At 71.2% G+C, this 57,671-nt stretch carries 42 protein-coding genes and 1 pseudogene (1 of these 43 running past the window's edge); 23 read left to right on the plus strand and 20 right to left on the minus strand.

Annotation, left to right across the window (positions count from 1 at the left end):
- Positions 1–329: 329 nt before the first annotated feature.
- Positions 330–1,487: an acyl-CoA dehydrogenase family protein gene (locus tag AB0C46_RS30805; protein WP_362831834.1), complete on the plus strand. Its 1,158-nt coding sequence runs from the start codon at positions 330–332 to the stop codon at positions 1,485–1,487.
- A gap of 20 nt (positions 1,488–1,507) precedes the next feature.
- A complete protein-coding gene (locus tag AB0C46_RS30810) occupies positions 1,508–2,431 on the plus strand; it encodes an acyl-CoA thioesterase II (protein WP_362831836.1) in 924 nt (307 codons plus the stop codon).
- A gap of 92 nt (positions 2,432–2,523) precedes the next feature.
- Here AB0C46_RS30810 and AB0C46_RS30815 read toward each other — a convergent pair whose 3' ends face one another.
- The gene (locus tag AB0C46_RS30815) at positions 2,524–3,078 is read right to left on the minus strand and encodes a flavoprotein (protein ID WP_362831838.1); all 555 of its coding nucleotides are present in this window, start codon (positions 3,076–3,078) and stop codon (positions 2,524–2,526) included.
- Positions 3,079–3,195: 117 nt separating this feature from the next.
- On the opposite strand from AB0C46_RS30815, the gene AB0C46_RS30820 reads away from it, so the two are divergent.
- The 5 genes and pseudogenes from AB0C46_RS30820 to AB0C46_RS30840 all read left to right on the plus strand — a co-directional run bounded on the left by AB0C46_RS30820 (position 3,196) and on the right by AB0C46_RS30840 (position 6,358).
- Positions 3,196–3,582 carry a helix-turn-helix transcriptional regulator gene (locus AB0C46_RS30820; RefSeq protein WP_362831839.1) on the plus strand — a complete coding sequence of 129 codons (387 nt, stop codon included), beginning with the start codon at positions 3,196–3,198 and terminating at the stop codon, positions 3,580–3,582.
- A gap of 368 nt (positions 3,583–3,950) precedes the next feature.
- A pseudogene (locus AB0C46_RS30825) lies at positions 3,951–4,097 on the plus strand (protein-L-isoaspartate(D-aspartate) O-methyltransferase); the annotation flags it as partial.
- Between the two features lie 244 nt (positions 4,098–4,341).
- Positions 4,342–4,683: a hypothetical protein gene (locus AB0C46_RS30830; protein ID WP_362831840.1), complete on the plus strand. Its 342-nt coding sequence runs from the start codon at positions 4,342–4,344 to the stop codon at positions 4,681–4,683.
- Between the two features lie 5 nt (positions 4,684–4,688).
- Positions 4,689–6,029 carry a hypothetical protein gene (locus AB0C46_RS30835; protein WP_362831842.1) on the plus strand — a complete coding sequence of 447 codons (1,341 nt, stop codon included), beginning with the start codon at positions 4,689–4,691 and terminating at the stop codon, positions 6,027–6,029.
- On the plus strand, positions 6,026–6,358 hold the full coding sequence (locus tag AB0C46_RS30840) for a hypothetical protein (protein WP_362831844.1): 333 nt from the start codon (positions 6,026–6,028) through the stop codon (positions 6,356–6,358). Before AB0C46_RS30835 ends, AB0C46_RS30840 begins: the two co-directional genes overlap by 4 nt.
- Before the next feature lie 46 nt (positions 6,359–6,404).
- Here the strand turns inward: AB0C46_RS30840 and AB0C46_RS30845 are convergent, their stop codons facing one another.
- Positions 6,405–6,956, minus strand: a complete 552-nt coding sequence (locus AB0C46_RS30845; RefSeq protein ID WP_362831846.1) for a S1 RNA-binding domain-containing protein — start codon at positions 6,954–6,956, stop codon at positions 6,405–6,407.
- 181 nt (positions 6,957–7,137) lie between these two features.
- On the opposite strand from AB0C46_RS30845, the gene AB0C46_RS30850 reads away from it, so the two are divergent.
- Positions 7,138–7,647: a hypothetical protein gene (locus AB0C46_RS30850; protein WP_362831847.1), complete on the plus strand. Its 510-nt coding sequence runs from the start codon at positions 7,138–7,140 to the stop codon at positions 7,645–7,647.
- Positions 7,648–7,651: 4 nt separating this feature from the next.
- On the opposite strand, the gene AB0C46_RS30855 is transcribed toward AB0C46_RS30850, so the two are convergent.
- The gene (locus AB0C46_RS30855; RefSeq protein ID WP_362831849.1) at positions 7,652–8,461 is read right to left on the minus strand and encodes a phosphatase; all 810 of its coding nucleotides are present in this window, start codon (positions 8,459–8,461) and stop codon (positions 7,652–7,654) included.
- 216 nt (positions 8,462–8,677) lie between these two features.
- On the opposite strand from AB0C46_RS30855, the gene speB reads away from it, so the two are divergent.
- Positions 8,678–9,664 carry an agmatinase gene (gene speB / locus AB0C46_RS30860; protein ID WP_362831850.1) on the plus strand — a complete coding sequence of 329 codons (987 nt, stop codon included), beginning with the start codon at positions 8,678–8,680 and terminating at the stop codon, positions 9,662–9,664.
- Between the two features lie 147 nt (positions 9,665–9,811).
- On the opposite strand, the gene AB0C46_RS30865 is transcribed toward speB, so the two are convergent.
- The 7 genes from AB0C46_RS30865 to AB0C46_RS30895 form a co-directional block, all read right to left on the minus strand.
- Positions 9,812–11,992 carry an SUKH-4 family immunity protein gene (locus AB0C46_RS30865; RefSeq protein ID WP_362831851.1) on the minus strand — a complete coding sequence of 727 codons (2,181 nt, stop codon included), beginning with the start codon at positions 11,990–11,992 and terminating at the stop codon, positions 9,812–9,814.
- A 13-nt stretch (positions 11,993–12,005) separates the two neighbouring features.
- Positions 12,006–17,357, minus strand: a complete 5,352-nt coding sequence (locus AB0C46_RS30870; RefSeq protein ID WP_362831852.1) for a toxin glutamine deamidase domain-containing protein — start codon at positions 17,355–17,357, stop codon at positions 12,006–12,008.
- A 67-nt stretch (positions 17,358–17,424) separates the two neighbouring features.
- The gene (locus tag AB0C46_RS30875; protein ID WP_362831853.1) at positions 17,425–17,808 is read right to left on the minus strand and encodes a hypothetical protein; all 384 of its coding nucleotides are present in this window, start codon (positions 17,806–17,808) and stop codon (positions 17,425–17,427) included.
- Positions 17,809–18,036: 228 nt separating this feature from the next.
- Positions 18,037–18,492, minus strand: coding sequence for a hypothetical protein (locus AB0C46_RS30880; RefSeq protein WP_362831855.1), 456 nt, complete (start codon positions 18,490–18,492; stop codon positions 18,037–18,039).
- A gap of 444 nt (positions 18,493–18,936) precedes the next feature.
- Positions 18,937–19,620 (minus strand): TetR/AcrR family transcriptional regulator, encoded by a 684-nt coding sequence (locus AB0C46_RS30885; protein WP_362831856.1) that lies wholly within the window; start codon positions 19,618–19,620, stop codon positions 18,937–18,939.
- Complete coding sequence (locus AB0C46_RS30890; protein WP_362831857.1) at positions 19,617–21,695, minus strand: YhgE/Pip domain-containing protein; 2,079 nt, start codon at positions 21,693–21,695, stop codon at positions 19,617–19,619. The genes AB0C46_RS30885 and AB0C46_RS30890 overlap by 4 nt, the downstream gene beginning before the upstream one ends.
- Positions 21,667–22,467, minus strand: a complete 801-nt coding sequence (locus tag AB0C46_RS30895; protein WP_362831858.1) for an ATP-binding cassette domain-containing protein — start codon at positions 22,465–22,467, stop codon at positions 21,667–21,669. Before AB0C46_RS30895 ends, AB0C46_RS30890 begins: the two co-directional genes overlap by 29 nt.
- A 234-nt stretch (positions 22,468–22,701) precedes the next feature.
- Here AB0C46_RS30895 and AB0C46_RS30900 point away from each other — a divergent pair, with 234 nt between their 5' ends.
- The 3 genes from AB0C46_RS30900 (at position 22,702) to AB0C46_RS30910 (ending at position 31,456) form a co-directional block, all read left to right on the plus strand.
- Positions 22,702–25,671 carry a discoidin domain-containing protein gene (locus tag AB0C46_RS30900; RefSeq protein WP_362831859.1) on the plus strand — a complete coding sequence of 990 codons (2,970 nt, stop codon included), beginning with the start codon at positions 22,702–22,704 and terminating at the stop codon, positions 25,669–25,671.
- A 183-nt stretch (positions 25,672–25,854) separates the two neighbouring features.
- Positions 25,855–29,745, plus strand: a complete 3,891-nt coding sequence (locus AB0C46_RS30905) for an ABC transporter ATP-binding protein (RefSeq protein ID WP_362831860.1) — start codon at positions 25,855–25,857, stop codon at positions 29,743–29,745.
- 289 nt (positions 29,746–30,034) lie between these two features.
- A complete protein-coding gene (locus AB0C46_RS30910; RefSeq protein ID WP_362831862.1) occupies positions 30,035–31,456 on the plus strand; it encodes a S28 family serine protease in 1,422 nt (473 codons plus the stop codon).
- A 147-nt stretch (positions 31,457–31,603) separates the two neighbouring features.
- On the opposite strand, the gene AB0C46_RS30915 is transcribed toward AB0C46_RS30910, so the two are convergent.
- From AB0C46_RS30915 to AB0C46_RS30925, 3 genes are all read right to left on the minus strand, one after another.
- A complete protein-coding gene (locus tag AB0C46_RS30915) occupies positions 31,604–33,451 on the minus strand; it encodes a glycoside hydrolase family 3 protein (RefSeq protein WP_362831863.1) in 1,848 nt (615 codons plus the stop codon).
- 310 nt (positions 33,452–33,761) lie between these two features.
- Complete coding sequence (locus AB0C46_RS30920) at positions 33,762–34,625, minus strand: sugar phosphate isomerase/epimerase (RefSeq protein WP_362831914.1); 864 nt, start codon at positions 34,623–34,625, stop codon at positions 33,762–33,764.
- A gap of 110 nt (positions 34,626–34,735) precedes the next feature.
- Positions 34,736–35,719, minus strand: coding sequence for a bifunctional helix-turn-helix transcriptional regulator/GNAT family N-acetyltransferase (locus AB0C46_RS30925; RefSeq protein ID WP_362831864.1), 984 nt, complete (start codon positions 35,717–35,719; stop codon positions 34,736–34,738).
- A 165-nt stretch (positions 35,720–35,884) separates the two neighbouring features.
- Between AB0C46_RS30925 and AB0C46_RS30930 the strand changes: the two genes are divergently transcribed.
- The 5 genes from AB0C46_RS30930 to AB0C46_RS30950 all read left to right on the plus strand — a co-directional run bounded on the left by AB0C46_RS30930 (position 35,885) and on the right by AB0C46_RS30950 (position 43,007).
- Positions 35,885–37,036, plus strand: coding sequence for a Gfo/Idh/MocA family oxidoreductase (locus AB0C46_RS30930; protein ID WP_362831865.1), 1,152 nt, complete (start codon positions 35,885–35,887; stop codon positions 37,034–37,036).
- Positions 37,037–37,080: 44 nt separating this feature from the next.
- Positions 37,081–38,202 (plus strand): dihydrodipicolinate synthase family protein, encoded by a 1,122-nt coding sequence (locus AB0C46_RS30935; RefSeq protein WP_362831915.1) that lies wholly within the window; start codon positions 37,081–37,083, stop codon positions 38,200–38,202.
- A complete protein-coding gene (locus tag AB0C46_RS30940) occupies positions 38,199–39,059 on the plus strand; it encodes a sugar phosphate isomerase/epimerase family protein (protein WP_362831867.1) in 861 nt (286 codons plus the stop codon). Before AB0C46_RS30935 ends, AB0C46_RS30940 begins: the two co-directional genes overlap by 4 nt.
- A 268-nt stretch (positions 39,060–39,327) precedes the next feature.
- Positions 39,328–41,541 carry an ATP-dependent RecD-like DNA helicase gene (locus AB0C46_RS30945; protein WP_362831869.1) on the plus strand — a complete coding sequence of 738 codons (2,214 nt, stop codon included), beginning with the start codon at positions 39,328–39,330 and terminating at the stop codon, positions 41,539–41,541.
- A gap of 176 nt (positions 41,542–41,717) precedes the next feature.
- Positions 41,718–43,007, plus strand: coding sequence for a citrate synthase (locus tag AB0C46_RS30950; RefSeq protein ID WP_362831871.1), 1,290 nt, complete (start codon positions 41,718–41,720; stop codon positions 43,005–43,007).
- Positions 43,008–43,753: 746 nt separating this feature from the next.
- Here the strand turns inward: AB0C46_RS30950 and AB0C46_RS30955 are convergent.
- On the minus strand, positions 43,754–44,041 hold the full coding sequence (locus AB0C46_RS30955) for a heavy-metal-associated domain-containing protein (protein ID WP_362831872.1): 288 nt from the start codon (positions 44,039–44,041) through the stop codon (positions 43,754–43,756).
- 226 nt (positions 44,042–44,267) lie between these two features.
- On the opposite strand from AB0C46_RS30955, the gene AB0C46_RS30960 reads away from it, so the two are divergent.
- The gene (locus AB0C46_RS30960) at positions 44,268–44,918 is read left to right on the plus strand and encodes a DedA family protein (protein WP_362831873.1); all 651 of its coding nucleotides are present in this window, start codon (positions 44,268–44,270) and stop codon (positions 44,916–44,918) included.
- A gap of 51 nt (positions 44,919–44,969) precedes the next feature.
- On the opposite strand, the gene AB0C46_RS30965 is transcribed toward AB0C46_RS30960, so the two are convergent.
- On the minus strand, positions 44,970–46,049 hold the full coding sequence (locus AB0C46_RS30965) for a Gfo/Idh/MocA family oxidoreductase (protein WP_362831874.1): 1,080 nt from the start codon (positions 46,047–46,049) through the stop codon (positions 44,970–44,972).
- Between the two features lie 232 nt (positions 46,050–46,281).
- Between AB0C46_RS30965 and AB0C46_RS30970 the strand changes: the two genes are divergently transcribed.
- Positions 46,282–47,415: a LacI family DNA-binding transcriptional regulator gene (locus AB0C46_RS30970; RefSeq protein ID WP_362831876.1), complete on the plus strand. Its 1,134-nt coding sequence runs from the start codon at positions 46,282–46,284 to the stop codon at positions 47,413–47,415.
- Positions 47,416–47,499: 84 nt separating this feature from the next.
- Here AB0C46_RS30970 and AB0C46_RS30975 read toward each other — a convergent pair whose 3' ends face one another.
- From AB0C46_RS30975 to AB0C46_RS30995, 5 genes are all read right to left on the minus strand, one after another.
- Entirely contained in the window at positions 47,500–47,694 is a 195-nt protein-coding gene (locus AB0C46_RS30975; protein WP_362831877.1) for a MerR family transcriptional regulator, read from the minus strand.
- Between the two features lie 407 nt (positions 47,695–48,101).
- Positions 48,102–48,470: a peptidoglycan-binding domain-containing protein gene (locus AB0C46_RS30980; protein WP_362831879.1), complete on the minus strand. Its 369-nt coding sequence runs from the start codon at positions 48,468–48,470 to the stop codon at positions 48,102–48,104.
- Between the two features lie 83 nt (positions 48,471–48,553).
- Entirely contained in the window at positions 48,554–49,975 is a 1,422-nt protein-coding gene (locus AB0C46_RS30985) for a sugar porter family MFS transporter (RefSeq protein ID WP_362831916.1), read from the minus strand.
- Between the two features lie 397 nt (positions 49,976–50,372).
- Entirely contained in the window at positions 50,373–51,392 is a 1,020-nt protein-coding gene (locus AB0C46_RS30990; protein WP_362831880.1) for a Gfo/Idh/MocA family oxidoreductase, read from the minus strand.
- 272 nt (positions 51,393–51,664) lie between these two features.
- Positions 51,665–52,585 (minus strand): sugar phosphate isomerase/epimerase, encoded by a 921-nt coding sequence (locus AB0C46_RS30995; RefSeq protein ID WP_362831882.1) that lies wholly within the window; start codon positions 52,583–52,585, stop codon positions 51,665–51,667.
- Between the two features lie 365 nt (positions 52,586–52,950).
- Between AB0C46_RS30995 and iolC the strand changes: the two genes are divergently transcribed.
- From iolC to iolD, 4 genes are all read left to right on the plus strand, one after another.
- Entirely contained in the window at positions 52,951–53,943 is a 993-nt protein-coding gene (gene iolC, locus AB0C46_RS31000) for a 5-dehydro-2-deoxygluconokinase (RefSeq protein ID WP_362831884.1), read from the plus strand.
- Positions 53,944–54,009: 66 nt separating this feature from the next.
- Complete coding sequence (locus AB0C46_RS31005; protein WP_362831886.1) at positions 54,010–54,897, plus strand: deoxyribose-phosphate aldolase; 888 nt, start codon at positions 54,010–54,012, stop codon at positions 54,895–54,897.
- 30 nt (positions 54,898–54,927) lie between these two features.
- The gene (gene iolB / locus AB0C46_RS31010; RefSeq protein ID WP_362831887.1) at positions 54,928–55,821 is read left to right on the plus strand and encodes a 5-deoxy-glucuronate isomerase; all 894 of its coding nucleotides are present in this window, start codon (positions 54,928–54,930) and stop codon (positions 55,819–55,821) included.
- Positions 55,818–57,671 carry the 5' portion of a 3D-(3,5/4)-trihydroxycyclohexane-1,2-dione acylhydrolase (decyclizing) gene (gene iolD / locus AB0C46_RS31015; RefSeq protein ID WP_362831888.1) on the plus strand. Its footprint extends 63 nt past the window's final position, so only the first 1,854 of its 1,917 coding nucleotides appear in the window; its start codon is at positions 55,818–55,820; its stop codon lies off the right edge, out of view. The genes iolB and iolD overlap by 4 nt, the downstream gene beginning before the upstream one ends.

Consider the following 57,671-nt stretch of genomic DNA (forward strand, 5'->3'; position numbering starts at 1 on the left):
TCGGCGTCCGTCAGTTTCGGGGGTCGCCCGATCCGGCGACAAGGGGCCACGTGGTCGTCGATGAACACGTACAGTGCCGCCAGAAGGGCGTCCAGACTGGTAGTCACACACGAGTCAACGGGCGCCCTTCGCCATGGTCGCGGCCAGCACAAACATCGGACTCATTCATCTAGGGGTGGGCCCTCCGTGTCGGGCGCCTAGGTGCAGACCCTCCGCCCGCACGGATTTTCGTTGACCTCTGGACAGCTTAGGTAACTGGCCGGTAGCTTTCGCTGAGCAAGCGCTTAGCCATGCGCTTGGACCGGCGACCTGGAGGAGGCGACGTAGCAATGCGCCGTACGGTGTTCAACGAGGATCACGAGGCGTTTCGCGAGACCATACGCGCCTTCATCGAGGCCGAGGTCGTCCCGGTCCACGACGAGTGGCTCGCCGCCGGCCAGGCCCCGCGCGACTTCTACTACAAGCTCGGTGAGCTGGGTGTCTTCGGTATCCGGGTCCCCGAGGAGTACGGCGGCGCCGGCATCGACTCGCACAAGTTCGAGGCCGTGATGTACGAGGAGACCTCCCGCGCGGGCGTCTCCTTCGGCGGCTCCGGCGTGCACGTGCTGCTGGGTCTGCCGTACATCCAGATGCTCGCCACCGACGAGCAGAAGAAGCGCTTCCTGCCGAAGTTCGTCAGCGGCGAGGAGATGTGGGCGCTCGCGATGACCGAGCCGGGCACCGGCTCCGACCTCGCCGGCATGAAGTCCACCGCGAAGCTGTCGGACGACGGCACGCACTACGTCCTCAACGGCGCCAAGACCTTCATCACCGGCGGTGTGCACGCCGACCGCGTGATCGTCTGCGCCCGCACCGCAGCGCCCCGCGAGGACGACCGCCGCTTCGGCATCTCGCTCTTCGCCGTGGACGCCAAGTCCGCGGGTTACTCCGTCGGCCGCAAGCTGGACAAGCTCGGCCTGAAGATCTCCGACACCGCCGAGCTGGCGTTCGTCGACGTCAAGGTCCCGGTCGAGGACCTGCTGGGCGAGGAGAACAAGGGCTTCGCCTACCTGGGCCTGAACCTCGCCTCCGAGCGCTGGGGCATCGCCTTCGGCGCCTACGCCCAGGCCAAGGCCGCCGTCCGGTTCGCCAAGGAGTACGTGCAGGAGCGCACGATCTTCGGCAAGACCGTCTCCACCTTCCAGAACACCAAGTTCGAACTGGCCGCCTGCCAGGCCGAGGTGGACGCCGCCGAGGCCGTCGCCGACCGCGCGCTCGAAGCCCTGGACGCCGGCGAGCTGACCCCGGCCGAGGCCGCCTCCGCCAAGCTGTTCTGCACCGAGGTCGCGCACCGCGTGATCGACCGCTGCCTCCAGCTGCACGGCGGCTACGGCTTCATGAACGAGTACCCCATCGCCCGCCTGTACGCCGACAACCGCGTCAACCGCATCTACGGCGGCACCAGCGAGGTCATGAAGTCCATCATCGCCAAGTCCATGGGCCTCTAGGCCGTAAGGGCCCCGCGCACGTGAACGACGCACTCCGGTCCCTGCTCGACCTGCTCGCACTGGAGCGGATCGAGCAGGACATCTTCCGGGGCGAGAGCCGCGCCTCGGTCGTGCCCCGGGTCTTCGGCGGCCAGGTCGCCGCCCAGGCCCTGGTCGCGGCCGGGCGCACGGTCCCCGCCGACCGTTCCCCAAGCTCTCAGCTCCGCAGGGGAGACCCCGTCCCACACTCCCTGCACGCGTACTTCCTGCGCCCGGGGGACCCCGGCGCACCCATCGTCTACACCGTCGACCGGATCCGCGACGGCCGCTCCTTCACCACCCGCCGGGTCGTCGCCGTCCAGCACGGCCAGCCGATCTTCCACCTCTCCGCCTCCTTCCAGGCGGCCGAGGACGGGCTGGAACACCAGGAGCCGATGCCACCGGCGCCGGACCCGCTGGAACTGCCCACCGCCGCCGAGATGCTGCCCCGCCACGCCGAACGGTTCCTCGCCCCCGGCGTCGCCGAGCGGCTGCTGGAGTCCCGCGCCGCGATCGACCTGCGGTACGTGGACGAGCCGCCCTACGCCACCGTCGGCGAGGCCCGCGACCCCAGGTCCCAGGTCTGGTTCCGCACCCAGGGCAAACTCGACGACGACTGTGGGATCCCCCGCCCCCTGCTGGACATCTGCCTGGTCACCTACGTCTCGGACATGACCCTGCTGGACTCGGTCCTGCTCGCGCACGGCCGGGGCGGCTGGGCGGTCGGCGATGTGGTCGGCGCGAGCCTGGACCACGCGATGTGGTTCCACCGCCCGCTGCGCGCCGACGAGTGGCTCCTGTACGACCAGGAATCCCCCACCGCCCAGGGCGGCCGGGGCCTTGGCAAGGGCCGCATCTTCACGGCGGACGGGCAGTTGGCGGTGTCGGTGATCCAGGAGGGGGTTATCCGGGTGCCGCGGGATTAGGCGGTGGGTCGGCGCCGGGGCATTGCGTGGTTCGCCCTCGGGTGCCCCTTGCCCGAGGCCCCCTGACCCCCGTCGCCGCGACCTGGTTCCCGCTACCGTTCCGGCGTGACGCGGACGATCCGCATCGCTTCAGCCATCGCCAGTTGCCACGGATAGCCCTCTGGCCGCCCCTTGCCCGGCTCGTTGGGTTCGAAGCCGCCGGGCCCGTACAACACCGACACGCCCGCGCCGCGCAGTGTCGCCACTGACCGGTCGAACTGCGGATGCTGCACATATGCGGTGTTCACGCAGGGCATCGCGACCGTGGGAATGCCCTTGCCGATGCCCTCGGCAACCACCCCGACCACAAAGTGGTGCGTCAATCCGAGCGCCCAGGCGTTGAGGGAATGGAAGGTGACCGGTGCGAACACGATGACGTCGGCCGGCGGCCACACATCAGGGTCGGCCGGTTGCTTGTACTCGGACCGCACCGGGTGCCCCGTCAGCTCTTCCAGCAGCGGCACCTCGCCGTCGAGCCAACGGGCCGCCGTAGGCGTCAGGCCGATGCACACGTCACATCCCATTGTGCGTGCGCTGCCCGCCACTTCGGCGACCTGCTGGACGGGCGGGGCTGCGGAACCGAACAGGTAAAGCACGGGACGATTCATCACGCCATCCCACCACAGCCTTCTGCCGTGAACCCCGTGTATCAGGAGCGGAGAGAGTTCACCGGTCTTCCCCGCGCAGGTACCGTTCCGCATGGCTGCGAGGGACGGGAGAGCGGTATGCCTTCACTGCACGATGACCACACGGGCGCACGCATCGCGCACACGCGCAAGGTCCGACGCCTGACCCAACGCGAGCTGGCCGACCTTGCACACGTCTCGTACAGCACGTTGACCAAAGTGGAGCAAGGAGTCCTGCCCGCAAGCCCTTCGGTGCTCGGGGCGTTGGCCCGTTCCCTTTCGGTGCCGGTGACGGAACTGACAGGCCAGCCCTACCTTGAAGAACTCCGCCAGGACCAGCTGGACGGCCTGATCAACCCCCTTCGCAGGCGCTCAACATCTACGACCTCAACTTCATTTTCTTGGCGCGCAGTTGAGTGCGGCGCTGCGGGACGTGCATCGCGTCACGGAGAGCCGAGGTGCGTGACTGAGCCGGTCACTGAATGAAGGAGAGGTGCACGGGATGCGCATGCAGATCATCACCGCTGCCGATGGCGGGCAGCAGGGCAGCAGGGCAGCAGGGCGGCGGAGAAGACGGCGGGGACGGGCACCCTGGACAGCCCTGGACGCCGCCTCAGCCGCCGCCCCCGGACGGTGACATGCCGCCCGGCGACGGGACGCACCGCAAGTGAGGTTCCACTCTCAGCAGGGGCACCGCGCCGGTGACGAGCTGGCGCGGTCCCTCCTCGAAGCGGGAGCCCTGGCGCCCGATACGGGCGGAGACGTTCAGGGCCGATCCGCGACGCTGTTCCTGCCCGGTGACGAGCGGGACGTTCGTGTACGCGGCCCGCTCCCGCCCTGCGGGGTCGTTGCTCCCGCGTCGCCTGTGGGACGAAGTGGAGGCGGCTCACCGATGGTGGGCCGACCGGGGCGAGCCGGACCACACCCGGTTCGGTCTCACCGTCACCGCGGAGAGGCAGCGGGCGTGGCTGGATGACCCGGCCGACTCCTGGGCCGTGTGACGGACGGAACCGGGCCCGTCCGTGTGCTGTCCTCCGTGGCGGGGTGGACGGGGCCTCTGCATGCCGAAGCGAGGACGCTCGCCGTCCACGTGTCGTCCACAGTCCGGTGGAAACGCCGCATTCACGGCGCCTTCATGTATCCCGAACAGCCATAGTCATGCGCCCTCTTGGGCAGCCGTCCGCCACCATCTACCGCGGCACACTGCCGGATCATGACAAGATGATCTTTTACGCTTGGAGGGTCATGAACGGGGGATCTGGCGGCTTCTCTGCGGATGCCGCCTCCATCGACGGCAGCTCCAACCTGCTCATCGAGCTTTCCGGGCTGCTGAACGCGGGGCGCATGGACGGGGAAAACGCGACTCAGTGCCGCGTCCCGCGCTCGCATCCAGACGTGGCGCAGGCTGTGGAGGAGTTCGCGCGCTACACACAGGACCAGTACGCAGACATGGTCACTCTGGTGTCCGCGCTGTCCACGAAGTTGCACGCTACGGGGAATGCCCTCGTGCATGCCGACGCGGACGCTCAGCGAGGAATGGACGAGATCCTCAGCAAGGGCCGCTACGTAGCCCCCGAGGACCGGTGAGTGCTGTGGCCTATCGATCCGATGTGGATTTTCTGGAGCTGTGCAACCCTCCGCTCATCGAGCAGACAGGCGACGAGTACCGGAGGCTGCACTCCCTGCTCGACTCGTGCGAGGACGACTTCCGCAAGGCCGGCCGTCTCGACTGGCAGGGCGAGGGACGCGAGCAGTACACCGCTCGTCTGAAGGAAGCCATGGCTCTGGGCGAGCACCTCTCTGCCGCCTTCCGGCGGGTTCGCAATGCGCTCTACGCCTATGCGAAGGCTGTGGCCCGTGCCAAGCACCACTTCGAAGAAGGGCAATCGACGGAGTCGCGCTTGGCCGAAGTCATCTCACGTGAAGGCATTCCGATCACTTCCACCGCACAGGCAGCCGAACCCATGCGGCAATGGGAGGACTTGCGGGCAACTACGGGGTTCTGGGACTGGGCTGCAGAGTTCTTCGCCGACCCGGACGAGATTCGCGAGGAGGCAGAGCGCTACTACAACGCAACCAGCGATCACTATGCCGATGCCCTGCGCGTCGAGGGCGAGGCACGCAAGGACTGCCTGGCCGAGATCCGTGTCGCCTTTCACTCCTTGCCGGACTTCCGTGGCGGCGACTTCGTCGACGCCACGCAACTCCAAGGTGGTGTCGACGCTTTGCGCCGTGAGACGAAGGATGCGGCACATGACCCGCTTGCCCAATTGTTCGGTACAGGCGCCAAGACGGACTCCATTCCCAAGGTCGGTCCAGACGTGGCGATCTCACCTGCGCTGTTGCGCATCAAGTTGAAGACGGCCGGTCTTGCGGCGGACGGTAACTACCACTGGCTGCCCAGCGACTCCGACGATGAGCGACGGGAGTACATCTCCACCAACAAGCATCTGCTGCGCAACGCAGCCCGTGACTCGGGGTTGCCTCCGGAGATGGTCGCCGGCATCGCCTGGAAGGAGGTGGAAGGTGACCCGAGCTGGACCGATGATGCTTTCCCCTGGGCACGTCGTCACCTGCCCTTCACCGGGGACCAGGACATGACCTCGCTGGGCCCGATGTCCATCCAGGTCCGGCGAGCAGCAGAGGTCCTCGGATACGACCCGGAGAATCTCAGCGACCAACAGCGCGACGAGGTCACCGGTGCGCTCAAGGATCCGGCCCAGAACGTCTACATCGCCTCGGAGTATTTGGCGCAGCTCAAGGCCGAGAGCGGCTTTGCCGACGTCGCGCCCGAAAAGATGACCCGCGAGCAGATGCAGGAGCTTGCCGCCCGCTATAACGGCGGTCCCTACTATCAGAGTGAAGGGGCACAACGGTACGGTCGTCAATTCGACGAACATGTTGGCCAAGCGAAAGAAGCACTAGGAAAGTGACGACGCCCACCCGCCCTCGAAGCCCACGTGGCGGGCTGCGCATCGGCACAGTTTTGGGGGCTTTCCTGCTGCCCGCGATCGAGGCGCCGCTGGCCTTCGTCACACTGGTCCAGCTCATGCCCCGCGGCGACGACGCTGTCGAATTCGATGCAGCTCAGGAGTTCGCGCTCCTCAGTAACCTCGGCATCGGCTGGGCCATCCTCTGCCTCGCCCTCACCCTTCCCTTCGTCAAAACGAGAAGGCTGCGGCCCTGGTGGTATGTGCCGCCCCTCGCCATGCTCCTGGCGCTGGCGGTGCGGCTGCTCTTCTTCCCGCCTTACGGCAGTTGACCGTTTGCGCCCTTTCTCCATGCGCCGGTTGGCGGGCGGGCAGGTCCTAGGCGGCGCCTTCTGCTGACAGGAGAACTCGGGTCCGTTCAAGGTCGATGGCGATTATTCGCACCGATATGTCCTGGTTCTCGCGGACAATTTTCGAAAGGTCCGCGGCCGGCCCGGTGAGCGGAACGAGCCCCTCCACGCAGTCGGCGATGCGCACGAAGAATCCGATCGGCGCGATCTTCGTGACACGTCCGGTGACAACCTGACCGACGCGCTCCACGAACCGAGGGAGCAGATCCTCGTGCTCGGCCCACTCGCGGAGCACGATGCCCACCTGGTGATGGTGCGCTGCGTGCCAGACCACCTCGCCGGTGACGAGCTGTCCCACGGTCGGCAGTTCCCTACACCTAGGCATCCTGTCGACTCTGGCGAGGCCAACGGCTTCAGAGCGACCGTCAATGGAGAGGAAGGCGCCGAAGGGCTGTCTACCGGTGACCTCACCGGTGATCGGGGTGCCGACAGGCAGAGAGCGAACCGTCTCAGTCCAGGCCGCGGCGGCACCGGCTGCTTGGCACCTGCCGTTTTCGGAAGGCCAGGAGTACTCGCTCATGCGCTGAATCATGGCGCGCGACAGCTGCTCCTGGGCGTTCCGAGGTGCTGGTCACTGATCGGCCGGACGGCTCCTGGGGGGAACCGGTAGGAGAGGACGATGTCGCCCTCACCCGCGCGGCGGAGCTGGATCGCCGGCCGGTGTGATGCCCGCCTGTGGACGGTTCGGCCACGCTGCATCCGTGAACACAACCGAGACCGAGTTCCCTGTCCCAGCCTGGGCCAACCGCGTGGCCCATGCCATCCCGCTCGTCGCGCTTCCCGTGTGCGTCTGGCGCCTGCCGGTCATCGGCCACGGCATGGGCGGCGAGCCGATGTCGCCCACCGTGGGCCACATCGCGTACGTCGTCGCGCTCAGTGTCGTCTCCGAGCTCGCCGCACTCCTCAGCTTCGGCCTGGTACGCGGCTGGGGTGAGCGGGTCCCCGCCTGGGTCCCCCGACTCCGCGGCAAACGCATCCCGCCCGCCGCCGTGCTCGTCCCCGCCACGGCCGGAGGCCTCGTCCTCACCGCGATCCTCGGCGTCTGGCTGTACAACGCGCTCACCTTCGGGCCGGAAGCCTGGCCGTACGCCCCCGGCTGGAACGTCCTGGCCATGACGGTCAGCGGTCTGATGACCGTCTGGGGCCCGCTGGTCCTCATCCTCGCGTACGCCTACCACCGCCGCCGTGTCTCCGTCGTCAGGAGCGGCTGATCGGTCAGGCCGGACCCTCAGCCAGCCCCGCCGCATCCAGCAGATAAGCGGTCAGCGGGTCGTAATGGCGCGGGCTGAGGACGTGGTCGTCGAGGGGGATGGTCACCTGGAGGGTGCCCTCGGACTCGGCCAGGAAGAGGGCCGGGTCGTTGCAGTCCGCGAAGCCGACCGCGTCGATGCCGCGCTGGCCCGCGCAGCCTGCCCAGCCGTGGTCGGCCATCACCAGGTCGGGCAGTGGCTGACCCGCCCGCTCCAGGCCGTCCAGGACGGCGGCCATCGGCTCGGGGGAGTGGGTGTGCCAGAGCGTTGCGCCGCGCTCCAGCATCGCCACGTCGCCGAACTGGAAGACCATGCCGTCATCCGCGTGCAGCCCGTCCGGGATGACGACGATCTCGCAGCCCTGGGCCCGCAGGGCCTCGGCCGTCGCCCGGTGCACATCGAGCAGCCCGCCCGGGTGGCCGGTCGCGAACAGCACCCGGTGCTGCCCGGCGGCCGCCTTGCGCAGCACCGCGGCCGCCCGGTCCAGCGCGTCGACCGTCAGCTCCGGGTCGATGGTGTCCTGCCCCTGCCGGTGGTGCGGGTCGTCGATGACCCCGCAGCGCTCCGCCATCACGGCCAGCACATCCTGCTCGTCCACCCACCGGTCGCCGAATTCCAGGCCGAACCAGTAGTGGCGGTCGCCGTTGGCGAGCCTGCGGTAGTGGGAGAGGTTGTTCTCGCGGGGGGTGGCGACCTCACCGGCGATCCGGGTCCGTACGAGATGATCGACGAGTTCGGCGCGCGAGGGGGCGGTGGCTGCGGAGGCTATCGGCATAGCGCCCATTGTGCCCGTACACCTGTTCCGGGGCGGGGGAGTTCCGCAGCGCGGACACCGGGGTGCGGATTCCGGAGCGGCGGCACCGCGCTGCGGACACCCTCTCCTGCCTGGTCACCGCCCTTGTGAGCCCCTGGCCAAATCGTCGAACGTGCCCGGACCCGGGTGCGCAAATGTCCATGGGCCCGCCGCCCGGCGCTCCCTAATCTCAGCCTCATGACCACCGCAGCCAGCGCATCCCACGAGCCTGTGGGCCCCGTCGACTCCTCCCGCGTCCCGCGCTATGCCGGGCCCGCGACGTTCGCCCGCCTGCCCCGCCTCGACGAGGTCGGCGGCCGGGCCGATGTGGCCGTCGTCGGTGTCCCCTTCGACACCGGCGTCTCCTACCGCCCAGGGGCCCGCTTCGGCGGCAACGCCATCCGTGAGGCGTCCCGGCTGCTGCGTCCGTACAACCCGGCCCAGGACGCGTCCCCGTTCGCGCTCGCGCAGGTCGCCGACGCCGGTGACATCGCCGCGAACCCGTTCAACATCAACGAGGCCGTGGAGACGGTCGAGGCCGCGGCCGACGATCTGCTCGCCGGCGGCGCCCGCATGATGACCCTCGGTGGCGACCACACCATCGCCCTGCCCCTCCTGCGCTCCGTCGCCAAGAAGCACGGCCCGGTCGCGCTGCTGCACTTCGACGCCCACCTGGACACCTGGGACACCTACTTCGGCGCCGAATACACCCACGGCACCCCGTTCCGCCGCGCCGTCGAGGAAGGCATCCTCGACACCTCCGCGCTCTCCCACGTCGGCACCCGCGGTCCCCTCTACGGCAAGAAGGACCTCGACGACGACGAGAAGATGGGCTTCGGCATCGTCACCTCGGCGGATGTCATGCGCCGCGGCGTCGACGAGGTCGCCGACCAGCTCCGTCAGCGCATCGGTGACCGTCCGCTGTACATCTCCATCGACATCGATGTGCTGGACCCGGCGCACGCGCCCGGCACCGGCACCCCCGAGGCCGGCGGCCTCACCTCCCGTGAGCTGCTGGAGATCCTGCGCGGGCTGTCCTCCTGCAACCTGGTCTCGGCGGACGTCGTGGAGGTCGCTCCGGCGTACGACCATGCGGAGATCACCTGCGTGGCCGCGTCGCACACCGCCTACGAGCTGACGACGATCATGTCGCGGCAGATCGCCGCGGGGCGGCAGGGGGAGTAGCACTCCCGCCGGGCCTCGCGGTCCACCGCGGCCCCCACTGACGACGCCGGCCCGCCACGGAGCACCGTGGCGGGCCGGCGTCGTCTCAACGGAGCTGGTCATTGGCCGCAGTTTCCGGATGGGCCGTTGCCCGCGGGGGCCCGCACGCTAGACACGGTCCGAGAAGTCGGCGTCGCCGAAGACCCGTTGCCAGCAGTCCGATGCGAAGGCCTCGGCGTCGACGGTGGAAAGCCACTCCTGGATGTCCGGTTCCAGGTTGTCCACGGACCAGTCCGAGGCAAACCACCAGTAGTAGAGGCGGACCATGAGCACGAAGTTCCGCAGACTGGTGGCGGCCAGCGCGTCGGTGAGGCCCGAGGCGCCGTCCTGAAGGACCCTTCCGCTGCTGCCGTCCAGGAGCAGCCGTGCCCCCTGCCATTCGCCGAGGCAGTAGCAGGAGCCCACCATGTCTTCCGGGCTTTCCAGGGAGCGGGAGTCCCAGTCCGTCTCTTCCAGGTGCTCGGTGGACAGGTCCAGGGTCGACAGTTCGAGGAACTTGCCCCGTAGGAAAGGGATTCCGGTCTCCGTCAGGAAAGCGCGCGTCTCCGCATGTGTGATGCCGTCGGGGAGGGCGGTGGCGGGTACGCGCCGGACCGTGCCGGCCGGCCACACCGAGGCGTACCAGGCCGCGGTCGGCCGCAGCGCTTCCGGCGGGAAGGGGGCCGTACCGGGTTGCGTCGTCGTACGGATCATGTTCTTCAGCACGCCCGCTGCCCGGTGCGCGGATTCCTCAGGGGCGATGTCGATGACGAAGACGCTGTCCTCGGACGCCATCACCGCACGGTTTCCGTGCCGTGCCGCGCGGCGTACGAAGCGCGGCATACGAGGGATGTCCACCGCTCCTTCCGCCGCGCCGGCCGGTCGCCAGCCCGAGAGTCCCTGGTCCGCCAGGACCTGTCCCGCGACGCCGACCGCCTCCTGGGGTGGCGGCAGCCGGTCACCCCGTTCCATGCTCCAGGCCTGGAGGTTGCCCTGAGGGTCCCACGCGGCAGCGATCTCTCCGGCGGGTGTCTCGGACACCTGGAGCCGGCGCACATGGGGGCGACGCACGAGGTGCCGGGTTGTCAGGGTGCCGGGCGCCGTTCCGTCCGCCCAGACGGTGCGCCAGGGCACCTGTGAGTGCGGTGCCGCCTCCCACAGCTCGGCGGCGGCATCGCGACCACCCCTGCCGTCAGTTCCTTCGCCTCCCTGCACCATCAGGAAGTGGTGGAGCAGCGCGATCCATTCGCCGGGGGAACTCGACAAGGCGCCCCGCTCGGCCAGGAAACGCAGTCGGGAAGCCGGGCTGTCCAGCGGAACCGGGCGATGAAAATACACGGACTCGAAAGCCTCGAAGAGCGCCCGGTGATCCACCTGCGCCAGCAGACGCATATCGCCGAGCAAGGAATCGAACCGGCCGGCGGCGGCCGCGTGGCCGGGCAGCGCCGTGCGCGCGTAATTCCGTACGCTGTCGCGGATTTCGGCTGCATCGCTGAGCGCGTCATAGAGGCGCTCGTGCATGGTGCGGGCGGTCTCCGTCGAAAGGGCCTCGCGATATTCCGCGGCAACCGATTCGTGCCGGAGGGAGACGCGCATGCCGAGTGCGTCATCGTCGTAGGTCTTGTACCAGGTTCCTGTCGAGTCCTCGGCCGCGACGAGTTCCCGTAGCTGCCGCTCCGTATGCGGCTCTCCGGTCGCCGAGCACAGCAGGGACCACACGGGCAGCGGGACGTCCCGTGCCTCGGCCAGAGCGAGGGCGCGGGCTGCTCCGGAGGCCGGGCGCTCGCCGGCCGACGGGGCGTCCGTCGTCCTGGCGAGGGTGAGGTGACGGCCGGCGTGCGCGGCGACCGCGGCCGGTGCGTCATGGACCTCGACCAGCAGCCGGAGCGCCACCCCCGGCTTCGGACCGCGCTTCAGCAGATCGACCAACTGCGCCACCACACGCTGCGGTTCGACCGACGTACGCAGCCGGCCCGCCTCGTGCGTATTCGCCAGCACCACCACGTGATTCCGCGAGATGTGCCGGACCACTTCCGCGAACCCGGTGTCGTAGCGATGCGGTTGAGCGGCGCCGCACCGCTCCGCCAGCTCCTGTGCGATCTCCTCCACCGAGCGTCCGGCGCAGTCCACGAACACGCTGTCCGCCGTGCGCCCGGCGACCGTGCGCAGCAGCTCGGTCTTCCCTGAGCCGGGCTCTCCGCCGATCCACAGCCAAGCCGTGCGTTCGCGCGGTTTGTCGATCCACAACAGGCTTCTCCGCAAGGCGACATCCGGGGAAACGGCTTGCGGTTCGGGTGCTGGGTTGGTCATGGCAGTCATCACATCACGGCTGCGGCGCGCCGGGCGTCGGCAGCGCATATGCCTTGAGGATGTCCGCGACCCGGTTCACATGATGCTGGGCATCCGCGGTCAACGCCTGCTGCGGGGTATTCACGCCCGGACGCGGATCGTTGAACGGCACGGTTGTCTCGCCTTTTCGATAACCGGTGCCGTATCCGATCGGCATGCTTTCGGGCAGGTAGTGCGTGATGTAACCCGAGCAGTCCGCGTGCCCCTTTGACTCGCTCGGATGCCCGCAGGGTTCGCGCTCGGTGTACATGTGGACAATGTCGTAGGGCTGCTTTCCCTGGAGCTGTCGGTCCTCATTGAGACGTTCCATCCAGCCGCCGAGGTGCGGCTCCGAATGATCGGGCCGAGGGCCTGCGTGACTGAAGGAGCTGTCCACCACGTAGTGCGTTTCGTTGGTGTGTGGATCGGTCACTTCGATCACCGCGTAGTTTCGCCCGGAAAAGTCCGGCCGCATATCGCGGGTATTCTCCGCGACCTGGCTCGCCACACTCTCGCCGTAGGTTTCGTCCAGGTGATGGCGTGCGCGCTTTGCGGGTCCGCTGCTCGCCGCTCCCGAGCCCTCCACATCCGCAAAGGGAATCTTTGCGTTCTGGCGCTTCACGGCGGAACGGGAGGCGGTCCGGTCCTCCACCCCCGCCCAGTTCTCCTGGCGTTTCACGTCGCGGTCCCGCAGCGCTTCCCGCTTGATCTTGGGCTTCTCGGCCTCGTCCTGCCCGGTCTGGTTCTGCCCGGTCTGGTCTTGGCCGGTCTGGTCTTGCCCGGGTTGGTCCTGCCCGGGTTGGTCCTGTTCGGTCCCGTGCTGCTCGGGCTGGTCCTGTTGGTTCTGGTCCTGCTCGTTCTGGTCCCGCCACTTGTAGGGCGGGTAGTCACCTTCACGGCGATGCGGGCTCGCGGCGACACCCTGCTGCATGTGGAAGTCGACGCTCAGACGCGCGATGACACCGACAACGGCGGCCTGCTCGCTCCGGTTGAGGTCGCGGAAACCGGTGAGCCGGTCCTCCAGATCCTTCTTGCTGAAGGTGTTTCCCGCCTCGCTCCCCTGGATCACCGACCGCAATTCACTGTTTCTGTTGTTGGCCAGGTCCTCCATGAAGCCGTAGACCCGCTCCATGTCGACCTGATGCACGTCATTGCGGTTACGGAGGTGCTGTTGTGCCTCGTCCGGAAGAATTCCGTAATGCTCGTGATCCGCGTTCTGGCTCTCGTTGTACGGGGTCGAACCGCGCGGGGGCGCCGCGGAGTTGTCGTCGTTGTCATCGGCGTCGGCCCACTCCTGATCCTGCGCCGCATCCGATGCGCTCGGCTGGTCCTGCGCGGAATCCTGGGCCGACGGCCCCTCGGAGGGATGGTCCTTCGACTCCTGCTCCGGTACGGAGGCCTCGGTCTTCGGCTTTTTCGCGTCCGGGCCGGACAGATCGTGCTCGGCCGGGTGCTTGGTGCCCGACGGGTCGGACGGCGGGAGGTTGTTGTCGGTACCCGAGGGGCTTTCCGGAGGGCGGTGGTCGGCGCCTAGGGAGCCGGCGGGGGTGGGGCCGGTGCCCGTGGGGTGGGGGCCGGGGGTGTTCTGGGACTGCTGGGGGGTGTGCTGGGACTGCTGAGGGGTGTGCTGCGGGCTCGGGGGCTGGTGTTGCGGCTGGCTTTGGTTCTGGGCCTGGTTGTGGTTCTGGCCCTGGTTGTTTTGCTGAGGGTTCTGGTTCTGCTGGGGCTGTTGGTTCTGGTGGGCCGCGGGGTCGAAGGGCTTGCGGTCGGCGTCCAGAGTCAGGTGCCAGACGCCGTCGGCATTGGTGTGGAGGGGCTGTTGGCTGATCTGGCCGGTCTGGCTGTCGACCCAGACGACCCGGCCGTTGTGGTTGACGGCGTTGAAGACGTGGGCGCCGCCGCCGCTACCGTCGGGGTTCTTGGGCCAGGTGACGAGGACCGCGGACGCCGAGCCGGGGCCGGACTGACGGAGTTCGTCGGCGATGCGCTGGTAGCTGTCCTGGGCGTTCTGGCCGGAGTGGCGGAAGTTGGTGCCGGCCCAGTTCTGGATGTTGCTGGTGCCGTCGCGCTCACCGCTGACCCGGTCCAGCCCGCCGTGGCCGTCGTTGTCGTAGGTGCGGGGCGCCGACACCTGCGGGTTGCCGTACCAGGACTCCATGAACGAGCGGGTGCAGTCGGCGCAGTTGTTGGAGCGGCCGGGGACGGTCGGGCCGCCGTCGTTCTGCAGGCGGGACCAGGGCTGGAAGGGGTCCGCATGGCGCTGCGGGCTGCCGTCCGGGTTGCGCGGGAAGGTGTTCTCCAGCGCCTGCTGGTCGTGCGGGAACGGCGAATACAGGCCGCTGGGCTGGTGGTTGAGGCTCGCCCGGACGTCGTTGAGGCTCGGCCGCGGGGGGTGGTTGGGCGGCGCCGACTGCTGCTGTTGGTGCGGGGGCTGAGGCTGTTGGTGCTGGGGCTGCTGGTTCTGATTCTGGCTCTGGCTCTGGCTCTGGTTGTGGTTCTGGGGCGGGGGTTGGTGATGGGGCTGTTGGTTGGGTTGTTGTTGCTGTTGGGGCTGGTTCTGGTGCTGCGGTTGCTGCTGGTTCGTCGGCTGTGAATGCGGCTGCGGCTGCGGCTGCGGCTGGTGGCTCTGGAGCGTCGGTTGCTGACGGGGGTCCGGACGGTTCGGCTGTTGCGTCGGCTGGTGCTGGGGCTGCTGCTGACGCGGGTCCGGTCGATGGGGTTGCTGCTGTGTCGGCTGGGGGTGCGGCGGTTGCTGTTGCGGACGCTGCTGGTTGGGATCGTGCGGTTGCTGCTGCGGTGGACGCTGGGCGTCTGGGCGCGGCGTATCCGGGCGGGTCGCGTCGGGACGCGGCTGGTCCGGGCGTGTGGTGTCCGGGCGCTGGTTCGTTTGAGGTGCTTGGTGCTGGCCCTGGGGTGACTGGCCGCCCTGCGGGGTTTGCTGGTTCTGCTGGTTTTGCCGGTTCTGGTCCGGGCGGGGGCCGTCCAGACGGGGGTTGTACGGGGGCGGCTCGGGGCGGCGTTGTTGGGTGGCGTCGTGGATGGCCTGGGAGCCGTCGGGGCGGCGGTTGGCGGGGGCGGAGGCGTTGCCGTTGGACGGTGTGCCGCCGCGTGGCGGGGCGGAGTGGGGCGTGGCCGGGCCGCCCTGCGGGGGCACGGCAGTGGGCGCGCCCATCATCGGGCCGGGGCTCTGCGGGGTGTTCTGCGGCGACTGTTGCGGGGTGGAGGGCGCACCGGTGCTGGGGTCCGCCGGGTGCTGGGTCGGTGGCGGCGCCGTCATGGTGCCGGCGGACTGGGTGGTGACGGTGGTGTCGTCGTCATCGCGCACCTGCGGCATGGGGTCGCCGGGTGACGGGTCGCGCTGCCCGATGGGCGGGCCGGAGGAGGAGTGCTGCACCGGGGCGCCCTGGGACGGCACGCTCACCTGCGGGGTGGAGGGACGTCCGCCCGCGCCGGATGCGGAGTTGTCCCCGTTGTTCTGGGAGCCGCTGTGACCGCTGTTGCTGTCGCCGTGGGGGGAGTTGTCGGTGTTGGTGGGCGGGTTGCCGGCCACCGGGTCGGGGGAGGGCGGCGACTGCTGTGGCTGCTGGGACGGGTCCGGATGGGAAGGCCCGTCGGGGGTGGGGGAGTTGGACTGGCCGGCGGAGGAGGAGTGGTCCGGCTCCGGGGCAGGGGCTGAGTCCGGGGTCGTCCCGGAGTCGGGCGTCGGTGCCCCGTCGGGGTGCAGGGACGGGCCCGGGGCCGGTTGTGTGCTGAGGGAGTCCGGGTCCGGGCGGGCCGAGTCCGGGGTGTGGTCGGGCGCCGGCTGGGTGCTGATGGCGTCCGGGCGGGCGGAGTCGGGGGTGTTGTCCGGTGCCGGTTGGGTGCTGATGGCGTCCGGGCGTGTGGCGTCCGGGGAGTTGTCCGGGGTGGGGTGGGGGCTCGCCGCGTCCGCGTCCGGGCGGGCGGCGTCCGGGGTGGGGCCGCCGGAGTCGGGCGTGGTGCCTGAGTCCGGGCCGGGGCCGCCCGATTCGGGGGTGGTGCTGGCCGAGTCAGGGCCGGGGGTGGCGCCCCCGTACGGGTTGTGGTCGTTGCCGCCCGTGTACCCCTCGTCGAAGGCGGTGCGCTGGTCCGGGGGTGGCAGGGGCTGGGCCTGGGGCGTGTTGCGGTTGCCGTCCGGGCCGGGGGCGGAGCTGTCGGCCGTGGTGGAGGGGCTGCTGCCGGAGCCGGTACCCGCGCCGGAATCCCCGGCGCGCGGGGCATGTGACGGGCCGCCGGAGCCGCTGCTGCCGCCGCCCGAGCCGCTGCCGCCGCCACTCGACTCACCGGCGCCGGACCCGGCCCCCGCTCCGGACCCCGACCCGCTGTCGGTGCCCGCCCCGCCACCGTCGGACGCGCTCCCCGCCCCGTTCCCCGACGCATTCCCCGACCCGCTGCCGGAACCGCTCCCGGCCCCCGACCTGCTCCCCGAACCCCCACCGTCTCCGCTGCCGCTGCCGCTGCCGCTCGCGGAGTTGCTCCCCGTTACGGAGTTGCTCCCCGTTACGGAGTTGCTCCCGCTCCCGGAGCCGCTGGACTCGCTCGTGCCCCCGCCGTCTCCGCCGCTGTCCTCGCTCCCGCCCCGTCCGGCAGCGTGGTCGAGGCCGCTGCGGGCGTGGTGGCCCGCTCTGCCGCCTGCGCCGTCGCGCAGGGACTCGGCGAAGGTCTGGCCGGAGTTCTTCAGCGCGTCCACGCCCGCTTCGGCGCCGGTCTTGGCGCTGCGGCCCACGTCGAAGCCCTGCTGGGCCCCGAAGTGCATGTTCATGCCCTGCGCGATGGCGTCGGAGATCATCGCCTCCAGCGCGGAGACGGCCGGCTCCTTCACCGTCTCGACGATCGCCTCGACCAACGCCTCACGGGCTTCCTTGAGGATGCGGCGCACGATCAGACGGGTGGCCTGGGTGGCGGCGGCGGCGCCGATCTCGGACAGGCCGAGGGTGAAGGGAGCCGCCGCCTGAGCTGCGATGATCTCTGCCGCGAGGATCGCCAGTTGGGCGATCACCGCGACTTTCATCCCGATGATGACCACGGAGCCGGCGTCCAGCGCGAACGCGATCAACTCGGCGGCGGTGCGGGCGTCGTCGAGGTAGCCGGAGCCGTTGCCCGAGTACTTCTCCCAGGTCTTGCTGAAACCCTCGATGCTCTCACCGGAGTTGGCCGACAGCACGTTGCCGGCGGCGGAGACCCCTTCGGACTGCAGCTGTTCGACGGCGCCGGCGAACGCCCGCCAGTGATCGGCGGACTCGTTCATCTTGTCTTCGTCGCCCGTCGGCCAGTCGTAGCCGAGCATCTCAAGGACCCATTCGAGCCAGTCCGGAAGCATGAGCGACATGGCGGCAATCCCCCGTAAAGCCGTGAAGCGACGATGACGGTCGTGGAGCTCTGGAGCGGGCTGCGTCTCAGGTGTGCGGCGACTTGAGGGCGACGATCTTCTGGCCCTCCGCCTCGGCGTTGGCGATGTGCTGCTTCATCAGCGAGTCGTTGAAGTCCTCGTCGGCCTGGTGGTTGTCGGCCATGGTCTTCAGGGCGCCGCCGATCTCCTGGAGCTTGGCGGCCAGATGCCCCATCGACTCGTACATGCCGTCGCGCAGGCCCTCGTAGACCACGCCGAACTTCTCGCCGATCTCGTCATCACCCCATGGCGGGGTGTCTTTGCCTTCCAGACCGGTGAGCGCGTTCTTCAGCTTCTCCACCGCGGACTGATAGCGCTGTCCGACGCCGGTGAAGTCCTGGCCACCTGACTTCAGTGACGGAATGTCTGCCTGCAGGCCATTTCCGGCCACAGCGTCCCCCGTTCCTGCTCGTCGTCACGTACCGCAGAACGTTCAACAAAGTTTAGTGCTGTACGGCCTTATCAACTCAAGGAGCTGACTGTCACAAGGGTGTTACCAATGGCGGCATATGTGTCCCTGCGTGTCCCCAGGTGTCCCCACCTGTCCCCACGCGTTCATGCCCGATGGGGCGTCAGGCGCGGGTGCTGCCTGAGGGGTGCGGCCGGGGCGCGGGGCCTGTCAGGGGGAGGTGCTCGGGCGGTGCCACTGGCGGTATACCTCGACGGCCGACTCCGGCGGGAAGTTGGGGACCGCGGTCACCTCGCCGTCGGTCTTGGAGATGACGAGGTGGCTGCCGCCGGGATTCGCGGGTGGGGCCGTTGGGTCCGCCGGGGCCGGCCAGCCGGCGTGGATCAGGTAGCCGAGGTCGAATTCATGCACGAAGAGGGAGGCCGGGCCGCCGGGCGAGCCGACGGGCGGGTAGTGGCCCCGGCCGATTTCCAGCGCCTCTTCGGGGGTGGTCGGCACGGCCTGGGGTGCGGCGGCTGCGGGTCGGCCGCCGGGGACGGTACCCGGGGGGAAGGGCGGTGGCAGCGGCGGTGGCGCGCCGGGGTTTCCGGCGGCGTTCCAGGCGGCGTTCCCGGTGGCGTTCGCGCCCGTGCCGTGGTCCGTGCTCTCGGATGCGGGGTCCGTCATGGCGGTCCCTCCCGTGTGGTGAGTCCGGGCTGTGGTGCCGGGCCGGGCCGTGCGGTGAGGCAGGGCCGGGGCGGCGACGCACGCTCAACCTAGAGGACGCCACGGGGTTTTGGGGGGTGCGCGGCGGGAGCGCTGGGGCGCACGCCGGGTTGCCTGGCGCCCGTGGATCGGCGGAGGCCGCTGATCCACGCCGCCCCGTTGGACGCGTCCTGGCTGTGTTGTCCCAGCCCCAGGCCCCAACAGCCCCAGGTCCGGCCCCAGGTCCGGCCCCGGCCCCCGGCCCCACAGCCCCGGCCCCATTGCGGCCCCAGTCCCAGTCCCATCCCAGCCCAGGCCCAGTCATCTGAGCTCCCGAACTCCTGAGGGCTCCTTGCGGGAGGGCCACCGGAACTACGGACTGTCCGGCCCAGGCCTCGTCCCGGACCTGACCGCCACCCGCCGGAACTACGCCCCGCCCCGGACCTGGCCGGCGCCCGCCCCCACCCGCCCCTGGAGCAGCCGCGACAGCGCCGCGTGGACGTCCTCGACCGAGCGGTCCGGCTGGAAGGACTGCCAGTCGAGGGCGGCCACCAGGACCATGCCGAGGAGGGCGGAGGCGGTGAGCGGGATATCGAGCTCGTCGGAGAGTTCCCCGGTCCGCACGGCGTCCCGGAGGACGTCCTCGACGACGGCCTGGGCCCGGCCGCGTACGGAGGTGAGGGTGTCGCGCCAGGTGCGGTTGGTGCGCCAGAGTTCGGCGACGTAGAGCTGGATGAGGGCGGGGGAGCAGGCGATGAAGTCCAGACCGGCCCGGATCATCGCGTCCAGGGCGTCGACCCGGGTGCCGCCGCGGTCCGCCGTGGCGTCGGCGGCCCGGCGCAGTGAGTCGGCGAGCAGATCGATGCCGTCCCGCAGCAGCTCCTCGTAGAGGACGTTCTTGCTCGCGAAGTTGTAGTAGACGGTGCCCTTGGCGACGCCGGCGCGGTCGGCGATCTCGTCGACGGTGGTGGCGGAGAAGCCCTGTTCCGCGATGAGGGTGACGGCGGCGTCGAAGAGGCGGCGGCGGGTCGAGGTACGGCGGGCGGCGGGGACGGCCCCGGGGGCGGTGCCGTGGCCGGCACCGCCCCTTCGGCCCGTGGGGACGCTCACAGGCTGAGTTCCGGATGCAGGTCCTTCATCCGGACCACCTGCCGGCTGCGCGCCGCGAGGGCGGTGAGGGCCAGCGCGCCGAGGGTGAAGACCACCAGGACCACACAGCCCTGCTGCACGATGGCGAGGTCACCGCCGGTGATCAGCCGGCGCAGGCCGTCGACCACGTAACTCATCGGCAGGAACGGGTGGATGGCGGCGAAGAAACCGGGGCTGGTCTGCACCGGGTAGGTGCCGCCCGCCGAGGTCAGCTGGAGCATCAGGACGACCAGGGTCAGCACTCGGCCGGCCGGTCCGAAGAACGCGCCCAGCAGCTGGATGATGGCGGTGAAGCAGGCCGTGGCCAGCAGCAGGAAGCCGACGGTGCCGGCCGTGCGGGCCATCTCCAGGCCGAGCCCCCAGTGGAGCACGGCCATCAGCGCCAGCACCTGCACGACGCCGATGGCATAGGCCGGCAGCCATGAGCCGAGGGCGATCCGCCAGCCCGGGGCGCCCGCGGCCAGTGCGCGCTTGCCCAGCGGCTGGAGCAGCATGAAGGCGACCATCGCGCCGACCCAGAGGGAGAGCGGGATGAAGTACGGCGCCAGACCGGTGCCGTAGTTGGGCGCCTTGTGCAGCGACTTGGCGGCCAGCTCGACCGGGTCGGCCATCACCTCGGTGCGGGTGTCCCGGTCCTTCTTGTTGTAGTCGGGGATCTTGGAGACGCCGCTGTGCAGCCCGTCGGACAGCTGGTTGCTGCCGTCCTTGAGCTTGAAGAGGCCGCCGGTGAGCTTGTCGGCGCCGTCCTTGGCGACACCCAGACCGCTGTGGAGCTTGCCGGCGCCGTCGGCGAGGGTGCCGATGCCGTCGGCGAACAGCCCGGCGCCCTGGGAGACCTTGTGGGCGCCCGCGTTGAGCTGGTTGATCTGGCCGATTGCCTTGTCGGCCCGGTTCGCGATGCCCGGTGCCTCCTCGGCGACCATCGCGGCACCGTGGTGCAGCTCCCGCACCTTGGTGCGCAGCTGCCCGAAGTCCGTGTGGGCGACGGTGTCGCTGACCTTCTCCGCCGTGTCGGCGGCGAGGGCGCTGCCGTCCGCGATCGCCTTCAGCTTGGGGCAGTCGGGGTCGGTGTCGACGAGGCTGTTGCAGCGTTCCCGGTAGAGGTCCGCGGCGTTGTCGGCGTTCTCCCGCGCCTGTTGGGCGGCCCTGGCGGAGTCCCCCGGCAGCTTGCCGAGGTCCTCGTCGAGCTGCTCGGTGAGGTCGGCGACGATCTGTGCCTTGCGGCCGATGTCCTTGCCGTGCTCGCGGAGGTAGGGGAGGTCCTTCCTGGCGATGCCGTGGACCTTGTCGGCGAGCTGCTGGGTACCGTCCGAGACCTTGCGCGCGCCCAGGCTCAGCTGCCTGGCCTTCGTGGCGGCCTCTGCCGCGCCCTGGCTGATCCGGCCCGCGCCCTTGTCCAGCTTGCCGAGGCCGTCGGCCAGTTCGCCGGTCTTGTCCTTGGCGGTGCCGAGGCCGTCATCGAGCTTCCCGGCCCCGTCCGCCGCCTCGGCCGTCTTGTCGTGCAGATCGGAGAACGAGATGAAGATCTTGTCGAGCATGGCCCGCGACGAGGTGGCCGAGGTCTTGGCGCGGACCTCGGAGAAGACCGTCTTGGAGATCGAGCCGACGACGTAGTTGTTGGCGTCGTTCGTCCGGACCTGGAGCGCGCCGGTCTGCGGGGTCTTCCCGGAGCTGGAGGCGATCCGCTTGCTGAAGTCCTTGGGGACGGTCAGCGAGAGGTAGTACGTGCCGTTCTCCACACCCTTGGCGGCGTCGGCGGCGCTGACGTCCTCCCAGTGGAACTTCTTGCTGTCCTTGAGGTTCTCGGACAGGTCGTCGCCCGCGTGGATCGACTTGCCGCCCGTGGTGGCGCCCCGGTCGTCGTTGACGAGGGCCACCGGGATCTTGTCCAGGCGGCTGTAGGGGTCCCAGAAGGAGCACAGGTAAAGGGCTCCGTAGAGCAGGGGGATCAGCGTCAGGGCCACCAGGCCCAGCCGGGGCAGCTTGCCCCTGCCGAACCGCCTGAGCTCAAGCGCGGCCAGTCTCGGCGAACGCATGCGCTGCTTCCTCCTCGGGGGTGTGGGTGTCGTCCTGGACGGGGGTGGGGGTGGGGTCGGCGGCTTCGGTGTCCGTCCGCGAGGTGCTGACGGTCAGTGCGTCCGCCGGTGCGCCGTCGCCGGCGGCCACGACGGTGAGGCCCTCGCGCGTGAGGTCCCGCAGCAGCTGCCAGGCCTGGGTGCGTTCGGCGTCGGCGAGCTTGAGGTCCACATCGTCGACGGCCAGCAGCTGCGGGCCGTGCATGAGCCCGAGCGCGACGGAGAGCCGCAGCGCCTCGATCCGCTCCAGATCGCGCACGGCCGTCCGCAGGCCCTTGGGGAGGGTGCCGGGGTCGAGCCGGGCGGCCGCGAGGGCGCTGTCGACCCGGGCCCGGGTGGCCTCCTTGTGGCGCTTGCCCCAGGGGAGCGAGGCGCTCTGGGAGCCCTTGACACGGTGGCCCAACAGGGCCTGTTCCTTGAGGTGTTCGCCGACCGTGAGGGCGGGTTCGAGGTCGGCGACGCCCGGTACGTGCGCCAGGGCGGTACGGCCGCGCACCGTCCCCATCCGCTTGGGCAGGTGGTGCCCGGCGACCGTCGCCTCGCCCTCGGTGATCCGCATCCGGCCGGTGAGGGCCAGCAGCAGACAGGTGCGGCCGGAGCCGGAGGGGCCCTGGACCGCGATCAGCGTGCCCGGCTCCGCGGTGATGCCGATACCTCTGAAGGCCCAGCCCCGTGGGCCCTCCACTCCAATGCCCGTGGCGTTGACCGCCGCCCCCTGGCGGGTGGTGTTCACCGACACCCCTCCCCTTTTGATCTGACTGGTCAGTCTAAAAGTGTGCCGTATCGAGGGCCTTGTTGACCAATCGGGGGTGTCCCGGCGGGAGCGGACGGAAGTCGGCCGCGCCGATCCCGTGACCCGGACGGCGGAATCGTCCTAGGGTGCCGTGCAGGCGGGGGCCTGATGATGTCCATGGTGAGTCCGTGCTGCCCGAACGCGGCACGGACCGCGCACAGACGACGGAGAACCATGAATCCTTCGGCACAGCACCCCGTGGACCGGCCGCCGCAGCGTCCCGCGCAGCGACCGGCCGGGACCGCCGCGCCACGCTCCCGGAAGCTGGTCGCCCCCCTGCTCGCCACCGCTCTGATCGCGGTCCTCGCGCCCGTATCGGCCTCCGCCTCGGCGCCCACCCCGGCACCGGAACCGGCCGGCTCCGCACAGGGGCCCTGCATGAAGGGCGACGACAGTGACGGCTGGACCGCCACCGCCACCCGAATCGACCCCAAGGACAGCCACCACGCCTTCGTCGGCAACGGCTACCTCGGACAGCGGGTACCGCCCAACGGCACCGGCTACGCGGCACCCGGCGGTGAGACCGGCTGGCCGCTGAAGACACCCGAATACGACGGCTCGTTCGTCTCCGGGCTGTACGCCAAGGGGCCCAAGAACCTCAAGGGCCGGCAGGCCATCGCCGCGATCCCCACCTGGACCACCCTCGACGTCGCCACCGGTGGCGCGCACCCCGACACCTTCTCCTCCGCCACCGCGCCCGGCCGGATCTCGCACTACCGCCAGACGCTCTCCCTGCGCTGCGGATTCGTCCGTACGTCGCTGACCTGGACCGCTGCCGACGGCCGCGCCACCGACCTGGTCTACGACGTGCTCGCCGACCGGAACGACGCCCACACCGGCGCCGTACGCCTGCGGATGATGCCCCACTGGAGCGGCTCGGCCGCGGTCACCGACGGCCTCGACGGCCGCGGCGCCCGCCGGATGACACCGTCCGCGGGCGGGCCCGCCACGGGCGGCAAGGAGACCGGCGGGAAGGAGACCGGCGGGAAGGAGACCGGCGGGAAGGAGGCCGGCAGCAAGGAGGCCGGCGGTAAGGAAGCTGGTGGTGGCAAGGAGACCGGCGGTAAGGAGGCCGGTGGCAAGGGCACCGGCCGCACCATGGACGTCGGGTTCCGCACGGACGGGACGAAGACCGAGGGTGCGGTGGCGTCCACCCTGCGCACCGGGCCCGGGGTACAGGCCGGCCCGCCCCGGCAGGCGGCGGGGACGGACACGCTCAGCAACCGGCAGCGGGTGTCCTTCCCGGTCCGCAGCGGCCGCTCGTACGAGCTGACCAAGTACGTCGGTGTGGACACCGCGCTCACCTCCGGCTCCCCGCGCGCCGCCGCCGACGCCGCCTCGCGCCGGGCCGCCGACCGCGGCTGGGACGCCCTGTTCGCCCGGCACACCGCCGCCTGGCAGCGGCTGTGGCGCAGCGACATCGAGGTCAAGGGGCGGCGGGACCTGCAGTCCTGGGTCCGCTCGGCGCAGTACGGGCTGCTGGCCAACACCCGCGCCGGCAACCGCAACAGCATCGGCCCCACCGGCCTGACCAGCGACAACTACGCCGGCGAGATCTTCTGGGACGCCGAGACCTGGATGTACCCGGGCCTGCTCGCCGCCCACCCCGCACTCGCCAGGTCGATCGTCGACTACCGCTACAAGACCCGGGCCGGGGCCGCAGCCAACGCCAGGAAGCTCGGCTACGACGGGCTGTTCTACTCCTGGACCAGCGGCAGCAAGGGCGATCTGTGGAACGAGTGCCACAGCTGGGACCCGCCGCACTGCAAGACCCAGAACCACCTCATGGGCGATATCTCCCTCGCCACCTGGCAGTACTACCTCGCCACCAAGGACACCGCCTGGCTGAAGTCCCGCGGCTGGCCGGTCCTCAAGGGCATCGCCGAATTCTGGGCCTCACGGGCCACCCGTAACGCCGACGGCAGCTACTCCGTCAAGAACGTCGCCGGACCTGACGAGTACAGCAACGGCGTCAACGACGGGGTGTTCACCAACGCCGGCGCCGCCACCGCGCTGCGGCACGCCGGCCGCGTCGCCGCGATCCTCGGCGAGAAGGCACCGGCCTCCTGGAAGACCATCGCCGACAAACTGCGCATCCCCTACGACAGCAAGAAGAAGGTCTTCGAGCAGTACGCCGGGTACAAGGGCACGACCATCAAGCAGGCCGACACCGTGCTGCTGATGTACCCGCTGGAATGGCCGATGTCGCAGGCGCAGGCGACCCGCACGCTGGACTTCTACGCCGGGCACACCGACCCGGACGGCCCGGCCATGACGGACTCGGTGCACGCCATCGACGCCGCCGGGATCGGCGAGGCCGGCTGCTCCACGTACACCTACCTGCTGCGGTCCATCAAGCCGTTCGTCCGCGGGCCGTTCGACCAGTTCTCCGAGGCGCGCGGCGACAAGGCCGGCGCCACCGACCCGCACGCCGGCAAGCCCGCCCAGGACTTCCTCACCGGCAAGGGCGGCTTCCTGCAGACCTTCACCCACGGGCTGACGGGGCTGCGGCTGCGCGAGGACCGGGTCCGTCTCGACCCGATGCTGCCGCCGCAGCTCTCCGAGGGCGTCACCCTGCGCGGGCTGCACTGGCAGGGCCGGACCTATGACATCGCGATCGGCGCGCACCAGACCACCGTGCGGCTGACCGCCGGTGCGCCGATGCGGATCGAGTCGCCGGAGGGCGAGAAGATCGTCAGCCGGGGCGTGCCCGCCGTCCTCAAGACCCGCCGCCCGGATCTGGCGGCGACCTCGAACGCGGCCCGGTGCACCCCGGCCACGGCGACCTCGGAGGAGCCCGGTCTCTACGCGGGCGCCGCGGTGGACGGCAACGGCACCACGGCCTGGGTGCCCAACGCCGCCACCGGCACCCTCACCGTCGACCTCGGCCGGACCACCCGCGTCGGCCAGATCACCCCGCACTGGAACACGACCCGGCCCAAGTCCTACAACGTCCAGGTCTCCCAGGACGGTAAGCACTGGACGGGGACCGGATACGCGGGCCGTACCCCGGCCCGGTACGTCCGGGTCACGGTGACCGGCGACCGGACCCCGGCCGCCGACGGGAAGCCCAAGCCGCATCCGGGCATTTCGGAGCTGACCGTGGAGCGGGTGAAGGAGCCGGCGGGGGAGCGGGGGAAGTAGCCCGCCGCACCCATGGGCGACGGCCCCGTCCCGGACCACCCGGGGCGGGGCCGTCCGCCGTGCCGGGGCGGGGCCGTCCACCGAACGGGGCGGGACTCGCACAGAAGTTTGTGACAGCGGGATGAAATCCGGGCCGCGCGGTGTTGGTGCCGTCGACAAGTGTCGAAGGGCGGGAGGCACCGGGTGGCGGGGACGGACACGGAACGAGTGGGCTGGGCGCGGCGGCTGATCCGCGACTGCTGGCAGTACCGGACGGATGTGCTGCTGGCCCTCGGCTCCTCGCTCGCCGGGATGGCCGTGCTGGCCCTGGTCCCGCTCGTACCGAAGCTGATCATCGACGATGTCATCGTGCGGCACGAGCGCGCCCTCGGCCCCTGGGCCGCCCTGCTGGTCGTGGCCGCGGTCGTGGTCTACGTCCTCACCTACATCCGCCGCTTCTACGGCGGCCGGCTCGCCCTGGACATCCAGCACGATCTGCGGATCCGGATGTTCGGCGCGATCGCCCGGCTCGACGGCCGGCGGCAGGACGAGCTGAGCACCGGCCAGGTCGTCGGCCGTGCCACCAGCGACCTCCAGCTGATCCAGGGCCTGCTGTTCATGCTCCCGATGATGATCGGGAACGTCCTGCTGTTCGTGATCTCGCTGGTCGTGATGGCGGTGCTGTCGCCGCTGCTCACCGTCGTCGCGCTGGCCGTCGCCCCCGCCCTGTGGTTCATCGCCCATCGCAGCCGCGCCCGCCTCTTCCCCGCCACCTGGTACGCCCAGGGACAGGCGGCGGCCGTGGCCGGTGTCGTGGACGGCGCGGTGTCCGGTGTGCGGGTGGTCAAGGGCTTCGGGCAGGAGGAGCAGGAGACCGGCAAGCTGCGCGAGGTCAGCCGCCGGCTGTTCGCCGGGCGGCTGCGCACGGTCCGCCTCAACGCCCGCTACACCCCCGCGCTGCAGGCCGTACCCGCGCTCGGCCAGGTCGCGATGCTGGCCGTCGGCGGCTGGATGGCCACCCAGGGGCAGGTCACCCTCGGTACCTTCGTCGCCTTCTCCACCTATCTGGCGCAGCTGGTCGGCCCGGTCCGGATGCTGGCGATGATGCTGACCGTCGGCCAGCAGGCACGGGCCGGTGTGGAGCGGGTCTACGAGCTGATCGACACCGAGCCCTCGATCGCCGAGCGGCCCGATGCGCACGAGCTGCCCGCCGAATCCCCGGCCACCGTCGAGTTCGACCGGGTGACGTTCGGGTACGCGCCGCTGCACGAGGGCGGGGGCGCCGTGCCCGCCCAGGGCGCCCCGGCCGCCGCCCGCCCCGTCCTTGCGGATTTTTCCCTGCGCATCGAGGCCGGTGAGACCGTCGCCGTGGTCGGCACGTCCGGCAGCGGCAAGTCCACGGTCTCGCTGCTGCTGCCGCGCTTCTACGACGTTTCCGCCGGCCGGGTCCTGGTCGGCGGCCACGATGTGCGCGAGCTGACCCTGGGGTCGCTGCGGGCCGCGATCGGCCTGGTCCCCGAGAGCAGCTTCCTGTTCTCCGACTCCGTCCGGGACAACATCGCCTACGGCCATCCGGACGCCACCGACGAGCAGGTGCGTGCCGCGGCCCGCGCCGCCCAGGCCGACGGCTTCATCTCCGCGCTGCCCGAGGGCTATGACACCAAGGTCGGCGAGCAGGGGCTGACCCTGTCCGGCGGCCAGCGCCAGCGCGTCGCCCTGGCCCGCGCCATCCTCACCGACCCCCGGCTGCTGGTGCTGGACGATGCGACCTCGGCGGTCGACGCCCGGGTCGAGCACGAGATCCACGAGGCGCTGCGCGGCGTCATGGCGGGCCGTACGACCCTGCTCATCGCCCACCGCGCCTCCACCCTGGCGCTCGCCGACCGGGTCGCCGTCCTCGACGGCGGGCGGCTGGTCGACCTCGGCACCCAGGAGGAGCTGGAAGACCGCTGTCCGCTCTACCGCAGGCTGCTGACCGACCCGGAGGAGCTGGGCGGCGTCGAGCGGGACCCGGCCGGTGCCCTGGCCGGCACCGCCGACGGCGCATGCACCGCCGACGGGCTGCTGGAGCGGAACCTGGCGCCGGACACCGACGGGCCTGACGGGATGCGGGACGGCGCGACGGGCCGGGCCGGCGCGGACGGCACGATCACCCCCGAACTGTGGGTCCGCCGGGAGCAGGAGGCCGAGGCGGGCGGAGCCGGGATGGCGGCCCGCGCAGCCGCCGCGGCCGGGCCCGGCATCGGCGCCGCGATGGCCGGACTGCCCCCGACGCCCGAACTCCTCGCCCAGGTCGCCGCGCTGCCACCCGCGACGGACACCCCGGACGTCGACGAGGACCAGGCCGTGCGCCCCGAGCGCTCCTACGGCCTGCGCCGGCTGCTGGACGGCTTCGGCGGCCCGCTGGCCTTCGCGCTGGCGCTGGTCGCCTTGGACGCCCTCGCCGGGCTGCTGCTGCCGGTCCTGATCCGGCAGGGCATCGACGAGGGTGTCCGCCGCGGCGCGCTGATCGGTGTCTGGACGGCCGCCGCCATCGCCCTGGTCGTGGTGCTGGCCCAGTGGGCCGCGCAGATCGGCGGCAACCGCATGACCGGACGCATCGGCGAGCGGATCCTCTACTCCCTCCGCCTCAAGATCTTCGCGCAGCTGCAGCGCCTCGGGCTCGACTACTACGAGCGTGAACTGACCGGCAAGATCATGACGAGGATGACGACGGATGTGGACGCCCTGTCCACGTTCCTGCAGACCGGGCTGGTCACCGCCCTCGTCTCGATGCTGACCTTCTTCGGCATACTCGTCGCGCTGCTGGCCATCGACCTCCAGCTGGCCCTGGTCGTCTTCGCCACCCTCCCGCCGCTGATCGTCGGCACGTACTTCTTCCGCAAGCAGAGCGTGAAGGCATACGAGCTGGCCCGCGAGCGGATCAGTGTGGTCAACGGCGACCTCCAGGAGAACGTGGCCGGACTGCGGATCGTCCAGGCGTTCCGGCGCGAGCGGAAGGGCGCGGAGCGGTTCGCCGCCCGCAGCGACGCCTACCGCCGGGCCCGGGTCCGCGGCCAGTTCCTGATATCCGTCTACTTCCCCTTCGTCCAGCTGCTGTCGTCCGTGGCGGCGGCGCTGGTGCTGATCGTCGGCGCCGGCCGGGTCGGCTCCGAGACCCTCACCGCCGGTGCGCTGGTCGCCTACCTGCTCTACATCGATCTGTTCTTCGCGCCCGTCCAGCAGCTCTCCCAGGTCTTCGACGGCTACCAGCAGGCGTCCGTCTCGCTCGGCCGGATCCAGGAGCTGCTGCGCGAGCCGACCACCACCCCGGCCGTCGAGCGGCCCCGCGAGGTGCCCGCACTGCGCGGTGACGTCGCCTTCGACGATGTGCACTTCCACTACGGCGAGGGCGAGGAGCCGGCGCTGGCCGGTATCGCGCTGACCATCCCGGCCGGCCAGACCGTGGCCTTCGTGGGCGAGACCGGCGCCGGCAAGTCCACCCTGGTCAAGCTGGTCGCGCGGTACTACGACCCGTCCTCGGGCGCCGTCCGGGTCGACGGCACCGATCTGCGTGAGCTGGACCTGACCGGCTACCGCCGGCGCCTCGGTGTGGTCCCCCAGGAGTCCTACCTCTTCACCGGCACCGTCCGCGACGCCATCGCCTACGGCCGGCCGGACGCCACCGACGCCGAGGTGGAGGCCGCCGCGCGGGCCGTCGGCGCCCACGCGATGATCGCCACCCTCGACGGCGGCTACCTCCACGAGGTCGCCGAGCGCGGCCGCAACCTCTCGGCGGGCCAGCGCCAGCTGCTGGCCCTGGCCCGGGCCGAACTCGTCGATCCGGACGTGCTGTTGCTCGACGAGGCCACCGCGGCCCTGGACCTGGCCACCGAAGCGGTCGTCAACCATGCCACCGACCGGCTCGTCGGGCGCCGTACCACCCTCGTCGTCGCCCACCGGCTGACCACCGCGGCCCGCGCGGACCGGGTGGTGGTGCTCGACCGCGGCCGGATAGTCGAGGACGGCAGCCATGCCCAGCTCCTGGCCCGCGACGGCCGCTATGCGGAGCTGTGGCGCACCTTCACGGGCGAGGAGGAGGAACTCGCGGCCTGAGGGCTGAGGCACGAAGCCTCAGGCCCGCGGTCCGAGGGCCCGGTGCCGTGCCCCGTACTGTGCGCTGCCCCGTCCCCGAGGCCGGTCCGCAGGGCCCCCGGGCCCGGTCCGGGGCGGGCTCAGGGACGGCCCGGGGACGGCCCCCCACGGGTCCGCAGCAGGGGCGCGGGCCCCCGCAGCGAGGGGACGGCGGAGGGCGGTGGATCCGCCGAACGGCGCCAAGGGCTGGTGGCACCCCCGTCGCGCCGATAGGTTCAGCCCGACCTTTGCTATCCCAAGGGGAGGGTGCATGCGCAAGGCCACCAGATGGCTGCTGTCGCTCGCGGTGCTCATAGGCACGGCGGGAGCCGGCAGCACGCCGGCCGGGGCGGCTACCGCCGCCGGGCCGCGGACCGAGGACATCAAGGACCGGATCCTCGGGATCCCGGGAATGAGCCTCATAGAGGAAAAGCCGGTCGACGGCTACCGCTACTTCGTTTTGAACTACACCCAGCCGGTTGACCACCGGCACCCCTCGAAGGGGACCTTCCAGCAGCGGCTGACCCTGCTGCACAAGTCGGTGAACCGGCCGACGGTGTTCTTCACCTCCGGGTACAACGTGAGCACCACACCGTCCCGCAGTGAACCCACCAAGATCATCGACGGCAACCAAGTCTCGATGGAATACCGGTACTTCACCCCGTCGCGGCCCTCGCCCACCGACTGGAAGAAGCTGGACATCCGGCAGGCCGCCAACGACCAGCACCGCATCTTCCGGGCGCTGCACCGTATCTACGGCAAGAACTGGATCGACACCGGCGGCAGCAAGGGCGGCATGACCGCCACGTACTACCGCCGCTTCTTCCCGCACGACATGGACGGCACCGTCGCCTATGTCGCGCCCAATGACGTACGCAACGACGAGGACTCGGCGTACGACCGGTTCTTCCGGACCGTCGGGACCGCGCAGTGCCGCACCGCCCTCACCGCCATCGAGCGCGAGGCCCTGGTGCGCCGCGGGGAGATGGTCAAGCGCTTCCAGGACTGGTCCGACAAGGAGAAGCAGACCTTCACCAAGGTCGGCAACGCGGACCGGGCCTATGAAGTCATGGTCACGGACCTGGTGTTCGGGTTCTGGCAGTACCAGCCGGCCGAGACCGCCTGTGCCGAGGTTCCCAAGCCGACCGTCTCCACCGACGAGCTGTGGAAGTGGATGGACAAGGTCGGCGGCTTCGACAGCTACACCGACCAGGGCATGGAGTCGTACACGCCGTACTACTACCAGGCGGGCACCCAGCTCGGTGAGCCCGGCTACGGCTACCCGCAGCTGGCCGGCCTGCTGAAGTACCCCGGCATCAACAACTCCCGGTCGTTCGTGCCGAAGGACATCCCGATGCGCTTCGACCGGCGCGCGATGCCCGACGTCGACCGCTGGGTGCGGCACCGTGCGCAGCGGATGATGTTCGTCAACGGCGAGTACGACCCGTGGAGTTCGGAGCACTTCGAGGTCGCCAAGGGCGGCGCCCGGGACGCGTATGTCTTCACCGTGCCCGGCGGCAACCACGGCTCGAACATCGCGAAGCTGAAGGAGGCCGACCGCACCAAGGCCACCGCCGAGCTGCTCGACTGGGCCGGTGTCCAGGCCCCGGACGGCAAGCCCACCCAGCTGGCCCCGGACAACAAGAAGCTGGACAAGCAGGAGGTCCGGCGGATGCCGCTGCTGCGGCCCTGAGTCCGCCGCGGCCGTGGGGCAGAAGCGCCCCGCGGCCGCGGTGAGGTGACAGCACAAGACCGGCGCGCTCCCCGAGACCGGGGGAGCGCGCCGGGTCCGTGACCGGGGGAGTGCACCAGGTGCACCAGGTGCGTCTCCGGCCCCGGCTCAGTACGTCAGCCCGTGGCCGATCTGGTAGAGCGCCCGGGTCGGGGCGTCGGCGCGCATTATCGGGACGGGCAGTCTGCCCGCCGGATCCCGCCGGCCGGCGATCACCCGGGCCGCCGCCCGCAGCTCCACATCCGTCCAGGAGTAGCTCGCCAGGGCCGCCCTGACACCGTCCAGGTGGGCGATGTCATAAGGGTTGCGGACCGCCAGCTGCACCACCGGTTTGCCCGTGGCGAGGAGCGCGTCGACCAGCTTCCGCTGGCCCGAGGCCGCGGTCACGTTGTAGGTGGCCACCACCACCGCGTCCCGCTCGCCGAGCGCCGCCACCGCCTCATCGATCCGCTGCTGGGTCGGCGTCAGACCCGTGGACAGGGCGGTGGCCGTGAAGCCCAGCTCGGTGAGGGCCCGCGCCAGCACCGTGGTGGGCGGACCGCCGGTCCCGGACGGCGCGGCCGCGTCGACGCCCGCCACCAGCACCCTGCGCTCCCGGCGCCGGGACAGCGGCAGGATGCCGGTGTCATTGCGCAGCAGCGTGGTGGTGCGGTCCGCGATCCGGTCGGCGGTGGCGAGGTGACCGCGGGTGCCGACCACCCGGTCCACGGCCTGGTGGGTGGTGTACGGGTCCTTGAAGAGTCCGCGCCGCTCCTTGAGCAGCAGGATGCGCATCAGCTTCGCATCGAGGTCCCGCTCGGTCAGCTCGCCCTCCTTGAGCGCGGTGAGGACGGCACCGTGTGCGACGGAGAGGTCCGGCGGGTTCAGCAGCTGGTCGACACCGGCCTGGAGGGCGAGCACCGGCACCCGGGCGTCGCCGTACTTCACCCGGACGCCCTCCATCCCGAGGGAGTCCGTCACCACCACACCGTCGTAGCCGAGGCGTTCGCGCAGAATGCCGGTGAGGATGGGGCGGGAGAGGGTGGCCGGGTCCTCGCTCGGGTCGAAGGCGGGGACGACGATATGCGCCGTCATGATCGAATCGATCCCGGCGGCGATCGCGGCCCGGAAGGGCGGGGCGTCCAGCCGCTCCCACTCCGCGGCGCTGTGGTGGATGTACGGCAGTCCGACATGGCTGTCGGTGTCGGTGTCGCCATGACCGGGGAAGTGCTTGGCGCAGGAGGCGATCCCGGCGCCCTGATAGCCCTTCACCTCGGCGGCGACCATACGGGCCACGGCCTGCGGGTCCGCGCCGAAGGAGCGCACGCCGATCACCGGGTTGGCGGGGTTGACGTTGACATCGGCGTCCGGCGCGTAGTCCTGCCGGATGCCCAGGGCGAACAGCTCCTCGCCGGCGATCCGGGCCGCCGTACGGGCATCGTCGCGGGAGCCGCCCGCGCCGAGCGCCATCGCCCCGGGAAGGAGCGTCGCGGGCGCGCCGACGCGGGCCACTATGCCGTGTTCCTGGTCCGTGGAGATCAGCACCGGGACGGGGAGCCGCTGGGCGGCGGCGGCCTTCTGGATGCCGTTGGAGAGATCGGCGATCTGGTGCGGCTCACGGGTGTTGTGCGCCCAGCCGAAGTAGATGATGCCGCCGACGTGGTACTTGGCGATCAGCTCGGCGGCGTTGGCGACCCCGATCTCCTTCTGGTTCGCGGCGGCATCGGCCGGGTCGGGGTCGGTGGCGGAGTGCCCGTAGACCCGCATGACGAAGAGCTGGCCGACCTTTTCCTCCGGAGTCATACGGGAGATGAGGCGGCGCAGCCGGGCCCGGGTGGCGGCGGGCGGGGCGGGGACGGCGGGCCGGTGTCCGATGGCGGGGGCCGTGCCGTGCGCGGGGCCGGCACCCGCACCCGCGCCCGCAGCCGCGGCGGCCGCGGCGGCCGCGGTGGTCAGGAGGGTACGTCTGGAGTGCATCTGCGCTCCTTCCGGAGGGCTTCCTCGGCTCATTGAAGGAAACTTCCAAGGAGACACGGATAGCCGGAAAACTATTGTCGGTCAATGACTCGATCCGTGGTGGCGCCCAGCTATTGCGCGGCGGCCGGGGATGTGTGATGGGGCGTCGGCCGCCGCCCTCCGGGGCCGGGCGAACGGGCCCGTCCGGGGGCGGTCGGCCAGGTCCGGGCGCGGTCGGCCACGTCAGGGAGGTCGGCCACGTCCGGGGAGGTCGGCCACATCCGGTGGAGGTCGGCCACGTCCGGGGCGGTCCGTCCGGCGACGTCCCGGCTCAGGAGGCGGCGGGCCCGTCCAGGAGCCGCTGGAGGTGGGCGCGGCCCGGGGCCAGCAGGGCGGGGAGCCCGGCCGCCCGGGGATACCAGCGCTTCTCGTACTCCCAGCACAGCCAGCCGCCCGCGCCCTGGTCATAGGTGCCCTCGGGGGCCGGCACCGGGCCATGGGCGCCTGCGGGGTCCTGGCCCAGGGGGCCCAGGACGGCCGCCAGCGGCACCGCGCCGGCACCGAGCGGGAGCGGCGTGCGGTCCTCGGCCGAGGCGACATCCTTGACCTGGACATAGCCCAGATGCGGGGCGAGCGCGGCATGGGTGTCGGCCGGCTCCTCGCCGCCGAGCCAGCTGTGCAGCACATCCCACAGGGCCCCGATCTGGCGATGGCCCACGGGGCCCAGCACCCGGGCGGCGGCCGCGCCCGTACGGTGCGAGTCATGGGTCTCCAGCAGGACCCGGACGCCCCGTTCGGCCGCGAGCGGGGCCACCGCGGCGAGCCGGCGCGCGGCATCCGCGTCCGCCTCCGCCGCCGGGCGCTCCCCGCCGCCGGGGAAGACCCGGACATACGGCGCCCCCAGATCGGCGGCGAGCCACACCAGCTCGCTCAGCTCCTGCGCCAGCTCCTCCTCGCCGGCCGTATCCCGGGCCGCGGCGACCTGGGCGTATCCGGCAACGGCCAGGATCTCGACCCCGGCGTCCGCGAACTGCTGGCGCACCGCGGCCCGTTCCCGCATCCCGATCAGCGGATGCACCGGCTCCTCCGGATGGGCCCGCAGCTCCACCCCCTGATACCCGGTATCGGTGGCCAGCCGCAGGACGTCCGCCACCGGCATCCCGGGCACACCGAGGGTGGAGAACGCGAAGCGCATCGCGGGGGTGGTGCCGTGCGTGTTGCCCGTGCTGACCATGCCTGGGCTCCTCCTCATCGTTCACGCCATCGTCGTCGGTCCCCTCATCCCTGCCCGCAATGCCCGCGGCATCACAGGGCCAGCCGCCAGTCCTGACCCACCAGGTCCTGCCCGAAGCTGTGGTGCGCCGACTCGGTGACCAGCTCGAACCCGGCCCGCTGATAGATGCTGCGGGCCGCGCCGAGGACGGAGTTGGTCCACAGCACCATCTCGCCGTACCCGGCCTCCCGGGCGAACTCCAGGCAGGAATCGACGAGTTGACGGCCCACACCATGGCCGCGGGCGTCCGGCTCCACCAGCAGCAGCCGCAGCCGGGCGACCCCGGGCCTGCCGTCCCGGACACACATCACCGCGCCCGCTCTGCGCCCGTCCAGCTCCGCTATCCAGGTGCGGTCCCACCGCGGGTCGAAGGACTCGGCGTACTCCGCGACGATCCGGGCCACCAGTGCCTCATAGCTCAGATCGAAGCCGTACTCGGCGGAGTAGAGCGCGGCGTTGCGCTCCACCATCCAGCCCAGGTCCCCGGGGCCGGTGGTACGCAGCATCACCTCGGGCGCCCGGTCCCCGGGCGGCTGCTCCGCGCCCGCGCCGAGCAGGGCGCGGATGGTCCGCATCGAGTCCACCAGCCGGGCCCGGTCCCCGGCCGGGAGCCGCTCCAGCAGCGACCCGGCGGCGTCCTGCGAGCGCTCCTCCAGCAGGCCGGCCGCCTCCCGGCCGCCCTCGGTCAGCGTGATGCGCTGCCGCCGGGGATCCTGCTCGGACCTGCCGCGGGTGATCAGCTCACGGTCCTCGAACTTGCCGAGCAGCCGGCTCAGATAGCCGGCGTCGAGCGACAGTGAGGCCCGCAGATCCGCGGCATCCACCCGCTCGTGGTGGGCGACCTCGTAGAGCACCCGGGCCTCGGTGAGGGTGAACGGGGTGTAGAGATGCCGCCCGTAGTCGAGGGCGCCGATCAGGTTCGTGTAGAAGCGGTTGAATCTGCGCAGCTCACGGACGTCGGGCGGGGTGTCGCGCGCCGCGCCGGATGTCGTGTCGGATGCCGTCCCGGTTGTCATCGTCGACCCCTCACCCTTGACTGAGTCAAGGATAAGCGACCGAGCCGCCCCGCGCAGCAGAATTTCCGCGCCCTGTTGGTGCCCGCCCGCGCGGGCTAGCGTCCTCGCGGGAGAACGCCCACCGCACGACGATCCTCATCTGCCGCGAGCGAGAGAGGCCGGGCCGTGACACACAGGACCGTACGCATCGCCATGAACGGCGTGACCGGGCGCATGGGACACCGCCAGCATCTGGTCCGCTCCGTCCTCGCCCTGCGCGACCAGGGCGGCCTCGAACTCGCCGACGGGACACGGATCCGGCCGGAGCCGGTACTCGTCGGCCGCTCCGCGCCCAGGCTGCGGGCGCTCGCCCAACGCCACGGCGTGGAGCACTGGAGCTGCGACCTCGACGCCGTACTGGGCGACGACACCATCGACATCTACTTCGACGCACAGATCACCGCCGCCCGCGAGGAAGCCGTGCAGAAAGCCATCGCCGCCGGAAAGCACCTGTACGTCGAGAAGCCCACCGCGAGCAGTCTCGCCGGCGCCCTGAAGCTGGCCCGGCTGGCCCAGGAGGCGGGCGTCAAGAACGGCGTCGTCCAGGACAAGCTCTTCCTGCCCGGCCTCCGCAAGCTCCGCCGCCTCGTCGAGAGCGGCTTCTTCGGCCGCATCCTGTCCGTACGGGGCGAGTTCGGCTACTGGGTCTTCGAAGGCGACCTCCAGCAGGCGCAGCGCCCCTCCTGGAACTACCGCGCCGAGGACGGCGGCGGCATCGCGGCCGATATGTTCCCGCACTGGGAGTACGTCCTGCACGAACTGTTCGGGCCGGTCAGAAGCGTCCAGGCGCACCTCACCACCCATATCCCGCGCCGCTGGGACGAGTCGGGCGCCCCGTACGACGCCACCGCCGACGACGCCGCCTACGGGATCTTCGAACTGGCCGGCGGCATCGTCGCGCAGATCAACTCCTCCTGGGCGGTCCGGGTGCACCGCGACGAACTCGTGGAATTCCAGGTGGACGGCACCGAAGGATCGGCCGTCGCCGGGCTGCGCCACTGCCGCATCCAGCACCGCGCCGCCACCCCCAAACCGGTCTGGAACCCCGACGTCCCGGCGTCCGAGCCGTTCCGCGCGCAGTGGCAGGAGGTCCCCGACAACGCCGACTTCGACAACGGGTTCAAGGTGCAGTGGGAGCTGTTCCTGCGGCATGTCGTACGCGACGAGCCCTGGCGCTGGGACCTGGCGGCGGGCGCCCGCGGCGTCCAGCTCGCCGAACTGGGAAGGCGGTCGTCGGCGGAGGGCCGCCGCCTGGACGTGCCGGAGCTGAGCCGGTGAACGCCCCGGCGCACGCGACTCCGTCCCCGCCCGGCCCCGTCTCCCTGTCCGCTCCCGACCCCGTCTCCCCGTCCGCTCCCGCGCCGCCCCCCTTCCGCTCCCGCACGGTCTTCGCCGCCGCCCATGTGGTCGCCGATCCGCGCGCCGACACCACCCCGGACGGCCCGGCCGCCGTCGACTGGGACGCCACCCTCGCCTTCCGCCGCCATCTGTGGTCGCACGGCCTGGGCGTGGCCGAGGCGATGGACACCGCACAGCGCGGTGCGGGCCTGGACTGGAGCGCCGCCGCCGAGCTGATCCGGCGCTCCGCCGCCGAGGCGCGGGCCGTCGGAGGGCTGCTCGCCTGCGGCGCCGGAACGGACCAACTCCCCGCCCACGGAGCCTCCTTGGCCGACGTCCGGCACGCGTATGAGGAGCAGCTCGGCACCGTCGAGGCGGCCGGTGCCCGACCCGTCCTGATGGCGTCCCGTCAGCTCGCCGCGGCCGCCGCCGGCCCGGAGGACTACCGGGAGCTCTACGGCCACCTGCTGCGCCAGACCACCCGGCCGGTGATCCTGCACTGGCTCGGCGACATGTTCGACCCGGCGCTGGCGGGCTACTGGGGCAGCACGGCACCCGACACCGCCACCGAGACGCTCCTCGCCCTCGTCGCCGACCATCCCGGCAAGGTGGACGGCGTCAAAATCTCCCTGCTGGACCCCGGCCGGGAGGTACGGCTGCGCCGCCGGCTGCCGCGGACCGTGCGCTGCTACACCGGCGACGACTTCCACTACCCGGAGCTGATCGCGGGCGACGACCACGGCTTCAGCCATGCCCTGCTGGGCGTCTTCGACCCGCTCGCCCCCCTGGCCGCGGCGGCCGTACGCCGCCTCGACACCGGGGACACCGCGGGGTTCCGGGCCGCCCTGGACCCGACCGTCAAGCTCGCCCGGCACCTCTTCGCGGCACCCACCCGCCACTACAAGACCGGCGTGGTCCTGCTGGCCTGGCTGGCGGGCCACCAGCGGCACTTCACCATGGTCGGCGGCCTGCAGTCGGCCCGTTCGCTGCCGCATCTGCGGCGCGCCCACGAACTGGCCGACGCGCTGGGCCTGTTCCCGGACCCGGAACGCGCCGCCCGCCGGATGCGCACCCTGCTCACGGTGTACGGGGCGGACGACACATGAGCCACGGCACCCCCTCGCTCCTCGACCGTCTCAGCCTCAACCAGGAAACTGTCCGCCAGTGGTCGCTGCCCGAACTGGCCGACGGCTGCGCACGAGCGGGCGTACGGGGCGTGGGCCTGTGGCGTGCGCCCGTGCAGCAGTACGGGGTGGCCGCGGCCGCCCGGCTGATACGGGATGCCGGACTGCGGGTCACCAGCCTGTGCCGGGGCGGGTTCTTCACCGCCCTGGACCCGGGCGAGCGGGCCGCGGCCCTCGACGACAACCGGGCGGCCCTCGACGAGGCGGCCGCCCTCGGGACGGACACCCTGGTCCTGGTCTCCGGCGGACTGCCGCCCGGCAGCCGGGATCTGCCCGGCGCCCGGGAGCGGGTCGCGGACGCGCTGGGCGAGTTGGCGCCGTACGCCGCGGAGCGGGGCGTACGGCTGGCGCTGGAACCGCTGCACCCGATGTACGCGGCGGACCGGTGCGTGGTCTCGACGCTCGCGCAGGCCCTGGACCTCGCCGAGCGGTTCCCCGCCGACCGGGTGGGGGTGGTCGTGGACACCTACCACCTGTGGTGGGACGACACGGTCGGCGCGCAGATCGGGCGCGCGGGCGGCACCGGCGGCGCGGCCGGTTCACGGCTCGCCGCCTTCCAGCTCGCCGACTGGGTCACCCCGTTGCCCGAAGGCGTCCTGCTGGGGCGCGGGCAGCTCGGGGACGGCTCGGTGGATCTGCGCTGGTTCCGGGAGCGGGTCGAGACGGCCGGCTACCGGGGGCCGGTCGAGGTGGAGATCTTCAACCCGGCGCTGTGGGCACGGGACGGCGCCGAAGTACTGGCCGAGGTCGTGCGGCGCTTCCGGACGCACATCGGATGACCGGGGGAAACCGCACCTGGACGGCCGGGAAATAACTCAGCGGATGTGGGCAACCGTTGACCGCCCACAAAGGTCATAGCTGACGTTGGTCCCGAAAAGGGGAGGGATCCGGGGGGATCCGGGACCGGCACGGAGGGGGGAATCGAGGGGCCCGACCATCGGACGGGCCCCTCGATGGGAACGACGGGCCCCGAGGGGAACGCGGCGTCTTGGCCCCGGTGCGACGGCAGCCCCGCGCGGTGTCAGACCCCGGCGGTACGGTCGGTGCATGGTCAACGCAGCCGTGGTCGAAGGGGTCCTGGAGCGGATCACCTACGCCAATGAGGAGAACGGCTATACGGTCGCGCGGGTCGACACGGGCCGCGGCTCGGGCGATCTGCTGACCGTCGTCGGCGCGCTGCTCGGGGCGCAGCCGGGGGAGTCGCTGCGCATGGAGGGCCGCTGGGGCTCCCACCCGCAGTACGGCAAGCAGTTCACGGTCGAGAACTACACCACCGTCCTGCCCGCCACGATCCAGGGCATCCGCCGCTATCTGGGCTCCGGACTCATCAAGGGCATCGGCCCCCGGATCGCCGACCGCATCGTCGAGCACTTCGGCACGGACACCCTCGACATCATCGAGGGCGAGCCCGCCCGCCTCGTCGAGGTACCGGGCCTGGGCCCCAAGCGGACGAAGCTGATCGGTGCGGCGTGGGAGGAGCAGAAGGCCATCAAGGAGGTCATGGTCTTCCTCCAGGGCGTCGGGGTGTCCACCTCCATCGCGGTGCGGATCTACAAGAAGTACGGCGACGCCGCCATCTCCGTCACCCGCAACGAGCCCTACCGCCTGGCCGCCGACGTCTGGGGCATCGGCTTCCTGACCGCGGACCGTATCGCCCAGTCCGTGGGCATTCCGCACGACAGCCCCGACCGGGTCAAGGCCGGCCTGCAGTACGCCCTGTCGCAGTCCACGGACCAGGGCCACTGCTTCCTGCCCGAGGAGCAACTGATCGCCGACGCGGTGAAGTTGCTCCAGGTGGACACCGGTCTGGTCATCGACTGCCTGGGCGAGCTGGCCGCCGACCCGGAGGGCGTGGTCCGCGAGCAGGTACCGGGCGGTGCGGACGGTGCACCGCCGGTCACCGCCGTCTATCTGGTGCCGTTCCATCGCGCCGAGATCTCCCTGGCCGGCCGGCTGACCCGGCTGCTGCGTACGGACGAGGACCGGATGCCGGCGTTCCGGGACGTCGACTGGGACAAGGCGCTGGCGTGGCTGGCGCGGCGTACGGGCGCCGAGCTGGCCCCCGAGCAGCAGCAGGCGGTGCGGCTGGCGCTGACGCAGAAGGTCGCGGTGCTCACCGGCGGTCCGGGCTGCGGTAAGTCCTTCACGGTCCGGTCCGTCGTCGAGCTGGCCCGCGCCAAGAAGGCCACGGTCGTGCTGGCGGCGCCCACGGGCCGGGCGGCCAAGCGGCTCTCGGAGCTGACCGGTGCGGAGGCCTCCACGGTCCACCGCCTCCTGGAGCTCAAGCCGGGCGGGGACGCCGCCTATGACGCGGACCGGCCGCTGGACGCCGATCTGGTGGTCGTCGACGAGGCGTCGATGCTGGATCTGCTGCTCGCCAACAAGCTGGTCAAGGCGGTGCCGCCGGGCGCCCATCTGCTGCTGGTCGGGGATGTCGACCAGCTGCCGTCGGTGGGCGCGGGCGAGGTGCTGCGCGATCTGCTCGCCGGACCCGGCCCGGTGCCGGCGGTCCGGCTGACCCGGATCTTCCGCCAGGCCCAGCAGTCCGGAGTGGTCACCAATGCCCACCGCATCAACTCCGGCGCCCCGCCCCTGACGTCCGGAATGACGGACTTCTTCCTGTTCGCCGAGGAGGACACCGAAGAGACCGGGCGGCTGGTGGTGGACGTCGTGGCCCGCCGCATCCCGGCGAAGTTCGGTCTTGACCCGCGCCGGGACGTCCAGGTGCTCACCCCGATGCACCGCGGCCCGGCCGGTGCGGGCGCCCTGAACGGCCTGCTCCAGCAGGCCGTCACCCCCGCCCGCCCCGATCTTCCCGAGCGCCGCTTCGGCGGCCGGGTCTTCCGTGTCGGCGACAAGGTCACCCAGATCAGGAACAATTATGAAAAGGGCCGTAACGGCGTCTTCAACGGCACGGTCGGCGTGGTCACCGCACTGGACTGCGACGAGCAGCGGCTGACCGTGCGCACGGACGAGGACGAGGAGGTTCCCTACGACTTCGACGAACTCGATGAACTCGCCCACGCCTATGCGGTGACGATCCATCGCTCGCAGGGTAGTGAGTATCCAGCGGTGGTGATTCCGGTCACCACCAGTGCCTGGATGATGCTGCAGCGCAATCTGCTGTATACCGCCGTGACCCGGGCAAAGCGCTTGGTGGTGCTGGTCGGCTCCCGGAAAGCCCTGGGACAGGCCGTCCGCACGGTATCCGCCGGTCGGCGGTGTACGGCACTCGATCACCGGCTCGCCGGTGCGATGTGATGTCACCCCTCTTTCCCATTCGGGGCGAAGAGGGGCAGGATGGGCGCTCAGGCGGCACTGAGTGCCGCGGACAGGCCCTATGGCCGACCCCGAGTGCACATCCAAGGCCCAAATGGGGGAAGGTATAGGCAGTCAGGGCACCTCGAAGAAGAGGCACAACGTCGGTGAGGGATGACGTGAGCGACAACTCTGTAGTACTGCGTTACGGGGACGGCGAATACAGCTACCCGGTCGTCGAGAGCACCGTCGGCGACAAGGGCTTCGATATCTCGAAGCTGCGCGCCCAGACCGGTCTGGTGACCCTGGACTCCGGTTACGGCAACACCGCGGCGTATAAATCCGCGATCACCTATCTCGACGGTGAGAACGGGATTCTTCGTTACCGCGGCTACCCGATCGAGCAGCTCGCAGAGCGCAGCACGTTCGTCGAGACCGCGTACCTCCTTATTCACGGTGAGCTGCCCACCGTCGATGAGCTGGCGAACTTCAAGCAGGACATCACCTTCCATACCCTGCTCCACGAGGACGTCAAGCGCTTCTACGACGGCTTCCCCCGGGATGCCCACCCGATGGCGATGCTGTCCTCGGTTGTCAGCGCGCTGTCGACCTTCTACCAGGACAGCCACAACCCGTTCGACGAGCAGCAGCGCCACATCTCCACGATCCGGCTGCTGGCCAAGCTCCCGACGATCGCGGCCTACGCCTTCAAGAAGTCGGTCGGTCACCCGGTCGTCTACCCGAGCAACGACCTCGGGTACGTCGAGAACTTCCTCCGTATGACCTTCTCGGTGCCGGCCGCGGACTACGACCTCGACCCGGTCGTGGTCAGCGCCCTGGACAAGCTGCTGATCCTGCACGCGGACCACGAGCAGAACTGCTCCACCTCCACGGTCCGCCTGGTCGGCTCCTCGCAGGCGAACCTCTTCGCCTCGATCTCGGCCGGTATCAACGCCCTGTGGGGCCCCCTGCACGGCGGCGCCAACCAGTCCGTGCTGGAGATGCTGGAGGGCATCCAGCGCGACGGCGGCGACGTCGACTCCTTCATCCGCAAGGTGAAGAACAAGGAAGACGGCGTGAAGCTCATGGGCTTCGGGCACCGCGTCTACAAGAACTTCGACCCCCGGGCGAAGATCATCAAGGCGGCGGCGCACGATGTCCTCTCCGCGCTCGGCAAGTCCGACGAGCTGCTGGACATCGCCCTGAAGCTGGAGGAGCACGCGCTCTCCGACGACTACTTCACCGAGCGCAAGCTCTACCCGAACGTCGACTTCTACACCGGCCTGATCTACCGGGCCATGGGCTTCCCGACCGAGATGTTCACCGTGCTCTTCGCGCTCGGCCGGCTGCCCGGCTGGATCGCCCAGTGGCACGAGATGATCAAGGAGCCCGGTTCCCGCATCGGCCGTCCGCGGCAGATCTACACCGGTGTCATCGAGCGCGACTTCGTGCCGGTCGAGGAGCGCTGACCGCCGCCCTCCATCGAGGGCAGCTGCTGAGCAGAAGAAAGCGCCCCGCCTCCGGATCCCCCCACGGGTCCAGAGCGCGGGGCGCTTCCCGTGTCCCGGTTGGATTCCCCCCACGGGATCCGTCCGGGCGTTTCGGGTGCACCGCGATCTGCCGGGACGCGCACGTTCGGGAGGGCCGCTCAAAGCTCCCCGGGCACGTCGCCCCGGCCACGCGTAGCCGGGCGCGATCCCCAAGATCAGCACGGCTGTTGCAGTGCAAGCCCCGCCGGGGTGCCTGCACTGCCCGGTTAGACTCACGACCCCCCTCAATGGTTACGTTCCCATGAGTGTGATCTGGGTCTCTTGCCATATGGGGGCGAATGCGGTCAAGGGCCTCGATCTGGAGATCGAGGCCCTCTGGTATGGGTGTTGTGTCAGTTGTAAGAGCTATGTGAAATCTCGAAGCCGCAGACTGTTCGTGACCACGAAGGCCGATGAGAAGGCCATCGCGGCACCCACGGTCATCGGGTTGAGCGGTCCGGCCGCGGCCGGCGGCAGCGCATCGGCGAACGCCGGCACCCCGCGCGCCCGGCCGTCCCGGGCCATTGGCCGTGACCGCCACGCCGTCCATGCGGTTGAGCTTCTTCTTGACGCACGCGGCGCACGGGACGTACGCGGCGCACGGGAGGCACGCGGCGCACAGGCGCAGGTCATCCCGCCGATGGCGAGCGCGACCTGCGCCTGTGCGAGAGGGCCGGGCGCCGGGGTCAGGCCGCCTGCCCCACCAGCTCGTAGCCGGCCTCGTCGACGGCAGCGCGGACGGCGTCCTCGTCCAGCGGGGTCTGGGACGTGACGGTCACCAGGCCGGTGGCCGCCACCGCCTGCACCGAGCTGACCCCGGCGATCTCGCCGATCTCGGCCGACACCGCACCCTCGCAGTGGCTGCAGGTCATGCCGGTGACCTTGTAGGTGGTGGTCACCGCGCCGACCTGGACGTCGGTGCCGCCGGAGTGGCAGGAGCCTTCCGGGGTGCAGCAGGAGCTGTTCTCAGCCATGGGGGACTCTCCTTGTGGTGCCGATGTGTTCCGTGTGGTGCAAGTGCCGGAGTGCCGCAGCGTGCCACGCGGGGCTCAGGCGACCGCCGGTGTCCCCGACTCTACGCACTGTATACCCCTAGGGGGTATCAATCCAAGCCATGCACACCCCCACCACGTTGCCGCGCGCCCCACCACGCGTCAGCCTTGGGATACGGGCTCGGGGCGGATCCGAGGAGGCGGCCGTATGGACGTACTCGCCCTCTACGGCCTGCTGGTGCTCACCACCCTGCCGCCGCTGGTCCCCAACTCCGCCCTGCTCGTCTCCGTCGGCGTGCTCGCCTCCCGGGGGGAGCTGTTCCTCCCGCTGATCCTCCTGACCGTCGCCGGCAGCGCCCTGCTCGGGGACCTGCTGATGTACCTGGCCGCGCGGCGGTTCGGCGGCCCCGTACGGGACTGGATGCGACGCAAACCCCGCCGCCGGGCCCTGCTGGAGTGGACCTCCGGCCGGATCCAGCGCTACGGCCTGCCGTTCGTGATCGCCGTACGCTTCCTGCCCAGCGGGCGGATCGCCGGCGCGCTGGCCTCCGGTGTGCTGCGCTACCCGCTGCGCAAGTACGCCCTCGGCGCCGGCATCGCCGAAGTCACCTGGGCGACCTACTCCGTCGGCCTCGGCTACCTCGGCAGCGCCACCACCGACCGCCCGTTCCCCGCCGCCGCCATCGGCTTCGGCGTCTCCTGCGCGGTCGCCACAGTGGGCGCCGCCATCCAATGGGCCGCCCGCCGCCGCGCCCTGCGCGACCCGTCGGAGGGCGGCGGCGAGGGCGAGAGCGGCGGCCCCCGCAAAGGAGACGGCGAGGATCCCGGCGGCCGGGCCTCCTCCGTGGCGGCGACGTGACGGGGTGACGGGGTGATGGGTGGTGGCTACCGGCGCCGGCCCCGGGCGCCCTCACGCGCCCGGACCCGCACCCCCGGCTGCACCCCCGGCTGCACCCCCGGCTGCACCCCCGGCTGCACCCCCGGCCGAGGCCCGGACGTCCGCGACGGCCACCGGCTGACCGGTGCGGCGCGAGCGCTCGCACGCCTCGGCGACATAGAGCGCCTCCAGCGCCTCCGCCGGTGAACAGGGGTTCGCCGTACGGCCCGACGCGACCTCGGTGAAGACGCCCAGCTCGGTGACGTAGGCGTCGTGGAAGCGCTCCATGAACGTGGCGTACGGCTCGGCCGCCCGCCGCCACGACAGCTGCCTCTCGGCGGACGGCAGCGGCGCCCGGTCGTCCAGCCCGACGAAGCGGGCACCCTCGGAGCCGCACACCTCCAGCCGGACGTCATGGCCCGCGCCGTTGTAGCGGGTCGCCGTGACGGTGGCCAGGGTGTCGTCGTCGAAGCGCAGCAGCGCCGCGCAGGTGTCGACATCGTCACCGTCCGCGAAGAAGGATGCCCCGCGATTGGTGCCCTGCGCGTAGACCGAGACCACCTCGCGGCCGGTGAGCCAGCGCAGGATGTCGAAGTCATGGATGCTGCAGTCCCGGAACAGCCCGCCGGAGGTGGGGATGTAGCCGGCGGGCGGCGGCGTCCGGTCGCCGGTGCAGGCCCGCAGGGTGTGCAGCCGGCCCAGGGCACCGGAGCGCAGTGCCTCGCGGGCGGCGCGGTAGCCCGCGTCGAAGCGGCGCTGGAAACCGATCTGTACGGGCACGGTGCCGGCCTGCGCCCGCTCGACGACCCCGACCGTCCCGGGTACGTCCAGGGCGACCGGCTTCTCGCAGAACACCGGCACCCCGGCGTCCAGGGCCTGGTGGATCAGCGTGGCGTGGGCGCTGGTCGCGGCGGTGATCACCACACCGTCCAGGCCGTCCGCGTACATCTCCTCGATGCCCGCGGCGGCGCGTACGCCAAGGGTGTCCGCCAGCGCGGCGGCCCGTGCGGGATCCAGGTCCGCGACGACGAGGTCGGTGACGCCGGGGATGCTCCGGAGGGTGGTGGCGTGGAACGCGCCGATGCGCCCGGTGCCGATCAGACCGATCTTCATGCCTCGGTTCCTTTCCGGGGGAGGGGAGGGGAGGGGAGGGGAGGGGCACGGACAGGGAGGGGGAGGGAGGGAGGAGCGGCGGAGGCGTGGACGAGGGGGAGAGGGATTGGAACGGTCCAACGGCCGCGGGTACCCGCACCCTGCATGTCCTGATGTCCGCATGTCAACCACCCTGCAAGGGTGAAAGGTTGCGCATTGACGCCGACCTGTCCCGATGGAAGGATTTCCGTCCATGGAACGGTCCAACAAGCGAGCCGACGGGCGGACGGACGGCCGGACCGGCTCGCGGCCGGGCGCGGGCCGGCCACCGACGATCCGCGGTGTCGCCGAGCGCGCGGGCGTCTCCAAATCACTGGTCTCGCTGGTGCTGCAGGGCTCCCCACGGGTCAGCGACACCAAGCGGCAGGCCGTACTGGACGCCATCGAGGAGCTCGGGTACCGGCCGAACGCCGCCGCCCGCAGCCTGGTGGCCCGCCGTACGCACACCGTCGGGGTGCTGCTGAACGATATGCGCAACCCCTGGTTCGTCGAGGTGCTCGACGGGCTGGACTCGCTGCTGCAGGCGCACGGACTGCGGATGCTGATGGCCGACGGGCGGCTGGACCGACGGGCCGGCCAGGACTTCGCCCGCACCTTCCAGGAGCTGCGGGTCGACGGCCTCGTCGTCGTCGGCACCCTCCCGGACACCGACGGCCTCGCCGGGGTCGCCGAGCGGCTGCCGACCGTCATCGCGGGCAACCACGAGCCCCGGCTGCCGCACGTCGACCTCGTCGTCAACGACGACGAGCGCGGCGCCCGGCTCGCCACCGAGCACCTCATCGGCCTCGGCCACCGGCGGATTGCCCATATCGCCGGACAGGGCCTGGTCGGCGAGCTGCGCCGGCGCGGCTTCGAGGCCGCGATGCGCGCCCACGGCCTGGCCGCGAATGCCGTCGTGGCGAGCGGCGACGGGACCGAGGAAGGCGGCTACCGCGCCGCCGTCCGGCTCCTCACCCCGCCGTCCGCCGCCCCACACCCCGATGCCCGGCGTCCGGCCGCCCAACGCCCCACCGCCGTCTTCGCGTTCAACGACATCTCCGGTGTCGGTGCGCTGTCCGCGGCCCAGGAGCTGGGCCTGCGCATGCCCGCCGACCTCTCCCTCGTCGGCTACGACAACACCTACCTCGCCCGCATCCGCCACCTCTGGCTGAACTCGGTGAACAACGCCAGCCACGAGGTCGGCCGCCGTGCGGCGCGCTGCCTCCTGGACCGCATGGCACGACCGGACGCCCCGGCCGGGCAGCAACTCGTGGCCCCGCAACTGGAGATCAGGGGTTCGACGGCACCACCGCGGCCCGACGAACCCGGGGCCGGACCGCTCCCGTAGTGGCCGGGAACGCCCGGCGGGCGATGCCACCCGGGCCCCTCCGCCGCCTGCGGCGCCGGAGCCCGGGGGCCGGTCCGGTGGCTCTCAGCGCCGGCCGCGTTGGCCCGGCCGCTGCGCCACCCACCTTCTGACCGTGTCCGCGAACCAGTACGGTTTCCCGCCCTCCACCAGATCCGGTTCGGGCAGCAACCCGTGCTTGCGGTAGGAGCGCACGGTGTCCGGCTGTACCTGGATGTGCGCGGCGATCTCCTTGTACGACCAGAGCTTGCGTTCCGTCATCTCTGCCACCTCCTGAGTGCCGTACGCAGGGTCGGCCCGGAGAGCCGGCAGGGGGCTGCGTACGGCCTGGTGATCACTCACCCTGTGCCTGGACAACGACACCGAGTAACCATCGGGGAGGGGCTGTTGAACGGCTGTGACGTAAGGCGCGCGTAACGGTGACAGCTGTGACGCGGGGCGGACGGCTGTGACGGGGGCGGGACGGTCCGGAGCGGGGCGGGCCGTTCGGCGCGGGCCGTTCGGCGCGGGCATGGCGCCGCGGGCGCACAGCCGTGTGGCGGGCCGGTCCCCGGCTGGGGAACCGGCCCGCCACAGGGGTGCCGTCGACGATCGGACGCCGATCAGGCGTGGTGCGGACGCGGATCAGGCGTGGTGGGGATGCCGATCAGGCGTGGTGCGGGCGCGGATCAGGCGTGGTACAGCGCGTACCAGGTCTTCTTGCCGACCTTGCCGTCAGCGGTCAGATGGTGCCGGGACTGGAATTTCTTCACCGCGGCCCGGGTCTTGGGGCCGAAGTAGCCGGTCACATCTCCCCAGGGGAGATAGCGGCGGTTCGCCAGCAGGCACTGCACCTGCGAGACGCGGTTGCCGCGCTGACCGTAGACGGTGAGGGCGTTGCCGTTGTAGTAGGCGCAGGCGGCCAGTGTGTCGGCCCGCCCGCCCGCCGGACTGTCGGCGGCCGCAGGACCGGTGAGCAGGCCCGCGGTCAGCAGCCCCGCGGTCGCGGTCAGGACGGCCGTGCGCAGAACGGTTCGGCTGAGTGCGTTGGTTTTCACGAATTCCACCGTTTCCCCCGTTGGATGTGATTCCACCCGCTGTGACGCCGGGAACGCGGTCCGTGGTTCCCGCCGACTCCCCGTCAGGACGCGGCCGGTGCGGCGCCGGCCGCCTTCCGCAGCTCGTCCTCCAGATCCTCCAGCGCCAGCCCCTTCGTCTCCGGCGCGTACCGCTTGCAGAACACCAGGGACAGCACACACATCGCGCCGAAGAACCAGAAGGTGGTGCCGGCACCGACCGCGTCCAGCAGCAGCGGAAACACCAGCGCAACCGCGAAGTTGACCAGCCACATCATGAACACCGCGGCGCCCATGGCCAGTCCGCGGACCTTCAGCGGGAACATCTCGGCCAGCAGCAGCCAGACCCCCGTATTGAGAGTGCCCTGCATGAAGGCCATGTAGAGGACCATCAGGCCCAGGACCAGGGCGCTGACGGCGGGGGAGTGCGGAAGGTGGAAGGAGGCGCCGAGCAGGGCGAGCGAGACGGTCATCCCGGCCAGGCCGGTGAGCAGCAGGGGCCGCCGGCCGACCCGGTCGATCAGGGACATCCCGACCGCGGTGGCGGCCACCGAGACCACACCGACCGCGATGGTGGCGGTGATCGAGGCACCGGTGCCCAGACCGGTCGACGCCAGGATCTTGGGCGCGAAGTACACCACGGCGTTCACGCCGGTGATCTGCTGGACGGCCGCCAGACCGATACCGACCAGCAACAGCCGCCGTACCCAGGGCGTGCGCAGCTGCGGCCGGCCGCCGTGCCGGGCATCGGCCTCCAGACTGCGGGCGTGATCGATCCGGGCCAGCTCGGCGGGCACGTCCTCGGCGGGCAGCGTACGGCGCAGCACCCGGGCCGCCTCGTCCTGCCGCCCCTTGCTGATGTACCAGCGCGGGGTGTCGGGCAGGAAGAACAGCCCGATGAACAGCGCCACGGCGGGCAGCGCCGCCAGGCCCAGCATCCAGCGCCAGGCCGCCCACTGTGCCAGGAAGGCATTGATGAGGTAGGCGAGCAACTGGCCGCTGACGATCATCAGCGAGTTGAAGGAGACCAGACGGCCGCGGATGTGCGGGGGCGCGATCTCGGAGAGATAGAGCGGGGTGATGACCGAGGCGCTGCCGACGGCGAGGCCGAGGACGAAGCGCGCCACCGTCATGAACGGGACGTCGGGGGAGAGCGCGACGGCCAGCGCACCGCCGATGAACACGGCGCCCGCCCACAGCAGGGAGTTACGCCGGCCCAGCGCATCCGACATCCGGCCGCCGATCAGTGAGCCGAAGGCCGCGCCGATCAGCAGCGCGCTGGTGATGATGCCCTCGCCCAGGGAGGTGAGGCCGAAGTGGCCCTCCATGAACGGGAGCGCGCCGGAGATCACTCCGGTGTCGTAGCCGAAGAGGGCGCCGCCGAGGGCGGCGATGGCAGCGATGCCGACGATGAAGCGCCTGGCGTGGCGGGCCGGCGCGCTCTCGCGCGGGCCGGCGGCCGCCATCTGGCCGGTCGGGGCCGCCATCATCAGCTCCGGTCCGCCCGGCCGGTCAACTCCGCCCGGCCGGGCAACCCGGCGCCCGGAACGGGACGTTGGTGTGGGGGCATGCGGACGGACAGGTGGACAGGCAGGTGCACGGGCGGGTGGAGGGACAGGTGGACAAGGAGGTGGAGGGGCGGGGTGGCGTCGGGGGTGACGTACATGGTGCGGGGCCTTTCGGTGGACCAGGGGGCGCGGGCGCGGCCCGGGGGCGGGCGGCGCACCGGGGCGGGTACGGCGTGATTCCGTGACGGGTACGGCGTGCGTCGGCGACGAGTGCGGCGTGCATCGGCGACGGGTACGGCGGGCGTCGGCGCCGGGGCGCGCCTTGGCGGCGGGCCGCCGCGCCCCGGCGTCGGCGAGGCGCGACGTCAGCGGTGCCTCACCCGTACAGCGCGGGCCGTTCGATCAGGTCGACCGCCACCCGCTCGCCGGTCGTCTGGGCGCGCACACCCGCCTCGCACACCGCGGCCGCGGCATAGCCGTCCCAGCAGCTGGGGCCCTCGACCTCGCCGCGCCGGGTGGCGTTCACCCAGCGCTGCACCTGCCGGTCGTAGGCCTCCTCGAAGCGCTCCACGAAACCCGGGGTGATCGCCCCACCCCACCGGCCCGCGGTGTTGCTGAACACCCCGTGGTCGTCACCGATCCTGGCCGTGCCGCCCTCGCAGACCGCCTCACAGCTGACCTGGTATCCGAAGCCGCAGTTGACGAAGATTTCGGTGTCCACGACCTGGCCGCCCGCGGTCTCGAAGAGGATCAGCTGGGGGTCGCTGAGGCCCTCCGGGGCGTTGCCGGTGGGGGCCGGGCGCAGCACCCGCACCGCGGTGATCTCCTCCTCCAGCAGCCAGCGCGTCACATCGATCTCATGGACCACCGAGTCATTGATCATCATCGCGTTGGTGAAGCCGGGCGTGCTGCCGGCGTTGCGGTGCTTGTTGTGCAGCATCAGCGGACGGCCGTAAGTGCCCTGGTCCAGAAGGGACTTGAGGGTGCGGTAGTCGGCGTCGTAGCGGCGCATGAAACCGACCTGGACCCGGCGGTGCCCCAGCGCCTGCTCGGCCTCCAGCACCCGCAGCGCGGAGGCGGCGTCCGGTGTCAGCGGCTTCTCGCACAGCACGGGCAGATTCCGTGCGAAGGCGTCCAGCAGCGCCGCCTCGTGCGCGGGTCCCGGCGAGGCGATCAGTACGGCGTCCACCCCGGGGTCGTCCATGGCGGCTGCCGGGTCGGTGTAGGGGGTGCACCCTTCGATGCCGTCGGCGAGGTGCTTGACCCGCGCCGCGTCGATGTCGACCACCGCCGCCACCCGGGCGCCACTGATCACCTCGTTGATCCGGCGTACGTGGTCGGCGCCCATCCGGCCGGTGCCGATGACCGCCACGCCCAGCGTTTCGTGCAAAGTCATGTTGTCCACGAGTCCTTACATGCTACGGAGTGTGAGATACCCTGGGAACCGACTACTCTCCGTAATCGTTGCCGGGGTATGAGGAGGAGGCGTCGCGAGGCGGGCGCGTACGGGATGCGCGGGTGCCGGGCATACGCGCACGGGACGTATGCGTACGTCGCGTACGGGACGGTGCACGTACGGGACGGTGCACGTACGGGACGGTGCACGCACGGGATATGTACGTGTAGGCCCTGACCGCCATCACTGCACCCGCATGAGGCGCGTGCGGCTCATGCGCCGCAGGAGCGCAGGAAGCGGCGGGTTCGCTCGGCGATGGGGAAGGGCTGGTCGGGCGGGCAGGGGTACATGTCCTGCTCGACGATGGCGAAGAGGTCGACATTCAGTTCCTGGGCGGCCTCCAGGACGGGCGGCAGCGCCGGTACGCCGAGCGGCGGTTCACACATCACGCCCTGCTTGACGGCGGGGCCGAACGGCGTGCCCTTGGCGACGACCTCGCTGAGGATGTCCGGGTCGGCCTGCTTGAGGTGGAGGTAGCCGATCCGCTCACCGTAGGTGCGGATCAGCTTGACGCTGTCGCCGCCGCAGTAGGCGTAGTGGCCGGTGTCCAGGCAGAGGTTGACCAGGTCGGAGTTGGTGGCGTGCAGGAACCGCTCGACGTGCTCCTCGGTGTCGATATGGGTGTCCGCGTGCGGGTGGACGACGATGTCCAGCCCGAACTCGTCCCGTACCCGCTTGCCCAGCCGCTCCATGCCGGTGGTCAGATGCTTCCACTGCTCCACGGTCAGCTCGCGCGGCTCGATCTCCTCGGCGGTCTTGTCGTCGCGCCAGAAGGACGGGATGACGACGAGGTGCCCCGCGCCCATCGCCTGGGTGAGGGTGGCGACCTCGGAGACGTGGGCCCAGGTCTTGTCCCAGACGGACGGGCCGTGGTGCAGCGAGGTGAAGATCGTGCCGGCCGAGACCTGCAGGCTGCGGCGGGCGATCTCGTCGCGCAGGACGGCGGGGTCGGTGGGCAGGTAGCCGTACGGGCCGAGTTCGATCCACTCGTACCCGGCCTCGGTGACCTCGTCCAGGAAGCGCTGCCAGGGGACCTGCTGGTCGTCGTCGGGGAACCAGACTCCCCACGAGTCGGGGGCGGAACCGACGCGGATGCGGTCCAGGACGGGCTGGGCGGCATGGGGAACGGGCATGCTGCGGCTCTCCTCTCGCCGGTCGGCGGTGACCGGGAGGCGCTGGGGTGGGGTTGTGGGGCACAGCCTCTCTGCCGCCCCGGGGAGTGTCAAGACTTCGTCCTGACATAAGGACTTAAGGACTTTGTTGCTCGGCGTGTGCCGGGAGTGTGCTGCCGGCGGGCGCGCCCCTGGGGTGCCGGCGGGCGCGCCCCCGGGGTGTGCGGGCGCGTTCGTTCCGGCTGCCCTCGTGTCGGTCGTTCATGTTCTCCCTGACGTCAGTATGTAAGGACAAAGTGTTGACAGGGCCTGGCGCTCCCCGTTAGACCTTTCCTCGGAGCCGAACCCGCCGAACCCGCCGCGCCGGCCGACCCGAAGGGGCGCACATGACCCAGCCGTACGACCTGATCACCATGGGCCGCATCGGAGTCGACATCTACCCGCTGCAGACCGGTGTGCCGCTGGCCCAGGTCGAGACCTTCGGGAAGTTCCTCGGCGGCTCCGCCACCAATGTCGCGGTGGCCGCCGCCCGGCTCGGCCGCCGCAGCGCGGTCATCAGCCGTACCGGCCGCGACCCGTTCGGCGACTACCTCCACCAGGCGCTCCGCGACTTCGGCGTGGACGACCGCTGGGTGACCGCCGTCGACGCCTACCCGACACCGGTCACCTTCTGCGAGATCTTCCCGCCGGACGACTTCCCGCTCTACTTCTACCGCCGCCCCAAGGCCCCCGACCTGGTCATCCGCCCCGAAGAACTCGACCAGGACGCCATCGCGGCCGCCCGGATCTTCTGGGTCACCGGCACCGGACTCTGCGAGGAGCCCAGCCGCGGCGCCACCCTCGCCGCACTGGAGGCCCGCGCCAAGGCGGGCCCCACCGTCTTCGACCTCGACTGGCGGCCGATGCTCTGGGGCGGCGAGGGCGGCGCCTCCGGGGACGGCGGGGCGACCGGCGCCGCGGCGAGGGCCACCGCCCGCCCGTACTACGAAGCCGCCCTGCGCCACGCGACCGTCGCGGTCGGCAATGTCGACGAGGCCGAGGTCGCCACCGGACTGCGTGACCCCGAGGCCTGCGCCCGCGCGCTGCTGGACATGGGCGTCGAACTCGCCGTCATCAAACAGGGCCCCAAGGGCGTGCTCGCCGTCCACCGTGACGGCCGCACCGCCGAGGTCCCGCCCACCCCCGTCGAGGTCGTCAACGGCCTGGGCGCCGGCGACTCCTTCGGCGGGGCGCTGTGCCATGGGCTGCTCGCCGGCTGGGAGCTGGCGCCGATGATGCGGTACGCCAACGCCGCGGGCGCCATCGTCGCCTCCCGCCTCGCCTGCTCCTCGGCGATGCCGACGGCGGACGAGGTCGACGCGTTCCTCGCCGGCCGGTGACCCCTTGCCGGGCCCGCCCGGTGGCCGCACCCCTCCACCTGTGCACTCAAGAAGGTGAGTTGAGCCTTGACTCCTCGGATCAGTGACCTCGCGACGCTGCGGGCCCGGCACCCCGAAGCCGTCGCGGAGGCCGCCGCCCGCCGCACCCGTCGCCCGCTCCTCGGCGACAGCGGACGGCTGATGATCGTCGCCGCCGACCACCCGGCCCGTGGCGCGCTTGCCGTCGGTGACCGGCAGCTCGCCATGGCCAACCGCTTCGACCTGCTCGAACGCCTGGTCCTGGCGCTGTCGCGGCCCGGCGTGGACGGGGTGCTCGCCACCGCCGACATACTTGAGGACCTGCTGCTGATCGGTGCCCTCGACGGCAAGGTCGTGATGGGCTCCATGAACCGCGGCGGCCTGGCCGGCGCCTCCTTCGAGATGGACGACCGGTTCACCGGCCACCGCCCCGAGGACCTCGCCCGGCTCCGCTTCGACGCCGGCAAACTGCTGCTGCGCATCGACTACCGCGACCCCGGCTCGCTGACCACGCTGGAGGCCACCGCCCGCGCCATCGACGCGATGGCCGAGCGGCAGCTCCCCGTCTTCGTCGAGCCGTTCCTCTCCTCCCGGGCGGACGGCGCGGTCCGCAACGACCTCAGCGCCGCGGCCGTCACCCGCTCGGTGGCCATCGCCTCCGGACTGGGCGGCACCTCCGCCTACACCTGGCTCAAACTGCCGGTCACCGACGACCCCGACGCCATGGCCCGGGTCTGCGAGACCACCACCCTGCCGACCGTGCTGCTCGGCGGCGACATCGGCAGCACCGTCCAGGACCAGGAAGCCGCCTACGAGAAGTGGCGCAAGGCGCTGCGGCTGCCGACCGTGCAGGGCCTGGTCGTCGGCCGCTCCCTGCTCTACCCGGCCGACGGGGATGTCGCGGCCGCCGTGGACACCGCCGTAGGCCTGCTGTGAACGCCGCGATTTCCGCAGGAGACTCGACATATGAGCACTGAATTCCATCTGGGGGCCGGAGCCGCGGCAGCGGGTCCGTACGCCCTGGACATCGACCCGAAGCGGGCCGGCTGGGACTACTCCTCGCTGCGCGTCCTGGACCTGCCGCCCGGTGCCCACCACGCCTTCGCCACCGGCGACAGCGAATGGATCGTGCTGCCGCTGTCCGGCGGCTGCACCGTCCGCACCGATGACGGCGCGGCCTTCGAACTGACCGGCCGGGAGAGCGTGTTCAGCGGGGTCACCGACTTCGCCTACGTACCGCGCGACGCCCAGGCCGAGATCGCCACCGCGGCCGGCGGCCGCTTCGCGCTCACCGGCGCCCGCTGCGAGAACCGCCTGCCGGCCCGCTACGGCGCCGCGTCCGGCGTCCCCGTGGAGCTGCGCGGCTCCGGCACCTGCTCCCGCCAGGTCAACAACTTCGGTGCGGCGGGCACCTTCGCGTGCGACCGGCTCATCGCGGTGGAGGTGCTCACCCCCGGCGGCAACTGGTCCTCCTACCCGCCGCACAAGCACGACGAGTGCCGCCCAGGTGAGGAGTCCGAACTGGAGGAGATCTACTACTTCGAGATCGAGTCCGCACACGGCACGGACGGCGTCGGCTACCAGCGTGTGACCCCCTCGGGGCACGGCCGCGGCACCGATGTCCTGGCCGAGGTCCGCAGCGGTGACGCCGTCCTCATCCCCGACGGCTGGCACGGCCCCTCCATCGCCGCGCCCGGCCACGCCATGTACTACCTCAATGTCATGGCCGGTCCCGGCGCCACGCGAGAGTGGCTGATCTGCGATCACCCCGACCACGGCTGGATCCGCTCGACCTGGCCCGAGCAGCCCGTCGACCCCCGCCTCCCCCTCTACGAAGCGCCCGCAGGAGACGCCCGATGAACGCTCCGACGACGCGCCGGCTCACGGTCGCGCAGGCCCTGGTCGCCTTCCTCGCCCACCAGTACACCGAGCGGGACGGCCGCCGGCACCGCCTGATCAACGCCTGCTGGGGCATCTTCGGCCACGGCAATGTCGCCGGTCTCGGCCAGGCCCTGCTGGAATCCGGTGCCGCGTCCCACCAGGGGGCACCCCCCGGCCCCCCGGTGCTCCCGTACCTCCAGGGCCGCAACGAACAGGCCATGGTGCATGCCGCCGTCGGCTACGCCCGGCAGCGTGACCGGCTCTCCGCCCAGGCCGTCACCACCTCCATCGGCCCCGGCGCCACCAACCTCGTCACCGGTGCCGCGCTCGCCACCGTCAACCGCCTCCCGGTCCTGCTGCTGCCCGGAGACACCTTCGCCGGCCGGACGGCAGACCCCGTCTTGCAGCAGTTGGAAGTCCCGCATGCGGGGGACGTGTCGGTCAATGACGCGCTGCGCCCGGTCTCCCGCTACTTCGACCGTGTCACCCGGCCCGAAGCGCTGATCTCGGCCGCTCTCCAGGCCATGCGGGTGCTCGCCGACCCCGTCGACACCGGTGCCGTCACTCTCGCGCTGCCGCAGGACGTCCAGGCCGAGGCGTACGACTGGCCGGAGGAGTTCTTCGCCGACCGGGTCTGGCGCGTCACCCGGCCCGCTCCGGACGCCGATGCCCTCGCGGAGGCCGTATCCGCGATCCGTGGCGCGCGCCGGCCGCTGCTGATCGCGGGCGGCGGGGTGCACCACTCCGAGGCCGAGGATGCGCTGTGCGCCTTCGCCGACGCCACCGGCATCCCGGTCGCGTCCACCCAGGCCGGCAAGGGCTCGCTGCGCCACGACCACCCCGCCGACATCGGCGGTATCGGCCACACCGGCACCGCCACCGCCGACGCGCTGGCCCGCGAGGCCGACCTGGTCATCGGCGTCGGCACCCGCTACACCGACTTCACCACCGCCTCCGCGACCCTCTTCGCCGCGCCCGGCGTGCGCTTCCTGAACCTCAACATCGCCCCCTTCGACTCCCACAAGCTCGGCGCCGCCTCCCTCGTCGCCGACGCCCGCGCCGGACTCGAAGCGCTCACCAAGGAGCTGTCCGGACACCGCGTCGACGCGGCGTACGAGGCCGGCTACGGAGCGGCGAAGGCGGCCTGGGAGCGCCGCGTGGATGCCGCGTTCGGCGCCGGGGACGCCTCCGTACGGCCCTCGCAGACCCAGGTCCTCGGCGCGCTGGACGCCATCGTCGACGACACCGACATCGTCATCAACGCGGCCGGGTCCCTCCCCGGTGACCTGCACAAACTCTGGCGCGCCCGGTCCCGCAGGCAGTACCACCTCGAATACGGCTACTCCTGTATGGGCTATGAGATCCCCGCCGCGATCGGCGTGCGGATGGCCGCCCCCGACCGGCCGGTGTGGGCGCTGGTCGGCGACGGTACGTATCTGATGAACCCCACCGAGATCGTCACCGCGGTCCAGGAGGGCATCCACATCAATATCGTCCTGATCCAGAACCACGGCTACGCCTCGATCGGCGGGCTCTCCCAGGAGACCGGCGGCGAACGGTTCGGCACCGACTACCGATTCCGCGCCGCGGACGGCACGTACACCGGTGCGCCGCTGCCCGTCGATCTCGCGGCCAACGCCGCCTCGCTCGGTATGCAGGTGCTGCGGGCGGCCACAGTCGGTGAGCTGCGCGCGGCGCTCGCCGAGGCGCGTGGCGCGAACCGGCCCACATGTGTCTATGTCGAGACCGAAACGGCTGACACTGTGCCGGGCGCACCGGAGGCCCAGGCCTGGTGGGATGTCCCTGTTGCCGAGACCGCGACACGTCCG

Source organism: Streptomyces sp. NPDC048637, from assembly GCF_040650675.1.
In the GTDB taxonomy this organism is placed as follows: domain Bacteria; phylum Actinomycetota; class Actinomycetes; order Streptomycetales; family Streptomycetaceae; genus Streptomyces.

Bases quoted from the DNA above. Each gene is read 5' to 3' on its own strand.
- AB0C46_RS30805 (WP_362831834.1), top strand. From the start codon at position 330: ATGCGCCGTACGGTGTTCAACGAGGATCACGAGGCGTTTCGCGAGACC.
- AB0C46_RS30815 (WP_362831838.1), bottom strand. From the start codon at position 3,078: ATGAATCGTCCCGTGCTTTACCTGTTCGGTTCCGCAGCCCCGCCCGTC.
- AB0C46_RS30820 (WP_362831839.1), top strand. From the start codon at position 3,196: ATGCCTTCACTGCACGATGACCACACGGGCGCACGCATCGCGCACACG.
- AB0C46_RS30830 (WP_362831840.1), top strand. From the start codon at position 4,342: ATGAACGGGGGATCTGGCGGCTTCTCTGCGGATGCCGCCTCCATCGAC.
- AB0C46_RS30845 (WP_362831846.1), bottom strand. From the start codon at position 6,956: ATGAGCGAGTACTCCTGGCCTTCCGAAAACGGCAGGTGCCAAGCAGCC.
- AB0C46_RS30855 (WP_362831849.1), bottom strand. From the start codon at position 8,461: ATGCCGATAGCCTCCGCAGCCACCGCCCCCTCGCGCGCCGAACTCGTC.
- speB (WP_362831850.1), top strand. From the start codon at position 8,678: ATGACCACCGCAGCCAGCGCATCCCACGAGCCTGTGGGCCCCGTCGAC.
- AB0C46_RS30865 (WP_362831851.1), bottom strand. From the start codon at position 11,992: ATGACCAACCCAGCACCCGAACCGCAAGCCGTTTCCCCGGATGTCGCC.
- AB0C46_RS30870 (WP_362831852.1), bottom strand. From the start codon at position 17,357: ATGTCGCTCATGCTTCCGGACTGGCTCGAATGGGTCCTTGAGATGCTC.
- AB0C46_RS30880 (WP_362831855.1), bottom strand. From the start codon at position 18,492: ATGACGGACCCCGCATCCGAGAGCACGGACCACGGCACGGGCGCGAAC.
- AB0C46_RS30890 (WP_362831857.1), bottom strand. From the start codon at position 21,695: ATGCGTTCGCCGAGACTGGCCGCGCTTGAGCTCAGGCGGTTCGGCAGG.
- AB0C46_RS30900 (WP_362831859.1), top strand. From the start codon at position 22,702: ATGAATCCTTCGGCACAGCACCCCGTGGACCGGCCGCCGCAGCGTCCC.
- AB0C46_RS30910 (WP_362831862.1), top strand. From the start codon at position 30,035: ATGCGCAAGGCCACCAGATGGCTGCTGTCGCTCGCGGTGCTCATAGGC.
- AB0C46_RS30915 (WP_362831863.1), bottom strand. From the start codon at position 33,451: ATGCACTCCAGACGTACCCTCCTGACCACCGCGGCCGCCGCGGCCGCC.
- AB0C46_RS30920 (WP_362831914.1), bottom strand. From the start codon at position 34,625: ATGCGCTTCGCGTTCTCCACCCTCGGTGTGCCCGGGATGCCGGTGGCG.
- AB0C46_RS30925 (WP_362831864.1), bottom strand. From the start codon at position 35,719: ATGACAACCGGGACGGCATCCGACACGACATCCGGCGCGGCGCGCGAC.
- AB0C46_RS30940 (WP_362831867.1), top strand. From the start codon at position 38,199: ATGAGCCACGGCACCCCCTCGCTCCTCGACCGTCTCAGCCTCAACCAG.
- AB0C46_RS30945 (WP_362831869.1), top strand. From the start codon at position 39,328: ATGGTCAACGCAGCCGTGGTCGAAGGGGTCCTGGAGCGGATCACCTAC.
- AB0C46_RS30955 (WP_362831872.1), bottom strand. From the start codon at position 44,041: ATGGCTGAGAACAGCTCCTGCTGCACCCCGGAAGGCTCCTGCCACTCC.
- AB0C46_RS30960 (WP_362831873.1), top strand. From the start codon at position 44,268: ATGGACGTACTCGCCCTCTACGGCCTGCTGGTGCTCACCACCCTGCCG.
- AB0C46_RS30965 (WP_362831874.1), bottom strand. From the start codon at position 46,049: ATGAAGATCGGTCTGATCGGCACCGGGCGCATCGGCGCGTTCCACGCC.
- AB0C46_RS30970 (WP_362831876.1), top strand. From the start codon at position 46,282: ATGGAACGGTCCAACAAGCGAGCCGACGGGCGGACGGACGGCCGGACC.
- AB0C46_RS30975 (WP_362831877.1), bottom strand. From the start codon at position 47,694: ATGACGGAACGCAAGCTCTGGTCGTACAAGGAGATCGCCGCGCACATC.
- AB0C46_RS30985 (WP_362831916.1), bottom strand. From the start codon at position 49,975: ATGGCGGCCCCGACCGGCCAGATGGCGGCCGCCGGCCCGCGCGAGAGC.
- AB0C46_RS30990 (WP_362831880.1), bottom strand. From the start codon at position 51,392: ATGACTTTGCACGAAACGCTGGGCGTGGCGGTCATCGGCACCGGCCGG.
- AB0C46_RS30995 (WP_362831882.1), bottom strand. From the start codon at position 52,585: ATGCCCGTTCCCCATGCCGCCCAGCCCGTCCTGGACCGCATCCGCGTC.
- iolC (WP_362831884.1), top strand. From the start codon at position 52,951: ATGACCCAGCCGTACGACCTGATCACCATGGGCCGCATCGGAGTCGAC.
- iolB (WP_362831887.1), top strand. From the start codon at position 54,928: ATGAGCACTGAATTCCATCTGGGGGCCGGAGCCGCGGCAGCGGGTCCG.